Source organism: Fibrobacter intestinalis (genome assembly GCF_900167415.1).
In the GTDB taxonomy this organism is placed as follows: Bacteria; Fibrobacterota; Fibrobacteria; order Fibrobacterales; family Fibrobacteraceae; genus Hallerella; species Hallerella intestinalis.
On record NZ_FUWU01000021.1, the window covers coordinates 1 to 52,383 of the forward strand.

The 52,383-nt window shown below is 46.5% G+C and carries 47 protein-coding genes; 21 read left to right on the plus strand and 26 right to left on the minus strand.

The annotated features are described in order from the left end of the window. The first annotated feature begins 596 nt into the window (after positions 1-596). The 13 genes from B5D40_RS07160 (at position 597) to B5D40_RS07225 (ending at position 15,047) form a co-directional block, all read left to right on the plus strand. Positions 597-1,046, plus strand: a complete 450-nt coding sequence (locus tag B5D40_RS07160; RefSeq protein ID WP_073306130.1) for a hypothetical protein — start codon at positions 597-599, stop codon at positions 1,044-1,046. A 378-nt stretch (positions 1,047-1,424) separates the two neighbouring features. Then, positions 1,425-4,973, plus strand: coding sequence for a hypothetical protein (locus tag B5D40_RS07165; RefSeq protein ID WP_143394544.1), 3,549 nt, complete (start codon positions 1,425-1,427; stop codon positions 4,971-4,973). Between the two features lie 2 nt (positions 4,974-4,975). Continuing rightward, positions 4,976-5,728, plus strand: a complete 753-nt coding sequence (locus B5D40_RS07170; protein ID WP_078776366.1) for a hypothetical protein — start codon at positions 4,976-4,978, stop codon at positions 5,726-5,728. Further along, positions 5,718-6,323, plus strand: coding sequence for a hypothetical protein (locus B5D40_RS07175; RefSeq protein ID WP_078776367.1), 606 nt, complete (start codon positions 5,718-5,720; stop codon positions 6,321-6,323). The genes B5D40_RS07170 and B5D40_RS07175 overlap by 11 nt, the downstream gene beginning before the upstream one ends. Positions 6,324-6,769: 446 nt before the next feature. Continuing rightward, positions 6,770-9,373, plus strand: coding sequence for an N-6 DNA methylase (locus tag B5D40_RS07180; protein ID WP_078776368.1), 2,604 nt, complete (start codon positions 6,770-6,772; stop codon positions 9,371-9,373). 492 nt (positions 9,374-9,865) lie between these two features. After that, on the plus strand, positions 9,866-10,516 hold the full coding sequence (locus B5D40_RS07190; RefSeq protein ID WP_073306203.1) for an EndoU domain-containing protein: 651 nt from the start codon (positions 9,866-9,868) through the stop codon (positions 10,514-10,516). Beyond that, entirely contained in the window at positions 10,516-10,881 is a 366-nt protein-coding gene (locus B5D40_RS07195) for a hypothetical protein (RefSeq protein ID WP_073306202.1), read from the plus strand. Before B5D40_RS07190 ends, B5D40_RS07195 begins: the two co-directional genes overlap by 1 nt. 72 nt (positions 10,882-10,953) lie before the next feature. Continuing rightward, positions 10,954-11,298: an EndoU domain-containing protein gene (locus B5D40_RS07200; protein WP_078776370.1), complete on the plus strand. Its 345-nt coding sequence runs from the start codon at positions 10,954-10,956 to the stop codon at positions 11,296-11,298. Beyond that, the gene (locus B5D40_RS07205) at positions 11,298-11,663 is read left to right on the plus strand and encodes a hypothetical protein (protein WP_078776371.1); all 366 of its coding nucleotides are present in this window, start codon (positions 11,298-11,300) and stop codon (positions 11,661-11,663) included. Before B5D40_RS07200 ends, B5D40_RS07205 begins: the two co-directional genes overlap by 1 nt. 75 nt (positions 11,664-11,738) lie before the next feature. Beyond that, positions 11,739-12,359 carry a DUF4417 domain-containing protein gene (locus tag B5D40_RS07210; RefSeq protein ID WP_078776372.1) on the plus strand — a complete coding sequence of 207 codons (621 nt, stop codon included), beginning with the start codon at positions 11,739-11,741 and terminating at the stop codon, positions 12,357-12,359. A gap of 293 nt (positions 12,360-12,652) precedes the next feature. After that, on the plus strand, positions 12,653-13,648 hold the full coding sequence (locus tag B5D40_RS07215; protein WP_078776373.1) for a CdaR family protein: 996 nt from the start codon (positions 12,653-12,655) through the stop codon (positions 13,646-13,648). Beyond that, entirely contained in the window at positions 13,645-14,655 is a 1,011-nt protein-coding gene (gene tsaD / locus B5D40_RS07220; protein WP_078776374.1) for a tRNA (adenosine(37)-N6)-threonylcarbamoyltransferase complex transferase subunit TsaD, read from the plus strand. Before B5D40_RS07215 ends, tsaD begins: the two co-directional genes overlap by 4 nt. Then, on the plus strand, positions 14,652-15,047 hold the full coding sequence (locus B5D40_RS07225; RefSeq protein WP_073306196.1) for a hypothetical protein: 396 nt from the start codon (positions 14,652-14,654) through the stop codon (positions 15,045-15,047). The genes tsaD and B5D40_RS07225 overlap by 4 nt, the downstream gene beginning before the upstream one ends. Positions 15,048-15,260: 213 nt before the next feature. Here B5D40_RS07225 and B5D40_RS07230 read toward each other — a convergent pair whose 3' ends face one another. The 6 genes from B5D40_RS07230 to B5D40_RS07255 all read right to left on the minus strand — a co-directional run bounded on the left by B5D40_RS07230 (position 15,261) and on the right by B5D40_RS07255 (position 22,915). Continuing rightward, positions 15,261-15,950, minus strand: a complete 690-nt coding sequence (locus B5D40_RS07230) for a cell division ATP-binding protein FtsE (protein ID WP_073306195.1) — start codon at positions 15,948-15,950, stop codon at positions 15,261-15,263. Positions 15,951-15,956: 6 nt separating this feature from the next. After that, positions 15,957-17,234 (minus strand): peptidylprolyl isomerase, encoded by a 1,278-nt coding sequence (locus B5D40_RS07235; RefSeq protein ID WP_078776375.1) that lies wholly within the window; start codon positions 17,232-17,234, stop codon positions 15,957-15,959. Positions 17,235-17,241: 7 nt separating this feature from the next. Beyond that, positions 17,242-18,057: a hypothetical protein gene (locus B5D40_RS07240; RefSeq protein WP_073306193.1), complete on the minus strand. Its 816-nt coding sequence runs from the start codon at positions 18,055-18,057 to the stop codon at positions 17,242-17,244. A 26-nt stretch (positions 18,058-18,083) separates the two neighbouring features. Further along, positions 18,084-21,899, minus strand: a complete 3,816-nt coding sequence (hrpA, locus tag B5D40_RS07245; RefSeq protein ID WP_078776376.1) for an ATP-dependent RNA helicase HrpA — start codon at positions 21,897-21,899, stop codon at positions 18,084-18,086. Between the two features lie 45 nt (positions 21,900-21,944). After that, the gene (locus B5D40_RS07250) at positions 21,945-22,313 is read right to left on the minus strand and encodes a hypothetical protein (RefSeq protein ID WP_143394542.1); all 369 of its coding nucleotides are present in this window, start codon (positions 22,311-22,313) and stop codon (positions 21,945-21,947) included. 167 nt (positions 22,314-22,480) lie between these two features. Continuing rightward, positions 22,481-22,915, minus strand: coding sequence for a DUF3332 family protein (locus B5D40_RS07255; protein WP_078776378.1), 435 nt, complete (start codon positions 22,913-22,915; stop codon positions 22,481-22,483). Positions 22,916-23,182: 267 nt separating this feature from the next. On the opposite strand from B5D40_RS07255, the gene B5D40_RS07260 reads away from it, so the two are divergent. From B5D40_RS07260 to B5D40_RS07270, 3 genes are all read left to right on the plus strand, one after another. Further along, a complete protein-coding gene (locus B5D40_RS07260; protein ID WP_078776379.1) occupies positions 23,183-24,709 on the plus strand; it encodes an extracellular solute-binding protein in 1,527 nt (508 codons plus the stop codon). A gap of 22 nt (positions 24,710-24,731) precedes the next feature. Then, positions 24,732-26,516 (plus strand): sensor domain-containing diguanylate cyclase, encoded by a 1,785-nt coding sequence (locus tag B5D40_RS07265; protein ID WP_078776380.1) that lies wholly within the window; start codon positions 24,732-24,734, stop codon positions 26,514-26,516. Between the two features lie 128 nt (positions 26,517-26,644). Further along, positions 26,645-26,851 (plus strand): glycosyltransferase, encoded by a 207-nt coding sequence (locus B5D40_RS07270; protein WP_198951090.1) that lies wholly within the window; start codon positions 26,645-26,647, stop codon positions 26,849-26,851. Between the two features lie 377 nt (positions 26,852-27,228). Here B5D40_RS07270 and B5D40_RS07275 read toward each other — a convergent pair whose 3' ends face one another. Next, entirely contained in the window at positions 27,229-27,693 is a 465-nt protein-coding gene (locus tag B5D40_RS07275; protein ID WP_078776381.1) for a hypothetical protein, read from the minus strand. Positions 27,694-27,702: 9 nt separating this feature from the next. Beyond that, positions 27,703-28,170: a hypothetical protein gene (locus B5D40_RS07280; protein ID WP_078776382.1), complete on the minus strand. Its 468-nt coding sequence runs from the start codon at positions 28,168-28,170 to the stop codon at positions 27,703-27,705. Between the two features lie 67 nt (positions 28,171-28,237). Between B5D40_RS07280 and B5D40_RS07285 the strand changes: the two genes are divergently transcribed. From B5D40_RS07285 to B5D40_RS07295, 3 genes are read left to right on the plus strand one after another with little or no spacing between them, the layout of a single operon-like run. Next, the gene (locus tag B5D40_RS07285; RefSeq protein ID WP_143394541.1) at positions 28,238-28,726 is read left to right on the plus strand and encodes a hypothetical protein; all 489 of its coding nucleotides are present in this window, start codon (positions 28,238-28,240) and stop codon (positions 28,724-28,726) included. Beyond that, positions 28,713-29,672: a glycosyltransferase family 2 protein gene (locus tag B5D40_RS07290; RefSeq protein ID WP_158222209.1), complete on the plus strand. Its 960-nt coding sequence runs from the start codon at positions 28,713-28,715 to the stop codon at positions 29,670-29,672. Before B5D40_RS07285 ends, B5D40_RS07290 begins: the two co-directional genes overlap by 14 nt. Further along, on the plus strand, positions 29,669-30,439 hold the full coding sequence (locus B5D40_RS07295) for a glycosyltransferase family 32 protein (RefSeq protein ID WP_078776385.1): 771 nt from the start codon (positions 29,669-29,671) through the stop codon (positions 30,437-30,439). Before B5D40_RS07290 ends, B5D40_RS07295 begins: the two co-directional genes overlap by 4 nt. Here the strand turns inward: B5D40_RS07295 and B5D40_RS07300 are convergent. The 7 genes from B5D40_RS07300 to B5D40_RS07330 are packed head-to-tail and all read right to left on the minus strand — an operon-like array spanning position 30,411 to position 35,955. Further along, positions 30,411-31,283: a glycosyltransferase family 2 protein gene (locus B5D40_RS07300; protein ID WP_078776386.1), complete on the minus strand. Its 873-nt coding sequence runs from the start codon at positions 31,281-31,283 to the stop codon at positions 30,411-30,413. The genes B5D40_RS07295 and B5D40_RS07300 overlap by 29 nt on opposite strands. Then, positions 31,268-32,533 (minus strand): O-antigen translocase, encoded by a 1,266-nt coding sequence (locus B5D40_RS07305; protein WP_078776387.1) that lies wholly within the window; start codon positions 32,531-32,533, stop codon positions 31,268-31,270. Before B5D40_RS07305 ends, B5D40_RS07300 begins: the two co-directional genes overlap by 16 nt. Continuing rightward, the gene (locus B5D40_RS07310) at positions 32,530-33,468 is read right to left on the minus strand and encodes a GNAT family N-acetyltransferase (protein ID WP_073303001.1); all 939 of its coding nucleotides are present in this window, start codon (positions 33,466-33,468) and stop codon (positions 32,530-32,532) included. The genes B5D40_RS07305 and B5D40_RS07310 overlap by 4 nt, the downstream gene beginning before the upstream one ends. After that, complete coding sequence (locus tag B5D40_RS07315; RefSeq protein ID WP_078776388.1) at positions 33,461-34,036, minus strand: acyltransferase; 576 nt, start codon at positions 34,034-34,036, stop codon at positions 33,461-33,463. The genes B5D40_RS07310 and B5D40_RS07315 overlap by 8 nt, the downstream gene beginning before the upstream one ends. Continuing rightward, positions 34,020-35,129 (minus strand): DegT/DnrJ/EryC1/StrS family aminotransferase, encoded by a 1,110-nt coding sequence (locus B5D40_RS07320; protein WP_078776389.1) that lies wholly within the window; start codon positions 35,127-35,129, stop codon positions 34,020-34,022. Before B5D40_RS07320 ends, B5D40_RS07315 begins: the two co-directional genes overlap by 17 nt. Beyond that, positions 35,126-35,551 carry a sugar 3,4-ketoisomerase gene (locus tag B5D40_RS07325; RefSeq protein ID WP_073303007.1) on the minus strand — a complete coding sequence of 142 codons (426 nt, stop codon included), beginning with the start codon at positions 35,549-35,551 and terminating at the stop codon, positions 35,126-35,128. Before B5D40_RS07325 ends, B5D40_RS07320 begins: the two co-directional genes overlap by 4 nt. Next, a complete protein-coding gene (locus tag B5D40_RS07330; RefSeq protein ID WP_078776390.1) occupies positions 35,539-35,955 on the minus strand; it encodes a sugar 3,4-ketoisomerase in 417 nt (138 codons plus the stop codon). Before B5D40_RS07330 ends, B5D40_RS07325 begins: the two co-directional genes overlap by 13 nt. A 403-nt stretch (positions 35,956-36,358) precedes the next feature. On the opposite strand from B5D40_RS07330, the gene B5D40_RS16375 reads away from it, so the two are divergent. After that, positions 36,359-36,955, plus strand: coding sequence for a sugar O-acetyltransferase (locus tag B5D40_RS16375; protein WP_198951089.1), 597 nt, complete (start codon positions 36,359-36,361; stop codon positions 36,953-36,955). A gap of 372 nt (positions 36,956-37,327) precedes the next feature. On the opposite strand, the gene purL is transcribed toward B5D40_RS16375, so the two are convergent. Next, positions 37,328-41,191 (minus strand): phosphoribosylformylglycinamidine synthase, encoded by a 3,864-nt coding sequence (purL, locus tag B5D40_RS07345; protein WP_078776392.1) that lies wholly within the window; start codon positions 41,189-41,191, stop codon positions 37,328-37,330. 229 nt (positions 41,192-41,420) lie between these two features. Here purL and B5D40_RS07350 point away from each other — a divergent pair, with 229 nt between their 5' ends. Then, positions 41,421-41,834, plus strand: a complete 414-nt coding sequence (locus B5D40_RS07350) for an EamA family transporter (RefSeq protein WP_073303017.1) — start codon at positions 41,421-41,423, stop codon at positions 41,832-41,834. Positions 41,835-41,919: 85 nt separating this feature from the next. Here the strand turns inward: B5D40_RS07350 and B5D40_RS07355 are convergent, their stop codons facing one another. The 10 genes from B5D40_RS07355 to B5D40_RS16090 all read right to left on the minus strand — a co-directional run. Next, positions 41,920-42,780 (minus strand): DUF3078 domain-containing protein, encoded by an 861-nt coding sequence (locus tag B5D40_RS07355; protein WP_233134344.1) that lies wholly within the window; start codon positions 42,778-42,780, stop codon positions 41,920-41,922. Between the two features lie 71 nt (positions 42,781-42,851). After that, positions 42,852-44,213, minus strand: coding sequence for a signal recognition particle protein (gene ffh, locus B5D40_RS07360; protein WP_233134343.1), 1,362 nt, complete (start codon positions 44,211-44,213; stop codon positions 42,852-42,854). Positions 44,214-44,309: 96 nt separating this feature from the next. Continuing rightward, positions 44,310-45,167 carry a hypothetical protein gene (locus tag B5D40_RS07365; RefSeq protein ID WP_078776394.1) on the minus strand — a complete coding sequence of 286 codons (858 nt, stop codon included), beginning with the start codon at positions 45,165-45,167 and terminating at the stop codon, positions 44,310-44,312. 12 nt (positions 45,168-45,179) lie between these two features. Beyond that, positions 45,180-46,631: a hypothetical protein gene (locus B5D40_RS07370; RefSeq protein WP_078776395.1), complete on the minus strand. Its 1,452-nt coding sequence runs from the start codon at positions 46,629-46,631 to the stop codon at positions 45,180-45,182. 50 nt (positions 46,632-46,681) lie between these two features. Then, positions 46,682-47,182 carry a hypothetical protein gene (locus tag B5D40_RS07375; RefSeq protein WP_144319680.1) on the minus strand — a complete coding sequence of 167 codons (501 nt, stop codon included), beginning with the start codon at positions 47,180-47,182 and terminating at the stop codon, positions 46,682-46,684. Positions 47,183-47,217: 35 nt separating this feature from the next. Beyond that, a complete protein-coding gene (locus B5D40_RS07380) occupies positions 47,218-47,424 on the minus strand; it encodes a hypothetical protein (protein ID WP_143394539.1) in 207 nt (68 codons plus the stop codon). Positions 47,425-48,308: 884 nt separating this feature from the next. After that, a complete protein-coding gene (locus B5D40_RS07390) occupies positions 48,309-49,274 on the minus strand; it encodes a GDP-mannose 4,6-dehydratase (protein ID WP_073303028.1) in 966 nt (321 codons plus the stop codon). Continuing rightward, positions 49,271-50,902, minus strand: a complete 1,632-nt coding sequence (gene aroB, locus B5D40_RS07395) for a 3-dehydroquinate synthase (protein ID WP_233134342.1) — start codon at positions 50,900-50,902, stop codon at positions 49,271-49,273. The genes B5D40_RS07390 and aroB overlap by 4 nt, the downstream gene beginning before the upstream one ends. Beyond that, complete coding sequence (gene aroE / locus B5D40_RS07400) at positions 50,902-51,774, minus strand: shikimate dehydrogenase (RefSeq protein WP_078776399.1); 873 nt, start codon at positions 51,772-51,774, stop codon at positions 50,902-50,904. The genes aroB and aroE overlap by 1 nt, the downstream gene beginning before the upstream one ends. A gap of 373 nt (positions 51,775-52,147) precedes the next feature. After that, the coding region (locus B5D40_RS16090; protein ID WP_234978159.1) for a hypothetical protein at positions 52,148-52,383 on the minus strand (236 nt) is incomplete at its 5' end.

Here is a 52,383-nt window from a genome sequence, read left to right on the forward strand (position 1 = left end):
CCTTGCAATATTTTCACAGGGTAGAAATCAGTTTTTCCCAATAGTTATGCGGGCTGGGCGGGATTTTAAGGGAGGACTATATAATGTTTCATAAAAAACGGCAAAATGCCACGACTCCAATCCGGAGAAAGTCGGCAAAAGGCAAAATGCCGAGAGGCAGGTGCTGAGAGTTGGGAGTTGGAAGTGGGAAGTTGGGTGCGAAGTGAACGCCGTCATTGCCAGCCGCTTTGCGCTACTTTCCCGCGCAGGAATGGAGTTTTCCCTTTCCTTCGCAAGGAGGGACTGTCTCCTGACCGTCCGGCAAAAGTCGGCAAAAGGCAAAACGCCGAGAGGCAGGAGTTGGGAGTTGATTTTGGCGGCGGAAAATCTAAACTCTAAGTTCTCCCTACTAAGCTCTAATTTCTCCAAGGCGGCATTCGGCAAAATGCCACGGGCCGGAATCGGTTAAAGTCAACGAATGGTAAAATGCCACGAGCCGAATTTGGGAATTTTGTGGGAGATTTTTGATGAAATGCCATATTCTCCCCAAAATCCTGAAATGCTGTATATGATTTCCTTAAAAATATTATACCTTTCTTAAGAGAATAGGAGCTTTTATGGGAAAATTTCACGCCGTTTTAGCCATTTTGTTTTTGTCTGCGACACTTTCATACGCCGAGGGCGGCTGTTCGGGGAATGGGCAAATTTCGGGGATTCCCATTCAATCCTGCTACGAAAAACTTTCCTCGTTCTACATGGGAATCCAGGCCGACAACGGGATGTTTTTTATCGATCCGGGAAAGAGCGTCCAATATGGAGGCAAGACTTACTGGCTGCGTTTCTTTGTCACATCGGCGAGCAGGGTGTATAATCAAATACAGGCCCTGGCGCAAACGGGCTATGCCACCCGCAGCTCGGTTGAAATCATCTACCCCAATTACGCGACCACTACGGTCACCAATGCCAATGCCGGACTAAATGATGCCAACTGCAGCACGAATACGGACAATGCGGGCAATGCCGCCTATATGTATTGCCCTATTCAAGCACTCTCCATTCTTGAATAGATTATGGTCCGGTTGTTTTCGCTCCTGTTGTCCTTTTTCCTCTTTGCTCCGCCCATCTTTGCGGCGGTTCATGCCGTTCCCTACAATGTCCGGACGGTTCTCGATTTAAGCGACGGGGACACGCTTTCCCTGACGGGATTTCCGGTGGGGTGGGCGTATTCCCGCGTGGTCCTCGGCATCAACTCGACGCCATCCGTCCCGATGGCAGGGCATCTTGTCGTCAACAACTGCAAATACACTCTGGACTCCTATTACCGGGAAATTGCCTTTGCGACAGAGATTAAAATTACGTATTCGGGAAATCCGCAACAGAGGATGCCCATACAATGGTGGGTTGATGCACAGACGAACTTTTCCCCCTGCGTATCCGAGTCGGAAATGTCCAGAGAAGATTCGCTTCAAGTCGCCTTAAAGAATTTTTCCGATTCTATATATACCAACAAGATTAAAAATTATAGAAGTTTGGGTGAGTTGAATTCGGAAACCTTTTTTGAAGGTAGTTCGGGAAATTTTAAAATTGAAAAGCTCCCAAGTTGGTTCTACAATCGCATTTACGTACAAATAGAATCTGTTGATGGTCGTGAACTGAATGGTAGCTCTTATGCGGGTGGGAAACGCGCTAAAATATCGGGACAAACCGCCACTTTTGCCGTTGTTCAAAAGAATAGGTATGCTCCAACATTTGAACTTGCTTTTCCTGAATATCGAAGGGTCAAGTTGAAATGGTGGGTGGAAGTTGGCGCACCAAAAGAAAGCGTTGTTGCTGCAGTAGAAGATAAGCTGAGCGAGGACTCCGTTCATGTCCTCTATTCCTTTGGGGAAAGTCCGTACACGAATGGGAAAATTAGTTTGACATTCGATAGACGTAATTTTACGGATGGCAAGATTCCTGTTGTAAAAAAGCTTTCTTTTGATCCGCAAGGAATTAGCCAATTAGGTGCTCTTGGAATACGTGGAAACATTTATGACTTTGAGGCTAATATAAATATCGGCGATAGTGTAACACTCGCCATTCCCCTTGATTTTGATTACAATCCAGAAACGGATTCCATAACAATTGAGCATTTTATTGAAACTGAAAATCGTTGGATGGAAGAGCCTGTAGATAGTGTTGTTGGCAATGTTGCCTATTTTAAGGTTGGGCATTTTAGTTGGCTCCGTTCCTTTTGCCGAAAGGTGGCGAAAACTGCGGTTTCGGTAATGGTTCCGGCTTCAATCATATGTTCGCAGCTGTCAGAGACGTGTGCAAATGTTGTAGATGATATAGTCAATGGTGTTGCAGAAGTAGATGCGGATATTTTATCGATTCCAGGGAATTTGATTAGTGGTGCCGTTGAAGGTGTTGCTTGGATTTGGAACCTGCTGGAAAGTCTTTTGTGTTTGGATTTTAGCGAGTTGAAGAATATTTTTGGCTTGCCTAGAACACCTACTTGGGAGATTGAACAAGGGATTCTTCCTTTTGATGTTTTGCACGAACAAGGAACTATGCGCATAGATGATACAAGTCTTATTGGGGTATTGAAAGACTTACGAAAATCTAATTTCGTAAAGCTGGAAGACTCCAAAAATAGTGGTTGCTCTGATGATGATGAAATTTGCAAGTGGAAAACAACTCGAAATAATCTAGACATATTGTTGGCCGATGCCATTCTTGCGAAAATGGACCCTAAACTTGATACAGCAAATTATGGAAAGGCAACATATTCTTATTCAGGGGAGGATGCCGACAAAGTAATAGATTCTTCGGGTAAAGAGTTTCATTTTAAAGATTACTTTATGACAAATAGTGGCTTGATTGAAAATGCGGCTTGGTTTATTGAAGGTTTAAAATCCTGTTATGGGGTGCTTAATTATGCTAGCGGCATAGCTCAAAATTATATTAATTTATATAAATTCATCAAAAAAACTTCTTATACAGGTTCATGTCGTGCGGTTCTTGATTTGATGGTATCCGATAAAATAGACTTCGTTGATAATGGATTTAATTGTTCTGAATTTATTCCTCAAATAGTTTCAGACCATTCCATATTGAACAGCCATTCAGAAAAACTTATCAAAATCTCAGAAGCGATGGTTCGCGTATCGCTGCTCGCTTGGCTCAACAAAGATGATTTTCGAGATTTTTCTCTTCTCGCTTATAAATCTGTTTATGATGGGATTCGTTCTTGGTTGGAGCTTGCTGGGCCTTTCTTTGATTTCAACAATGTGGCCATCAAGGCTTATGGAAGTATTGCTTTATATGAATATATCCATTACGGCACAGACAACAACTTTGCCATGGTTAATGGCGCCTTGAAACATCATTATGGTAGCCATGGCGGCTATTCGGAAGGAACGGGATATTCCCAGTATATTTGGGATGATTTGACGTATGTTCTTGCTGCGATGAAGGTGGCTTATGCAAATAAAGGGGACACCCTTAAAATAGAGGAAAAGTTTCTAAAATCTCCGGACTATATGTTCGAATTTTCTCGACCTGTAGCGAATGTGGGCCTTGTTCCCATAGAAATCGACGATGGTGTAACTTACAATCCAGATTATCGGGTTTGGGCGAAAATAAAGAACGATGCGAAATACATTGCCATGAGCAACGCCTACCCCCTAAAATGCGTCGATGGCAAGATAAATAGTCTTCTTCCTTTTGGATTTCCCAGCAAAGATTTATATCTTTCTAACGGGAATACTTTACCCGTTCGGGGAAAAATCTGGAGTAATTTTCAGGACGGCATAGGATTGATTTCCGTTGAAAATGTAAGTGGCGATACAGTGACGCTTTCGATGATAGCCGAAAGCGGTAATTTGTGGACTCGCGGGCAGGCGCATGACCAACAGGATAATTTGTCCATAACCCTTGCCAGTTCACGGAACGGCTTCATCCTTCAAGATAGAGGATATACTGGTTTTGGCGACAGAGCTGAAGACGATGCGTTCCATCGCTATAACAGCCATAATGTTTTGACCTATAATAAGGGAAATGGACAAGAAGATAATCGGATCATTGGATTTTCTGAACTGTGGCCCAGGATTAATGACTTTACCGGATCCTTTCCAGGTGCTTTGATATCAACGATTCTTGCTGGTGTAGAAATCTATTGGAACATTTTCGGGATTGACCATGAATTTCGCGTCGAAGGCGGTAATGAGGCGTCCGTTTTGGGAGAAGTCAAGGATTTTGCGAATAAGGCTGTCGGTTATACCGCGGAAACTAAGATCGATAAACCTGCTGCCGCCACGTCAGTGCCGGAAATTTACAACAATCGGAGTATTTTGTATTTTGGTGGAAATTTCTGGGTAATCGACAGGCCTACTTCTACAGGGATGAAGTGGCTCGGGAACTCACCGGTAGCGGGGTGGGATGTTTTGAAGAGCTGCGGATTGAAAGTCTTTGGCTCGTCTCAAGCACCATTAGATGCGGATAGTTATTTGTATGCCCCTATAAAACAAAACGGAGCTAGAACCGATTTTCCGGGCGGCGAATTGTTAAACCATTCATTTTCCTTCTATGACAAGGATGCAGCAACCTATGTAATGACATACGCTGTCGATGATGAAAATTTTGAAAAGACACTTTTGAATTGCCCCAAAGATTATCAATGTTTTGAAAATGCCTCCGCCAATAAACGCCTGATCGTTCCTCCTCGGAATTCAAAATTCAGAATTTGCAAGGCACTGCCTGCAAATGAATGCAGTGGTGAGGTAAAGTCGTCCGGCATAACCATGATGATCAAGAAATCATCCCATTCATGGACTGCGGACTGGGTTCTTGACGGAAAATTGACGAAAAATGAAAATTCCGTGGAAACAGATATTGCTGGCGTAACGGTTTCACGAACAGGGTATGTAATCAGGAACCTGGATGGATCGACCCAAAACGGCAAATATGAAAGCCCCAATTTGCCGGCAATACCCCTTCTTCTCTTGAGGTAAGCATGGTTAAAATTTTACTGTTCATCTGCCTGCTGTTACTGAATAGTTGTTCTTGCATTTATGGAGGCGACGATCAGCCTCCTCCGGAACCCTTTCACTATTCAGGAAATATAGAAACTAGAACGCACAAGCCGTTGCTTTTTGAATTTGAATGGCAGGATGATTCTTTGGTAAAAGCTGGCGTTTTTGTAAAATACGTTGAAAGTGTGGAAAATTCTTCTAATTGCCCAAATTGTGAAGATTCTTTAGGTTGTAGTTGTTACGTAAAGGGTGCTCGCTATGCTTTGGAGTCCAAAGTGGTCGGCGAAGATTCTTTGTTTACTACCAGAGGATCCGAAATAGATTCTCTCGTGGTCAAGCTATTCCACTCTATCGATTCCACGCAGCATCTTAAATTCTCCTTGAAGGACTCGGCAAATGCTGTCAAATCTTACAATCTGGATTTGACCCCTTTGATTTCTTATGCCAATAGTCCAATGCATTATGAAATTCGTGGTGATTCCATCGACATATTCCTTCCCGAAGGGAATTTTTACGTTTTGTATATCGGATCTTGTTATAATGGCATTGATGATTTTGATGAGTTTAATGACATGTGCTGGGTATATAAAACTTCTAAAGATTCACAAACCATAACCTTGGAAGTAGCCGCTTTTACCCATTTGTTTTATGAGGTTCACTTTGATTTTGATGAAGAAAACAACACGGAAGGGGATTTCTTTACTTTTAAATGGAAATACTCCAATGTGTTTTAGAATTCTTTGTCTTTTCTGCCTGATATTTTTCGGTTGCTCCGATTTGCTGGAACTGCCTGATTCCCCTGATCCCAATGAGCAGGAACACCTTTTCGACGTGCGTCTTGCCGTTCATTGCGAACGGGATATGTCATGCCGCTCTAGCGTGTTCATTGGAAGAGGGCCTTTTCAAAATCGCTATTACGATCCATATTCGTACTTCATCGCTGGAAAAGACACCCTTCTTTATAGATCAGGTAAATTTATCGACGGTGCGGATACGTTGTCTTCTTGGAATCTCCCTGTGACGGATGGACATGTCTATTTTTCCTTTTTGTATAAAAGTAGGCGCAAGGATTACGACATCGATTTGGCACCTTGGCTGGGCGAAATTTCGTCATCGCAGGATTCGGTTACCCTTACCAATTTTGAAATAGGTTCTGAAGTTTGTTTTCTCAAAGTTCGTGGAGAATCTTACTGCCAAACCATTCAAGAAAGAACGGAAAAAATCACGATTCCCAATGACTCCTCTTTTTATTCGTTTTTCAAAGTGCAGCATAATTGTCCCTTTGACGGTACGACTTTAAATATTGCGCTTACGGCTTATTGGCGGTAAATGAGGCGCTATATGGGGAATTTCTGACGAAATGTCTTCAGGAGCCGGGGCCTGCCATTTTGAATCTGGCCGAGTGAAGAAGAAATCAAGAAAGGACATTCCAAGGAAAAACAGCCGCCTCCTTGAAATAATCTATATTTCATCCCGACATAGTTTGGGAATTTCCGCCCCCAGCGGGAATTTCTAAACGCCCGGAAAATTTCGAGATTCGTCTCTTATTCTTACGACTGAAACTACCACTTTCAACTTCTACAAGAGTAAGACGAACGCTCACGTCCCTATGGGGCGTGGGTCGTTTTGCTTATCGTAGAAAAGGGTGTGGTAGCCCGCAGTCGTGATAAGCGAGTGAAACGACTCCACGCCTTTTTTGTTGCCCCGACATTTTGGCTTGAGTCGCAATCGCTTGAATAAGGGTGATTCTCTATCCCCTTTAACGCGGAGCGCAAATGGCCAAAAGTATTGAAGAACAGGTAGAAGATTGGTGCAAAAACCAATTGGAAAAATACTTCACCAAAACAGAAAGCATCAACTTCGAAATTGACGAAGCTCTCAAGAAAGCCCCCAGCAAAAAAGGGGGATCCGGTCAAAATCTTCCCGACATCAAATGTTTTGTGTCCGTTGACTTTAGGAACATTCCCGTCATGGTGGAATGCAAGGGAACGAAAGGGGACTTTATAAAAACCGATGAAAACGGATTGGTTTCCAATACGAACAAAAAAGGGGAACCCGACTATGCCGCCATTGCCAAATACGCCGTCAATGGAGCAATCCACTATGCAAAATCCATTCTCAATTATACCGAAACCTATCAGGAAGCGATTGCCGTTGGGGTGAATGGTTATAAGCAGAATGATGATCTGAAAACTGAAATAGGCGTTTATTACCTATCGAAGGAAAACCTGGGCATACCCAAAGAAGTTGAAAAATTCACGGATTTGAGTTTTTTGAAAAAGAAAAATTGGAAGAATTTCTTCAAGATGATTGATGAAATCCAATTGACATCAGAAGAACTGGAAAACCGGAAACTCGCCTTGGAAGATGAAATCGAATCCAAACTGAAACGATTGAACCAAACCCTGCATGACGATTTGGGAATCGCTGTTAAATCCAGAGTGATGCTCATTGTCGGGTTGATTATGGCAGGACTCGGTGTAGAAGAAGTTTCCGACGGATTGAAAGTCGAGGAATTGAAAGGTGAAACAGGGAAAAAATCCAACGACGGACAAAAGATTGTAGATAAAATAGAAGACTTTTTACGAGAGAAAAAACTGCCCGAAGAAAAACGGGAAGTTATCATGAACGAAGTGTCAAACGTCTTCAAAAACCAAGACCTCTATACTCCCCAAAACGGAGAAAGCAAACTCCGAAAAGTTTACACCATCGTCCACAACGATATTCTGCCCTACCTCTCTTCCGAATTGCACAATATCGATTTTACAGGAAGACTTTTCAATGTCCTTAATGATTGGGTCGATGTCCCCGACGGTGCCGAAAACGATGTCGTTTTGACTCCAAGATACGTAACGGAAGTCATGGCGAGATTGGCATCCGTCAATAAGGACAGCTATGTTTGGGATTACGCAACGGGATCGGCGGGCTTTCTGATTTCGGCGATGCATTTGATGATTGCCGATGCAACGCGTAAAATCAAGAGTCCCGACGAACTGCGCTCTAAAATGGCAAAAATCAAGGCGGAACAGTTGCTCGGTATTGAAAAACTTCCCGAAATATACATTCTTGCCGTATTGAATATGATTTTGATGGGCGACGGCTCTTCGAATATTATTAATGGCAACTCTCTAACGCAATTCGATGGAAAATACCAGCAAGGGAAACTTCGCGACGAAAAATTCCCGGCCAATGTATTCTTGCTGAATCCTCCCTATTCGGCGCCCGGCAAGGGAATGATTTTTGTGGAGAAGGCGCTTTCTCAAATGAGCGGGGGCAAAGCCGCTGTACTGATTCAAGAAAACGCCGGAAGTTCGCAAGGCGAAGGATTCACCCGGCGAATTTTGGAGCGCAATACACTTGTGGCCTCCATACACATGAGCACGGATTTGTTCATCGGGAAATCGAGCGTCCAAACGGCCATCTATGTGTTCGATGTGGGCGTTCCCCACGATACCGAAAAACTCGTAAAGTTCATCGATTTTTCAAATGACGGATACGCTCGGCAAAATCGCAAAAAATCAAGCCAATGCGTCAATCTAAAAGATGTGGACAACGCCAAGGAACGCTACGACGAAATTGTAAACCTTGTGGTTCGCGGCAAAGGCAAAGACGAAAAGAATTTGAATTATTACAAGGACTGTTACATTGAAGATTACATTTCATTGGAAGGCAACGACTGGACCTATAGCCAGCACAAGAAAATCGATATAAAGCCAACCGAGGATGACTTCAAAAAAGTTGTCCAGGAATACATGGCTTGGCTAATCGGCGACTTGATTAAGAATGGAGACGACTGCCTGAGAGAAAATAGTATTGGGCTAGACGATTGCGAACTGACGAAGGAAGAAAAAGATTGCATAAATGGAAAAGACGTTGCTTTTGAAAAATTCACAATAGGCGATTTATTTGACATTCATCCGACAAAAGCATATAAAGCAACAAATAAAGATTTATTTCATGCTGAAGGAAAAATACCTGTTGTCGCCAATTCCTCTGTAGATAATGGAATTGGTGGATGGAGTCATCTCAAAGCCACAGAAACAGGAAATAAAATCGTATTTAGCGACACGACAACATCGGATTCCATTTTTTATCAACCAAAAGCTTTTGTTGGATATCCTCATGTTCAAGGTTTGTATCCCTATTCCAACAAATGGCGTGAAAATAGTTTGCTTTACTTTGTTTCGTGTTTTAGAAAATGTGCTTTTGGAAAGTTTAACTATGGACTCAAATTTACCAGAGTCATTGCAAAACAAATGAATGTGATTTTACCTGCTAAACCCAACGGAGAAATCGACTATGATTTTATGGAAAACTTCATTTCTGCCCAAAAGAAACTTGTTGCTCAAAAAGTCATTCGTTGGCTAAAACAGCAATAAAGCAACGAAGACATTCTTGAAATGGAAAACAACTCCCATCATCTGAAGGAATATAAAACCGTCAAGTAATCCGATTTTGACATAGACTGAAAAGATTCTTGTTTCCCTACCCTGAAACTACCACTTTCAAGGATTTTACACAAGAATCAAATGAATCTTCGCTCGCCATTTAGGGCGTGGGTCGTTTGTGCTTATTGTGTAAAAGGGTGTGGTAGCCCTCAGGATAGGTAAGCACATTCGACACCACGCCTTTTTTGTGTTTTCCCTACTTTAAAAATGGAAAGCGAAAACTTTTTCAGGAGATTTGCAAATAAGGCCGCTAAATAAGAATGGAACCTCAATCGGTCGCAGACCAAAGGAGTCCAGTATAAGACCATAGAGCGAATGACATCTAGTTCCAATCTGTTGTCGGGCGAACCGTCCGGCAGGTTAAGGATTGTTATCAAAAAATAATCCAAACATTTTTCAGCCGCGAGGCAAGGGAAAAATATTATGGGCCTAAAAGCCGCAACGCAACCAGGGGTTGCTTACAAACCGCCAGAACTTCCCAAGGAGCATCAACATTTGCTGCATGAACTCCCCCAGAAGTATATCCAAACAGAGCTTCTTCCCGAAGAAGGAAATGTTCCGCAGAAACGCCCGGAACTTTCCCGGACGGAGGAACCGAGCAATCCTCCCAAACGTTACCTCAAAGGCGATTTGGAAAGCCTAGAACAAACAGAACGCTTTGAAGCGAATCTGATAAAACATATATTTAATGGCGAAGTCAAGTCCGCTTCGGCGGGCAAAGGGAAAAGGCGGCTGGAAGCGACGGGTTACCACACCGAGGTAATCCAGAATGCCGAAGGCCAAATTATTCCAGGAACCAAGTCGGCTCCGGATGGCAAAGGAGTATATGAAGGAAAGGTTACCGTCAAGGGTGTTCGCAAACGTACCATGGGTGGAATGTCAACATTTTTCCCTGCGCACTGGTCGCCACAACATATCGTGAATGCGATAAACCAGGCGTATGAAAACAAGAGGGCTGTTGATCCTACAGGAAACATATTCGTAGGAAACTCCAGCGAAGGAGTGCAAATTAGAATGCGTATAAATCCGAATGGAAAAATGGCAAGTGTATACCCAGTTAAGGAGAAAATCTAATGAATTACAATTATGAACTTAAATGTATTGAATTGGAAAATAAAAGTAAATTTTATTACTTTGCCTTTGAGGAAAAAACAGGACTTCTCACGAATTTCTTTTCGGGCGAAGTCATCAATTTTTGTAGCACAATCAAGGACCAAATTGAACAAGTTCTTTCCAAAAAGAAAAAGCATGTCGAGTGTTCCGGCAACGAATGCTACTGGAACATCGGTCCCCAGGAAACCCTTATCGTCGATAATTTCGCCAATGAGGGCGACCCTTCGGAAATCACGGTTGACACGCAGGAGCTTCGCCGTTTGATTGACGAATGGATTGCCGCCCGCGACAAGTTCAAGGAACAGAAAGCCCGGGGCGAAATCTAGGCGGATTCTGCATCACATTGCAAATTGCGGCATCACATTCAGATTCCGCGGTTTATGTTTTTCTATTGAGGAATGATGAACGAAGAATATTCAAGTCCATTTGGAGTTTTGCACAAAGGCAAAGATTTTGACGAAAGAGAAATTCCTGCGCGGATTCAATCTTTTTCCTTGTCGTCAAAAGTTACTGTCAAGGGTGTTCGCAAACGTACCATGGGCGGAATGTCAACATTTTTCCCTGCGCACTGGTCGCCGCAACATATCGTGAATGCGATAAACCAGGCGTATGAGGGCAAAAGCGAGATAAACCCTTCTGGTAAAGTATTTTACGGATATTCTAAAGAAGGTGTGAAAATAAAAATGCGAATTAATTCAAACGGGAAAATTTCAAGTGCGTTTCCGATTATGGAGGAAAACTAATGAATTATAGTTACACAGTTAAGTACCTTGAATTTGAAGGGAAGAAAGATTTTCTGTATTTCTCGTTTGAAGAAGAAACGGGAATCCTTACGAACTTCTTTACTGGAGAAGTTGTCAATTTTTACAAAACAATCAAGGATCAAATCGAGCAAGTCCTTTCCAAGAAGAAAAGACATGTTGAATGTTCCGGTAACGAATGCTACTGGAACATCGGGTCCAAGGAAACCCTAATCGTCGACAACTTCGCGAACGAGGGCGAACCGTCGGAAATCACGGTCAATACGCAGGAGCTTCGCCGTTTGATTGACGAATGGATTGCCGCCCGCGACAAGTTCCGGGAACAGAAAGCCCGGGGCGAAATCTAGGATGTTTCCGAGTCACATTGCAAATTGCGGTTCTCATTCAAGTGCCGCAGCTTATGCGTTTCTCATTGAGGAAAGATGAACGAAAAATATTCAAGTCCATTTGAAATTCTGTACAGGGGCAAGGGTTTTAATGAAAGAGAAATTCCCAAGCGGGTACAATCTTTTTCCATGTCCTTGAATTATCCGAATTACGGTGCGTGGCTCCACTACTACGAAAAAGAGGAACTCAGCAAGGCTTATACGGAAGGACTCTCGCCTTACATCCATCACATCAAAAAGTTCTCGGGTTCCCTCACTCTCGACAGAAGCATCGGTTGGTGTGATCCGTTGGATGTTCAAAAAGATGCCGACAAGTTGAACAAACACAGCCGAGAAGTGTTTGCCGCAAACGGAATCCCATATATAATCAATGTGCGCTTCGGCGATGAAAAATCCTATCCGTTCTGTTTTCACGATATTCCCGAAAATTCAACGCTGTTTATCGGGAATCACGGGACGCAGCGCCATGCCGATTACAAAACAGTCCAATTCGCAGGAACGATGGAATTGATAAAAAGAAAAAGCCCGCATACCTTGCTTGTTTACGGAGCTGTGGATAAAAGAATCTGGAACGAATGTGAGAAGCGGGGCGTTTCCCTTGTCCGTTATCCCAGCCAATGCGAGCTGGCACATAAATCTCAACAGCGGGCATTATAAACCTAATGAGAACAGGCCTTTAGCCGCAAATCCAAATGGAAAAAATAAAATGTCGTTAAAACATTGCTACGGTGAAATTTTAGATGCAGAAAGTATCTTGAAACCAATCCCCAAAGATGTTAATTCTCTCTTCCGGTTGGTGGTGCAGCAGTTTTATCGTAATCGAAGAAAATGGTGAACAGCCTATTCCAAGCGATGAGTTCTTTCAATTCCAACTCCCGGGGGATTAGAATGCATCTCAATCAATGCATTCTTTTGGAAAACCCTGAAACGAATAACTATTTTTTTGAACGATGAAACACATCGGATTAAAAATTGTCGCCTGTATTTTTGGAATTGCCCTGTGGTTCTACGTGGTTTCCGCGCGAACGACGACCATCGACATACAGGTTCCCCTGATATTTTCCCGGCTTCCGGAAAATCTGGCGATTGCTTCTAGACCCGCCCAGCAAATCACCATTTCCGTGAGCGGAAAAACCATCGATTTAATCCGGTTGAAAAGCGCACACGAAAACGCCGCCCGTATCGTTGTCGATTTGCACGATGCGGAACTCGGGTTAGAACGCGTCATCCTTTCGGAAGACAATTTTTTTGCCCCGGATTTTCCGCATGTCAAATTCGAAACCGCAAACCAGATTGCCGCACTGGAACTAGAAATCGACACGCGCATATCCCGAACCATTCCGGTTCACCTCAAAGGCTCGTTCAGTCCCAAAGAAGGCTACACCATTATCGGAACGCCCACGCCAGAGCCCGACACCATCACCATCTCGGGAGCCCGCGAAGCTCTGACTCGACTTTTTGAAATCCAGACGGAAGAAATCATCCAGTCCAATCTGGATTCCAACGCCGAATTTTCCGTGCCCTTGGACTTTTCCAAATTTCCGCCTTACGTTCTCCCCAGCGACAGCATCGCCCGCATTCCGGTTTCCATTCAGCAACTGGACAGGAAGTCTTTTAATAACATTCCCGTCCGGCTTATCGGCCAATACGACCACTCGCTTTACGAACTCCAACCCGCCAACGCCACCGTGGAAGTTTCCGGAGGCGTCGGCATTCTTTCCCAAATGGAAAAAAAAGACATTCTGCTGCTTATCGAATTTAACCGGTTTGCCATCGAAGATACCGACAGCCTGACGCCGACCGTCCGAATCGACAAAGAAATCAAAAGTTTCCAGATGCATCCCGAAAAATTCTATCTCAAAAAGAAAAACGTTTCTGCGGCACCAATTGAAACAACTGCACTCGGCGATTCCTCTGCGCACAAAAATGGAGAAAACAGAAAATGATTTGGCTAGGCATCGAATCCAGCTGTGACGAAACAGCCTGTGCGATTTTGCGCGACGATCCGCTAGAAATCCTTTCCAACCCGCTTTACAGCCAGATTCAAGAACACGCCCTTTACGGAGGAGTCGTTCCTGAAGTCGCCGCCCGCGCCCATCTCGAAAAAATCACCGTCATTTGTCAAGAAGCCATTTCCCAAGCCAAAATTTCCCTTTCGGATATCGACGCCATCGCCTTTACACGCGGACCCGGACTGATGGGACCGCTTCTGGTCGGAGCGAGTTTTGCTCGGGGATTGTCTAGGGATTTGAAAATTCCCGCTTACGGAATCAACCATCTGGAAGGACATCTGTCTGCGGCATGGCTTACCGAACCGGATTTGAAACCGCCCTACCTGACTCTGACCGTTTCCGGCGGGCACACGGAATTGGTTTTGGAAGAACCCGGATTCCAATACACCCTGCTTGGAAGAACAAGGGATGACGCCGCAGGAGAAGCGTTTGATAAAAGCGGAATCCTCATCGGATTGCAATATCCAGCGGGAGCCGCCATCGGAAAACTGGCCGTGGGAAAAAATCGAAAGTTCCACATTTTCCCGCGCGCCTTGAAGAACGAAGACAATGGAGAGTTTTCGTTCAGCGGATTGAAAACCGCCGTTCGGCGTTATGTCGAATCTCACTCGCCCGAATTTATACAAAATAATCTGGGCGATATCGCCGCTTCCATAGAAGACGCCATTGTCGATATTCTCGTTTCCAAAACCATCTGGGCACTCAAAAAAACCGGAATGAAAACCCTGATTGTAGGCGGCGGAGTTTCTGCCAACGGCCTTTTACGAGAACGCTTGAAAAGATATTGCGAAAATCACCGCATCCGTTTAGCATTCCCCACACTGTACAACAGCACGGACAACGGAGCGATGATCGCCGCCGCCGCCATTCGCCGGGCCCGAGCCGGAATGCTTTCCGAAACCTCCACCGAAGTCAAACCTTGGCTTCCACTCGCCTTATGAAAAAAGCAGTCCTCCTTTTCGCCTTATTCCTGATTCTTTCTACGGCTTTTGCTGCGGAAAATCCTCTCGTTTTCAAACCGCAAAGAGCGGCACAAATTTCCAACATCGATTCCACAAACTCGCATTCCATCCAATTTGATGTCAGCATTTTTGGCGAAGGCGCCGTCGGCTCCATGTACATTCTTTGGGACGATATCGATCTTTCTGCCGAAGTCAAGGAATTGCTCACAAAGCATGAATTTCGGAACAACGAATATTATATGCAAAATATCGACCGCGAGCAATTTGAGCAAGAACGGATGCTGCAACTTTTTGAAGATAAAAAACGCGAATACTTCCGTATTTTCCCCAGCGAAATTCAAAAAGCCAAAGAAGACGAAGAGAACGAATAACCTAGCGGATTCTCTGAAAATGGCTTTGGTGAAGAAGTTGGGAGTTGGGGGTTTGAAGTAGGGAGTGAATAATATTTCGTTGCGAGGAAGGAACTGAATTCCGTTATTGCGAGGAGCGGTCGATCGCAATAACGCGAATGCGGACGTTCAGGGTGACAATGTAGAGCAATGCGTCGCCACCGATTTTTGAAAATGAATTTTTAGAAATCGCCGTTAAAGAATATCGCGATTTTGCAGAATCCCATGGCTCAATGTCAGTCTCCGGAACGGACTGTTCATATAAAAATCCGGATTGTGCGTAGCCATCAGAACCGTCGTTCCGCGAGCGTTGATTTCTTTAAAAATTTTAAAAACCTCGTTCGCATTTTCCGGATCCAGATTTCCCGTCGGTTCATCCGCCAAAATCAAATACGGATTGTGCACCATAGCTCGGGCAATGGCGACCCGCTGCTGTTCGCCACCGGACAACGTATAAGGCATCGCTAAACGCTTTTGACTAATTCCCACAAGAGCTAGCGCGTCAAAAACTTTAGCGTTCAAAAGTTTCGTCGGCGTTCCCGTAATGCGAAGCGCCAGCGCCACATTTTCAAAAACATTGCGATCCGGAAGCAGTTTAAAATCCTGAAAAATAATCCCCATGTGACGCCGCAATTCCTGAACCTGATTTTCCGAAGCCGTTTTGGAATCGAATACCAGCTCCTTTGTAAATTGCAGCATTACCTCGCCGCCGTGAAAATCATCGGGACGCTCGTCCATATAAATCAATTTCAATAAAGTCGATTTTCCCGCTCCGCTATGCCCCGTCAAAAAAACGAATTCACCCTGATGAATGCGAAACGTCACATCGGAAAGAGCTTTCCAATTGTCTTCATAGGTTTTGGTGACGTGCAAAAATCGAATCATCGAAAATCATTCCTTCATGCGGATTTCAATATGCACTTCCTCTCGCCATTTTTTAATCAGCTCTCGCAATTTCTGGTCTTCCATATAATTGATGGCGAAGGTTTCCACTTTCATAAAGTCATCTTCCAACGTATAATCGCGAACCTGTTTCATATCTTCCAAGCGAAGCAGATGATAACCGTCCCCTGCCAAAAAAGGTTCAGAGACTTCTCCGACAGACAATTCCGAAACAATCGGTTGGAAAGTCGAATCCACTTCTATTTTTTCCACCCAGCCCAGACTCCCGCCGTTAAAATTCGTCACCTTGTCCGAGCTGATTTTTTTTGCAGCTTCTTCAAAAAGCGAATCTGAAGAAAGCGCAGTCCGGAGCGAATCAGCAAGCTGCAAAACTCGAGCGGAATCCGCCGCCGTCGGAATCATCTGCAAAAGAATCATCGCCGTCCGAATACCGTCTTCCTTGCGCCCGATAACGCGGATGATATTCCAGCCCCGTTCCGTCAAAACCGGCTGAGGCGTGTAAGCTCCGTTATCCACCAATTTTACAGCACGCTCATAAGCCGGATCCAAAAGTCCCTTTTGAAAATACCCGATGTCGCCGCCCTTGTTCGCACTCGAATCCTGCGAATGCGCTTTGGCCAAAATTTCCCAGTTCATTCCATGATCCAGCGAATCGATTAGCAATTCCGCAAAACGACGAACAGAATCCACAACCGCCGAATCCGGGTGAATTTTCAAAGCGATATGCGCAAGTTTCATGCAGTTGTATTGGCGCGGGATGGAATCCTTATATTGCTCGTAAAAAGCGGCAACCTCTTTTCGGGTCGGCTTGATTCCACCGACGTAGCGCTGCCGAATGCGCCCGATGGTCATTTGTTCCCGAACTTGTTTCGCCAAATTTTCACGGTATTGAGCCATACTCATACCAAGCTGCGCACGGATCGCCCGCTCCAAAACAGCCATGCTGATATTTTGGCGAGCGGCCAGATTTTGCAAATGCTGCGTTACCCGCATTTCCACTTCGTCGTCGGAAATCTGGATGGAATCCCTGTCCACGCGAGAAAGCAAGACCTTGTCATCTATCAGCCTGTCTATCACAAAAGCGACCTGTTCTTTTTCAGAAAGCCCAGCCGCTTCAGCCGAATTCTGAAACTGGTACAAATTCCCCATGACTTCGGAACGCATAATCGGCTTTCCATCGACAATGGCCGCAATCGATTCGAAAAGTTCCGGCGCGGCAAATGCTGTCGCACACAAAAAGAAAGGTACAATCCACTTGAATTTCATAAAAGCCTCAATCCTCCGAAACGGTTTTGGCGATTTCTTCCGGATACACAAAAATAGCCTGCCGCTTTTTGATTTCATTTTTCAAAGAAGCAATGCTCTTTTTTCTTTTTTCATTGGCGGCAAGCGTCTGCGCCAGTTCCGCGACATCCGCAAACGGACGAACGCTTCCCGATGCGATTTTAGAAAGAACGATAACGCTCTTCAAATTTTTGCCGCAGGTCTTCGGCGGAGTAATTTTACCTACGGATAAAGTTTCCAAATCAACCCGCGGGCAATCCAATGGCAAAGTCTTGGTGGAATCAAAAATTTCCACATCCCGCAAAAGCCAATTTTTATGAGGAGCCTCTGCAATCGTCTTACGGGACGCGGGACCATAATACTGCCACGCGGTCTGTCCGCTCGCATAAGTGACCACTGCCAAATTGTAAATGCTGGAATCCAGCAGAAAATATTCCGGATTTTGCTCGTAAAAATCGATGGCCTCCGCTGTCGTCAGCGAAATCGTATCTACTGCCCTTGCAAAAAACGCATCCAAAACGATTTTCTTTTTCGCATCTTCTAGCAAATTCTGTACTTCGGGCAATTTATCGACGCCCTCGGCCAAAGCCTGTTCATAAATCGACGCCCGCGAAAGCCAGCTTTCTACCCGAAGAAATTTTTCATCCTGCGAAAGCGAATCCCAAGTTTCATCCTTCCGCATTTCGGACAATTTCAATTCTGAATTTTCTACGCGCGCAAGCGTCGGATCCGAAGCGTCATCCGAGACCTTACAGGCCGAAACGCTTAAAATCAAAGCCATCAAAATTAAAAAATAAAAACGCATTTGCCTTAAATTAGAAAATTTATCCTTCAGCGATTTTTAAAGCGTTCCCGAAGTTTCAAAAGATCGGACATTTCCACCTTTTCTTCTGGGGCTTGCGCCAGAATGGATCGTTTAAAACGCAGAAGTTCAAAATTTTCCAACAGAATTTGCAAAGCAAGCGCCGATTCAAAGCGTTCGCTTTCCGTTCGAGTTTTTTCTGCACAGGCAAACGCTTCCCGCGCTTTTTTTAGTTCGTGTTCTTTCAAAAAGCGCCCTGAAAAATACGGAGAGAAACTTTCACGAAAACTCTTTGCCGACGGCAAAGGCAAAGCCATTTCTTCCCCGCTATTTTCCCGGAAAATTTCCCCTTGCAAAAACGCCGCAATGCGTCGAATCCGAAAATAGAGAGAATCTTCAGCGGAGAGTACAGAAGCCAAGCGCAACAAAGAATCCGAAACTTTTGCGCCCTTGCGAAAGCCGGCAAAGGCTTCCCGAAAAACGTCCCAAGCCTTCACAAAAGCCGAAACGCCGAGATACGCCGAATCCGAAACAAAGCGAAGCAGCCCTTCTCGAGACGCATTTTCCTCATTTGTCCGATGCGAAGAAATATCCGAAAAGGACCGCACTTTATGCGACCGGGCGAATTCAATTCCCGAAAAACGGGGAAGCGACAATTCCAATCTTTCGATTCCAAATTTTTCCTTTTCCTCTTTTGTCATCGCCAAAAGGGAGCGCAACGCAAAAGTCGATTCTTCTCGCCGGTTCAAAAAAACAAATCGAGATTCAAACAAGGATTTCAAAGGCGAATCTTCCACTCCAACGCCAGAAATTCTCCGGTAGAATTTCTGCCAGAACTCCGCTTCAGAAAGCGACATCGCCCGAACACCTTCAGGGCACCAAGCATACGCCACTCCGAGTACCGATAGCGAAAGGGCGCAAGGAGAAACGAGCGCGCGCACCGCATCAAAAAAGGTGCAAACTCCCCATTCCGGTGAAAGTTCCAGCGAAAATTTTTCAGAATATGCCGACGAATAAATCGACAAATGCAGCCGCAAATGATGTTCGTTCTGCGGATTCAACACCGGCAAACTTCCCTCCGTTTCTCCCCAATTCCGATACGCTTCATAAAGGGAAATCAACGGGGATTTTTGCGGATTTCTTTCTAATGCATCCACAAAGCTATCGTCCAATTCCTCTTTTTTGGAGTCCAGCCTCTTACGTTCCGACTTGGGCAATTCACGCAAAAACGATTCCAATATCCAGAAACGCCATTTTAAAATTTCATGCGCTAAAATCGCCGGAGAAAGCTGCGGTAAAAAATCCGCGGGGATTTCCAAAGACAATCCGTCCCATGACTTGCTCGAATCAAAAACCAGCTCCGCACGAATCTGACGGTTGAGAATTTTTTCAAATTCCACGACTCCGCCCAATTTGGCATTTTTTTTGTCTTCTAAAATCTGGGTGATTTTTTTCCTATGTAGCGCGTCCATCACCGGATTATTGTGAAAAGCTTCAATATGCTCCACTCCCGCTTCTGAAGCGCTTATCCAATCCGCCTCGTTGTAACGTAAAGCCTTGTCCGAATTTTTTTCGATGAAATCCTTCAGCGTCTGCAACGAAAAAACGCCGGGAGCCCTATCCATCAAATAGTCCACCTGCAAATCTTCGGAAGGGCAAATTCCCCACCGCCGCTGCCTAGCTTCGGTCGCCCGAAGTGCCGAAAGTACGCGCTGATTATGCTCCATAAACGGAAACGGCGTCGGCATATCGCCTTCTACAACCGCTTCTAAAAAGAAAATTCGCGCGGCCTCTTTAGCATCCACTCGCCCATAATCCACGCGGCGAGAACGGGAAAGCACCATGCCCCGAAAAGAAACCTCCTCCAATGCTTCCACAAAACCGCGCACCGAATTCCACTTGGGATCAAACCAACGATACGAGCAAAAATCCTTGGCGACTTTGATAATCCATTCGGGTAAAATTTCCGCCGATTTATTCAAAAAGACGCGACTTGTTTCCCGAACTTCTGCAGACACCACAAACTCAGGAAACTTCCCGGCCAGATCGCTACCCGGAAAAAGATAAGCGTCTTTTCCACCCACCAGCCGATAGCATCCATTATCCCGATCGCGCTGCGCGACGCCGCCTAAAAACCCAGAAAGAAGCGTAATGTGCAAACTGTCCCGATGAAAAGAATTGAAAGGACAAACATAGGATTCAAAATGCGTTTTTAAAATTCGGGAAAACTGTTCGTATAAATCCATCCATTCCCGGCAACGCAAAAAATGCAGATAGTTCTTTTCGCAATACTTGCGCAGAGAATTCCAGCTGGTTCCATTCCACTCCCGGCAAAATGCGTTCCATTCCGCCAAGTAGCAAAGGAAATCGCTTTTGTGTCCGCCCAGGGATTTATGTTTCCGGCGAGCCTTTTCCCGGCCTTCGTCATCCGAAGGATACAGCCGCGGGTCCTGAATGGAAAGTGCCGAACAGACAATTATCGCCGGCTGTAAAACGCCCAAACGCCTCGCCCGAAGCAAAACCGCCGAAAGCGTCGCGTCCATGGGCAAGTGAGACATTTCGATTCCCAGCGGCGTCACGCGGGCATCCCGCTCCACTCCCGAAAGCGCCCCCAGTTCAAACAGGGTTTTGTACGCCCCTCGAAAAGCGGAGCGCGGCGGCGGCTGAATAAAAGGAAAATCCTCCACAGAAAGCCCCAAACTGCGCAGCTGCAAAACCACATTCGAAAGATTGGAACGCCGGATTTCCGGCTCCGTAAATTCTTCCCTGCTTTCAAAATCCTCTTGCGTGTAAAGGCGAACACAGATACCGGGCTTTACACGTCCCGCCCTTCCCGTTCTTTGACGAGCGCTCGCCTGTGATATTTTTTCGACAGGCAACCCCTGAATCCGATTTTGCGGGCTGTAACGAGAAACCCGCGCCATGCCTGAATCTACGACATAAGCAATGCCGGGAATCGTCAAAGATGTTTCGGCAATGTTTGTCGCTAGCACTATCCGGACCTTGCCCGAATTTTTGAAAACCCTTTTCTGTTCCTGCGGGCTCATCCGACCGAACAGAGGAAGAATCTCGAATTTAGATTCGTCCATTTTCGAGAGCAGTTCCGCTTGCAAATCCTGGATGTCCCTTTCCGTCGGCAAAAAGCAGAGCAGATTATCCTTGCCAACCGTCTCCTCCAAAGCGATTATTGCATCGCGAGCTTCTTCGACCAAACCGGAATCTCCACGGCTTTTGGAATCATTTTGCTGCGGATCCGCAAAAACAACTTGCACCGGGAACATTCGTCCTTCCGCTTCAAGAACGGCGGAATTTTCATAGAATTTTTCAAACAGTTTCGCATCCAAAGTGGCACTGGCAATCACCAAACGAAAATCGGGCCGATTCCGGAGGACATCCTTGAAAATGCCAAGCAGAATGTCGATATTCAGCGAACGCTCGTGCGCCTCATCGATTAAAATCGCCGAATACATTTGGAACAGCCTGTCCCGCCGAAACTCCTGCAACAGAATGCCATCCGTCATCACTTTAAGAGGCGCATCCTTCGGCCCCTCTTCCAAAAAACGGATTCGGGTCGAAACCAGCGATTCGTCCTTCAGCTCTTCCCGCAACCTGTCCGCAATGGACATCGCAGCCAGACGGCGAGGTTCCGTCACGCCGATTCTTCCCTTTTCCGCAAGTCCGCTTTCCAGCAGAAATTTAGGCACCTGCGTCGATTTGCCGGAACCGGTATCCGCCTTCACAATCACCACCTGGTGATTTTTCAGTAATTCCAAAAACTCTTCCCGCTTTTTAACAACGGGAAGATCGGGATATTCAATGGGAGCTTTCAAAAAATCCAACGCCATTTTAATAAACAAGGGCGCACAAGCACCCGACCAAAAAATTCCGGATTACATTCTATCGATAAATTCGGAAACATCCTTGCAGGTTTCCAAATCGATTTGCAGATTGTCCACATCTTCCTGCGTGATTTTATCGGAACGAAGCGCAACATCTTCGGACGCAGGCACCTCCCGATTTTCCGACGGGATTGAATTTTGCAATTCCCGCAAGTGCTCCGTCAGCGAGAGCGTTTCTCGACGCAATTCGACACTTTCCCGCAAGACGTCCACGACGCGGCTCAAACGTTTCCGCAAAGACTGAAACTCTTCTCGATCCAATTCAAAAACATCGCCGTCCATCATCATCAACGGAGCTTTGCAACGCCCGCAGACACAGAGCATCAGCGCGCTTTTCTTCCCGCAGACAGAAACTTCCATTTCGTTTCCACAACAAGGGCACTTGATATGCATTTCTTCCATATTTCCCTAATATACTTATTTCCAGCGCGGTAAGTGCCGCCTCTTCAAAACAATTCCACTCCCTTTAAAAACAAAAACCGCAAAGGGAAAATTCCTCTTTGCGGCCTGTTTCAAGTTCTTGTAAATTACTTGACTTCGTACTGGGCGACAACCTGACCGTTGGCATCGAGAGCGCGGATGACGTCGGCATCACGTTCGAGAGTGAGGTTCGCCTTGTTGCCCTGGACGTCGGTGATTTCCATGGAGAGGGAACCGTCGGCGTTCTTCACAGCGGCGACCTGGTTGCCCTGAGCGTCTTTTTCATAATAGGTATCGCCCTGAGCAATCGGATTCGAACCGGTCCAGAATTCCACGGTGTTGAGGACGAGACCATCAACCAGACCAATGCAAATCGGATAAACCGGAATCACCCACATCAAGAAGTGGACGCAGGAATTGAGCCACTTGTTGCCCAAAGTGCCGTTCCAGTCATAGATTTTTTTGGTGAGCCCATAGCTACCGTAGCAAGCAGTCAAAGAAAATGCAGCGGCAAGACCGAGAGCAATGAGACCTTTTTTCATTTCGAACTCCTTAGTTTAAGTGATAGTTTTGCTGTAAATTATAGAAAAAAATCAAAAATTCTTATCCTTCTCCATTTTTTTGTTTCGCTACGGCCCCTATTCTAGTGACACGAGTCACATTTTTTGATTTTTCCTTTTTTCCAACTCCAAAAGCCATAAAATCCGGCTATAAAAACAATTTTTGCGATAATCAAAGCCTCTTTCATATATTAAATTAAATACATCCTGCCGAGTTCCTCTTTAGGATGTTTTAGGAGTTTATCGGAAATGTTTTTAAAATTATTTGCGCATTCGTTCCTTTTTTTCACCCTGGCCTTCGGAACGCTTTTTGCGGCTCCTCTTGAAGTTTGGATTATGCCAAACGGAGCCAATCCACAAGGAATGCTGGAACAAAGACTTGCCCTTTTTGAAAAAGAAACCGGCTTGAAAACCAAGGTCGTCGTTTTGGACTGGGGCGAAGCGTGGAGCACCATCACCCACACCCTTGAAGGCAAAGCCGAAGCTCCCGCCGTTCTCCAACTTGGAACAACTTGGGTTTCCTACTTTGCATCCCGCGGGCAACTGGCGTCCCTCGATCCCATTTTGAATAAAATTCAACCGGAGCGTTTTGTCAAAGCCAGCTGGAATACAACAGGAACCGATGGAGATCCGTCCATCTATTCCGTCCCCTGGTTTATCGATGTCCGGGCGCTGCTCGCCAACAAAGCCATCTTAAAGCTAGCGGGCATTTCCGCAGAAGATGTCGCGACTTACGAAGGCTTTTGCAAATCCCTGAAAAAAATCAACGATGCCAAAATTCTACGCAAGGATGGATCCAAAGTCAAAGCTTACGCATTTCCGGGCAAAAGCGACTGGAACATTCCCCATAATTTCGCCCCCTGGATCTGGTCCGCCGGCGGAAGCTTCGTCCTCAAAGACGAAAAGGGCAAATGGCATTCCAACTTGATGGATCCGCAAACCATCACGGGAATCGCTTCCTATCTGAATTTTATTTTAGACTCTCTGGTCAATAAAACCAGCCTTCGCGACAATACCGCCCAAGTGGTTCAGCGTTTTAACAGCGGCGAAGTCGCCTTCATTCTGAACACCACCGAGTTGGTTGCGCAAACCCGTTACAAGGCAGCGGAAGGCGGTCTCGCCTCTTCGCAAATCAGCGCCGATGGAATCGAAATGATGCAGGTCCCCATGGGCAAGGCCGGCAGCATCTGCTTTATCGGGGGGAGCAATCTGGCGATTCCCCGTTCCAAGGCGAACGACCCTAACGCCGCCAAACTGCTTCGCTTCCTGCTACGCGACGACAATTTAGACGCCTATACCAAGCAAATCGGCTTTTTGCCTCCCGTCAAGGAAGTGCTTGAAGACTGGGCAAAAGATTCGGCATATCAAATCCTCATAAGCTTGCTGGACAACGGGAAAAATTACCCGAACATCCCGGAATGGACTTTAATCGAAGGCACTCTGGTCAATCTATTCAGCGACATCTGGAGTATGCTTGACATCGGCGGGCTCTATTCCGAAGAGGCCGTTTACAGTACTCTCCTTACCTACAATCAAAAAATCAACGATATTCTTCATGCTCCAACAGGAAGCAGCCCGCCCCTTCGCCTCGACGAATTTTTAAAAATTTGGAACGCCGCTACAGAGCTGCTTCCCACCCAAATCTCGTCCGGCGAAAATTCCAGCGCATCCCCGGCAGAAGATTCGGGGAACTTCCATAAAATCGGCATCTCGATTTTCGTATTCCTCTTGGCGGTATTCTCGAGCTTCATCTTCACTTATATGAGAAAACGCTAACCATTGTCCTCCGAAAAGTCCTATGGAAACCGCAAATACAAAGCCCAACGACAAAATCCAAAGCAACATTCCGTTTGTCCATACGATCGCTTTCCGCAGCATGATTGTCTTTGCGATGGTATTCTTTATCATCCTAGCAGGCGGCGGCATTTTTCTAGTCTATGCGCAAATGAATTCCTTTCAAAAAAACGCCAGCAAAGAAAAGCAACTGGCCACCAAACAAGCTTTGGAGCAAATTTCGACGCAATGCAATATTTTCATCGGAAGGCTTTCCCTGCTAGCCACTTCGCCTTATCTATCGAATCAGGATCCCATTGAATCCAGCAGTTTTCTCAAAGGCTACAATGTTTCCCCGCTTTTTATTCCCGGCGAGCACGTCGTTCTGCACAATTCCAATCACGAAAAGGTCAGCGACAATTCGATGGTCGGCATTTCCCAAATCAACGTTTCCTACCAGGAACTGAAAAATTTTCAAGCGGTCGAGCCGCAAAAGCCCTATATTTCCCCCTTGTTCTGGGAACAGCGCACCCCCAAAAAAATCATGGCGGTTCTTGTGGAAAACCGCGCCCGATCCGACGGCTATCTTTCGGCTTCATTCTCAATTCGACGTCTGTGGGAATTTTTTGAAAACTATTCCACCGGGAAAAAAGGTTTCTTCATTATCGTAGATGAGAGCGATGTCATTGTCTATCACCCCCAAATTCAAGAATGGGCAAACGGCGAAAAGAAAGTTCAAGATTTGGGATTGAAAGATTTTGACGCGAAGACCTTTAAAGCCTCTCAAGATTTTTACCGGCTGAACGACGGAAAAGATTACCTGATCAACTACGAATACGATCCCAAAACCAAATTTGGCGTTTTAGCGCTCCAGTCTAAAAGCGAAGTCATGGCTCCCGCTCAAGCGTATTTCCAAATTTTCATCTATATCGGCCTTGTGTTCCTTATCGCTACCCTGTGCATCACCCTTTGGCTATTCTTCAGCATAGAAAAGCCGCTGCAAAAACTGATCAAAAAAATGCTGATTATCGCCGACGGACATTATGAAGAATCCAGCGGCATTACGGGAGACAAGCAAAACGAAATCCATGTTCTGGCTCGCGTGTTCGACAAAATGCGTTTAACCATTCAAAAAGAAATCAACGCTCTCGCCGAGCATCAGGCGCACTTGGAACAAGAAGTTCTAAAGCGAACCGAAGAGCTGCACAAAATGAACCAGCAGCTCCAAATTATTTCCCGAATCGACGAATTGACAAAACTCCCCAACCGGCGAGACATCCGCGAAAAAATTCAAAACGAAATTTATCGCTATGAACGAACCAATCGCAACTTCTCCATTCTCTTTGTTGATATCGACAAGTTCAAGGATTTCAACGACAAGTTCGGGCATATTTGCGGCGATCTGGTTCTTAAAACCGTTGCCGAAACCCTACGCGACCAGTTGCGCAAACAGGATGTCGTTTCCCGATGGGGCGGAGAAGAATTTCTGGCCATGCTTCCAGAAACCCCGCTGCAAGGAGCCTCTCTCGTTGCAGAACGTCTGCGCCGCAGCATCGAAAATCGGAAAATTGAATTTGCTGGCCAGCAACAGCACGTCACCATCACTCTTGGCGTTGCCGAATACGACAAGCGCCTCGGTATGGATCACAGCATCAATCTGGCAGACCGAGCCCTTTACAACGGCAAGCAAACCGGACGCAATAAAGTCGTCGTCTTTGACCCCAAGGACATCACGGAAGACGACTTGAAAGCCGCCCAGGAAGAGCTTCAATTTGCCGCACAAAATCCCGACACCGAAGAAAAAACGTAGCGGAAATTCAACGCCAAATTTCAAGCGTTCAATTTTCCCATTTTTCATCCATAAGGGTACTCGATGATTTCCGTTTGCATGGCAACTTACAACGGCGCAAAATTTATTCGCGAACAATTGAAAGCATTTTGCTTCAGCTTTCTTTAGAAGACGAAGTTATCATTTCCGACGATTCTTCAACGGACAATACCATCGAAATCATCAAATCATTTCACGATCATCGAATTCAATTATTTGAAAAAAACACCATTCATTCTCCCATTTATAATCTGGAAAACGCCTTAAAACACGCCCGAGGCGAATACATTTTTCTTTCCGACCAAGACGACAGATGAAAAGAGAATAAAATCGCCGTCTGCATGGAATCGCTAAAAACAAACAATCTTGTTGTCCACAATGCCGAAATCATCAATGGAGAAGGGAATTTACTTTTTCCATCATTCTATATTCTCAACCACACACAAAAATAGAACTGCAAAATTTTTCTAACACTATGCATTTTGGAAAATGGACTCGCATTTATTTTCTATTCAAGTACCATTTTTTACGGAAGGGCTTTTTTAGAAAATGGAGGGAATTTTTAGATGCTTAAAATTTTCCTGGACCCTTTCGATTTTCGCAGATAAAGAATCTTTTGTAAACAATAAAGCTAAGCTAGAAAATAAAAAAAGACCTGCCTTGAAGACAGATCTTTTGCAAGAATTTATCCGCTCTATTCTTCGGTTGCTTCTTCGTCGGAGTCCGGCATTAAAGCCGCGGCATTTCCCAAAAGCGCATCCACATTCACGCCCAGGAACTTATTCGACTTGTCAAAACGAGCGACGATATAATAATCGCTGTTCCAGGAGAGAGTGCGGAGTTTGCCGTTTCCATCCGGAGTTCCCGAAACCTTGGCAGAGAAGAGTGTACTGGCAAGCCGTTTTTCAATTGTCGCAAAATCCTTGGACGTTTTAGCCTGTTGATTGGCAGTGCAGGCGATGTTCCAAAGAACCGCATTGTTTTCGATAACAGAATTCTGCCCGTCCACAATGTTCAGCGCTTGCTTGTAATACGCTTCCGTTTTTTTCTGATAGGCTTCTTCGGCTTGCGAAACGTATGCGCCTTTCTGCATAAAAAGAAGCGCGAAAATGGCGAGGTTTAACGCCAACGATGCAATCATAATGTATTTGAGTTTCATAGAGCCTCCTTACTTGGCTTGAAAATCGAACGGGGCGGGTTTAGAAACAGAGAACGTTGCAGACGGAGAAACTGAAGACAGAGCCTTGTAATCGACCCCGGCAAAATTTCCGCCTTTGAAAGTAAACTTGACAAGGCAATCGGTTCCACAAGAAAGCGCTGTTTCGTTTCCATTCGTCTGGGGATTCAGCACCTTCGCAGAGTCCAGTGCGGCGACCCGAGCGTCAAACGCCTCTTTAGAAAGATTTTGTGAAGTGGCTTCAAAAATCAGCTGCCACAGAAGATTGCCATTTTTGATAAACGCATTCTGCGCATTGACAACCTTGGAGACCTGATTCGTATAGGCAGTCGTTGCCGCTTTATAAGCCACTTGCGCCTGCTCCTTGTAGCCGTTTTTCAGCACAAGCATAATCACAATCAAGGCGATATTGACCACGATGGAAACAGCTAAAATAAGCTTCATCTTTTTGGGATCCATAATTTCTCCTACAGTTGAACGAGTTTTGTATAATGTATATTTTCTTGAAAAAAGAAAAGGTAAAAAAATGCAAAAAAGACTCTCGGACGCGGTTTTTGAAAATTTGAAAGAACTGATTAAGGCGAAAAATGCCGCCCACGAATCGATGTTCAAGTTCAGTTGGAAAAAACTTTGGCCATTTAGCCTTATCTGGCCTCAAGTGGACTATATCCGCATCCAGCGATTTATGGGAGAGGTCAAAGAAAAAGCGATTTTGCAAAAGCAATTCATCCAAGACAATCTGGGAAGTTCTTCCCCCGAAGAAAAGGAATTTTTAAACGCCATCCCCGCCTATGTAGATGCACTCGGCAATTCCTGCGATAAACTCGCCCGAGTCGCCGAATTTAAACAGAACATTCTCGAAAAAAAGCAAAAACGGGATCCCTTCGCCTTCAATCGGATTTTAAAAGATTATGAAGATGCACAAGCGACTCTTGTTCGCGCCGGAGCCTTCGTACAAGTCGCCTGGGGAAGCCTTGCCCCAAATCGCAGCAAATCCCAATATGCCGGAAATTAGCGTCATCATTCCCATTTTCAATACGGAAAAGTTTCTCGCTCTCTGTTTAGAAAGCGTTTCGGCACAGACTTTTAAAAATTTTGAAGCGATTCTTATTGACGACGGCAGTACGGATAAAAGCCAATGGATAGCCGAAGAATTTGTTCGCCGCGATTCCCGATTTCATCTTATCTCTCAAAAGAACTCAGGCCTTTCGGAAGCCCGCAATACGGGAATTTTAGCAGCAAGCGGAAACTGGATTACCTTTGTTGATAGTGACGACATCTTGAACGTCCATTTTTTACAAATGCTATATTCCGCAGCTATACAAAGACATTCTTTGGTCGCCGTCTGCGGGAAAAAAAATTTTAGGGAAATTCCCAACAAAGACATTTTTAATCAGATCACAGATAGCCCAGAAAAAATTTCCAGCGAAGAGGCTCTTATAAGAGCATTTTACCAGAACCGCATTCCCGACCATTCCGCATGGAACAAGCTTTTTCATAAAAGCCTTTGGCAGAACCGAAAATTTCCCAAAGGAATTTTCTTTGAAGATATGGCTGTAATTCCCGCAATTCTTTGGGAAGCGCAAACAATAGCCATCTGCAAAGCACCCCTTTATTTTTACAGAAAACACAAAGGAAGCATTTTATCGTCCGCTTACGATTTAAAAAAAGCGGAGCTACTTGCCATTGCTGAAAAGAATCTGAATTCTTTTCAGGACATTTCCATTCGGGTAAAAAAAGCCGCCGAAAGTCTTTTGTTGAGTGCCAGTTTCAGCATTTTGATGCGCACACCGGATTCCGCCGAATTTGCCAACGTCCGTTCCCGCGCTTTTGACTGGATTCGCCGTCTGCGAAAGCAATCCTTGTTAGACATCCACACTAGATGGCGGAATAAAGTCGCCGTCCTCTGTTCTTTTGGCGGTTTGCGTTTTTTGAATTTTATTTTGCAAAGGCTAAAATGATTCCGCATAAAATCCATTATTGCTGGTTTTCCAAAGAATCTTTTCCCGCATTGGTAAACACATGCATCCAAAGCTGGAAGCGCTTTATGCCGGAATACGAATTTATCCTTTGGGATTACGATAAAGCCCGCCAAATCCAAATGCCTTGGATAAACAAAGCTCTGGAAGAAAATCGCTGGGCTTTTGCTGCCGATGCCGTTCGTTTGTACGCCGTCTATTCCGAAGGAGGAATCTATTTGGATTCCGATGTAGAAGCCCTCCGTTCCTTTGATCCTTTGACGAATCAGCCTTATTTTTTTGGGTACGAGAATGGTTCGCACCGCATTGAAGCAGCGACGTTCGGCGCAGAAGCGCACTTTCCCGCTGTTGAAAAAGCATTGCAATTTTACCAGACGCATTTTTTTGAATACAAAGAAAGCGATGTGGATTTTTTAGTCATTCCAAACATTCTTGCTGAAACTTTTCAAAATATGCAACTTGAAATTTTTTCAGAAGATTATTTTTCTCCAAAAAATTTTACCAATGGGCAAATTTGCATTTCGCCAAACACTTTCAGCATCCACCACTTCTCAAGCAGCTGGCGTCCCTCTGTTTTGCAAAAAAGCATTCGCTGTCGCCAATGGATTTACAAGCATTTCCCTCAAAAAATCGCCAAGATTCTCCATGCGCCGCTTTCCATTCTAACCAATTTTTATAATTTGGGATGGCGTAAAACCCTGCAAAAAATCGTTCGCCGTTTTAATGTTTCAAAAGACAGCGCGGAATAAAAAGTTTCGGAAAGCGTTTTAAAAAAGGCAAAGAAAACGAAGCCAGTTCCGGCAACCGGCGAAACGCCTCTACTTTATTGTGATACGCCAAATTGGAAAAGCAGTGGGATTTCCAAATCCTAACGGCCTTTTTATACAAAGGAATATCTCGATAATCTTCAAGAACTTTTAAAAACGTCCCATACATCAGATGCCCATCCGAAGACATATTTTTCCCATGAATGCGATAATAAGTACAAATATGCGACAATACTGCCTGCGGGCCATTCGCCTTCAAAATTTTTAGCCACAACGGAAAATCTTCAAAGGGAAAACGCTCGTCATAGCCTCCCATTTTTTTTAACTCTTCCAATCGCAACATCTCCGTACAACCATTCAATTCCTTTTTTCCCAAAAAAAACTCTTCAAAAGAAACCTGCGGAACTGAACGAAGGTAACGGGAATCCGGATTCGGATTGATTTTTTCATCGGCATCCATCAACTGAATCAGACCGAAGCACGCTATTTTTTCCGGATGCGATTCCAAATAAGCGCTTTGAACGGCAAGACGCCCCAGAGCCATCCGATCGTCCGAAGAAAACGAACAAAAATATTTTCCATTCGCCAAAGAAAGCAATTCGTTCAGAGTGCGAACAAGGCCGCGATTTTCCCTGTGAATATAGCGAAATCCCAATTCCTTTTGCAAAGCTTCAAGAATCTGCGGAGAATCGTCCGTGCTGCCGTCATCGATGACTATCAATTCAAAAGAAACGCCCTGCTGTTCCATCACGGAGCGCACCGCGCTTTCCACAAAGCGGGCATGATTGTAGCTGGGCAGCAGAACAGAAACTAGAGGTTTTTCCATGAGAGACTCCGCGTCATGACAAGAAGCAACACAAAGCAAATCGCATTTTCAAGCGCATAAGCAAAAAACGGAGAACGATACCCGAACCAGGTCGTTCCTAAAACCGTGAATGCGACAAAAAGCAGATCCGAAACAATTTCCACCGTTAAAAAAGAAACCGTTTCTTTACGGGCGACAAGCGCAAGTCCCAAGCACCAGCAACCCGACTTGAAAAAATCGCCGACAATTTGCCACGGCAAGAGCGAAGAAAGCGGCAAGAAATGGTCGGAAAGCGCAAACAGAATGACATAATCCCGAAGAATAAAAAGAAGTCCGCACAAAGCCAAAGCAATAAGCATCACCCGGACAAGTAGCGAGAATAGCGTCTGACGAAATGCAATCTGTTCCTTTGCAGTCGATAAACGCGGCAGCAGAACGACCCCTAGGACCGATGAAAAACCGACGTTAAAAAAATCTGAAATACGGAGCGCGCCTTGCCAAAAGCCCGCCGCATCCCAACCAAAACGATTTCCCAAAAAAGAACGCATAAACATATACAAAGCCGGAGTTAAAATCATCGGGATCAGCCCCATTAACGCATAGCTGCGCCAAATGCCGTAATTCGCAGTAATTCCCGCGCGAAATCGTTTGTATGTAAATCCGCCACGGAGAGCAACGATCAAAGCGAATATGGCAGAGACAATCGACTGCGTCGCAACGGCGGAAAGAATGGAAAGAATTTGAAAGTGGATGAATAAAATCACCCAGAGAGCATTTAAAATAGCAGAACCCGCAATAATTATCGACCAACGCCGATAATCCGAAAAACCATTCATCACCGAAGAGCAAACCGAAACGAGAGTCAATGCAATCATGCCAGGAACAGCAAAGAGAATCGCCGCCTGCATATAGCGTTCAGGAACTCCTGGGAAAAACGCCGATAGCGGGGCTAAAAAAGCAAACAGCACAAAGAAAATCGCTGTAGCCATCGATGCGTAAACACAAATCCGAAATCCGCCTCGCCATATCGAATTTAAACGAGATTCATCGTCTCGGTGCCGAGCCGTTAAACTGACCCAGCCATTTTGCATTGCAAGCGAAGAAGTCCCTTGCCCGATGTTGATAAGATTCTGCAATTGTCCCACAATGGCAAAGCCCACAGGACCTGCAACTACCGCTAAAAATTTATTGACCGCAAATGCGCACGCCATCCGAATGAAAGTCGCCATTCCCGAACGGGCCGACTGTTTCCAAAAAATATCCATTTTCATAGTGCATACTCGTAAATGTCAAAAGCTACGCCACGCCCCGCATAAGTTTCCTTTTGATGGGAAAGCCCCGCATTCAAAACGCGTCCCTGTTCCTCGTTCGATGTTCCCCAATCAAAAAAGCGCTGCTCCGGAAAATAATTGATTTCATTCAACATCAAAAAATCCATCGCATGCAAAGAACGCCCCTTTGCAGAACTTGCCAGATATTGGGAATGCGCAACGCGGTTAGAAACGTAAACAACGCTCCCCGCAAGCAATTCGCCATCTTTTTTTACCACAAGCAACTTGATATTCTGGGGAAAGCGGGACGCAAGCATTTCCAATTCCGCTTTAGAATGAACGGGGTGTACTCCATGCCCCTGCTGCAAACAAGAATCGAGCAAGTCCCAGAAGGCAGAAAAATCCGAAGATTCCGAAAAAACCAGTCCCGATCGTTCACCTTTGCGCAAATAATATTTTTTCTTGGACGACGGCTGCATTTCCTTGGGTTCTAGCGCGCTCGAAATCAGCCTGGCTCGCAAAATGGCATTCTTGCGAAAGAGCCAATACAAATCTTCTTGCGAAGGCCGAGTCGCAAAAATCCAAGGAATCGGTTTGTACACGACCTTTACCGCATTCAATCGGCGCAACTCGGCATCCAAAAGGGAAAATAAAATTTCCACATCCGCAATCCCCATAGAATTATCCAAAATAAAACCGCCAAAAGTAAGACCGGCATGAGAACTGAATACGCCATCCGAAGAAAGCGTCCCCGGCAGAACTGCGCACCATTCTTCGCCTCGGCAAAAAACAAAGGAACAGTCCGGAAAACGATCGGCGTGATAATCCATATAACCGCGTTCAAATAGAAAATTTCCATTCCGCGATTCACGTATAAATCGATTCCAGCGTTCCGCATCGCTTGGCGCATAAAGGCGAATGGAAATTTCAGACATGGACTTCTCCAATTATTTTTGCAGGAACTCCGCCCAAAATCACATTCGCAGGAAATTTTCCAGAGACGACCGCACCGGCAGCAACAACGCTGTTTTCACCGATTTCCGTTCCCTTAAGAATAGTTGCGTTATTCCCTATCCAAACGCGATTGCCGATTTTCACGGCAGCCTTTTTGGGCTTTGAAACCAGCCGACTTTCCGTATGCACCGCATGAAAATCCGAGTCGTAAATTTCTACATGAGTGCCTATCAAAACATTCTTGCCAATGAAAATTCCCGGGCCTTCCGAAATGGCGACAAAATGATTTCCCACCCACGATTCTTCCCCGAAAGCGATTTTGGATTCCGATGTCCGGGGATTCAAAAAAATGTAAGAAGTCCAAAAATCCGTATCGTTAGCAAGGCCAATGTGAACATCCTTTTCAAAAATAACCGTTCCCAATCCTTGCGTCAAAAGAGGTGCCGCACAAATCGGCGAGCCTTTCACTTTGGCATCCGAAATGAAACGGTAAAAAGCCCGCCGGCAATATGCCCAAAATTTTTTGAAAACTCTACGCACCAAACGCATTGACGGCCTCAATAATTTGGGAAATTTCTTCGGAAGAAAGCTGCGGATAAAGCGGGATGCTGAGTTCCGTATTGGCAATACTTTCGGTTATAGGAAACGAAAGAGAATTCCATTCCGCATAGGCTTTTTGCTTGTGCGGCGGAACCGGGTAATGCACCAAAGTGTCAATTCCCCATTTTTTTAAATGCTCCTGAAGCGCATGGCGTTTTTCGGAACGCACCGCAAAAATATGCCAAACGTGCTCTCCTGCTGCACCCGGACTTGGAAGTTTCACCAGAGGATTCCGAATTTCCCGAAGATAGCGTTCCGCAATTTGCGAACGGATTAAATTGTCCGCATCCAGCCGTGTTAATTTGCATGAAAGAATCGCCGCCTGCATTTCATCAAGCCGGGAATTTAATCCCTTAACAGAATTAACATATTTTTTTTCGCTACCATAATTCGATAACACGCGAATCATCCGAGCGAGTTCTTCGTCGGAGGTGGTGACAGCACCGCCGTCCCCCAAGGCCCCCAGATTTTTCCCCGGATAAAAACTGAAAGCGGCGGCATCTCCGAACGCTCCTGCGCAAATTCCTTTTTGCCTTGCGCCGTGCCCCTGTGCAGCATCTTCCACCAAAAGCAAATGATGCGACTCTGCAAATTCCGCAAGTTCTTCGCCCGGAATCACTCGGCCATACAAATGCACCGCTAAAATTGCCTGGATGCGGGAATTTTGCGAATAGGCGCGTTCACAATTTTCTAAAGAAAGATTAAAAGTTTCTTCGTCTGGTTCGACAAGCACGGGATGCAATCCGTTTTCCGTGAGTGCCAGAATCGTTGCTATATAAGTGTTTGCAGGGACGATAACGGAATCACCCGCACGCAATTTTCCCAAAGCGATATACGCCCGAAAAATGAGAATCAGCGCTTCCAATCCATTTGCAACGCCAACACAAAACGCCGTTCCGCAAAACGCTTTAAAATTTTCTTCAAATTTTTCGCACTCTTTCCCGCGAATATACCACCCGCTTTCCGTCACCCGCCGAATCACCGAAGAAAGTTCCGGTTCAAAGGATTCCGTTACCCGTTTCAAATCCAGATAATCAATCATCCTCGCCTCCGCTCCGCCGCATATTTTGTAAACAGCGCATAATCGCGAATATAATCGGATTCTTCATAAGGATGCGATGCGAAAACAAGGCAAATCGACCCCGAAGAAAAATTCAATTCTTCGGCCCAAATGCCAGGCGGCACATAAATCCCGTAAAAGGGCCTATCCAAATGTACGATTTGCGAATGAACGCCATCATCTATTTTAGCATCAAAAGAACCGGAAGCCGCCACCAAAATCTGGTGGCAAAGTTTATGCGCATGACCGCCACGATTTTCTCCGCTAGGAATATCATAAAGGTAAAACACGCGCCGGATTTCAAACGGGATCCCTTTAAAATTTTCCAAAGGTGTCAAAGAGCCCGAACGTTCCACCGAACGAGGAAATTCCAGAAGACGACAACCTCCGATTAAATTTCGCATAAAGCCGCCTTTTTAAATTCTTCAAAATCCCAAATGTAATCCTTTGGGTCGTAGCATTCCGAACTCAAAACTAAAGCCACCGAATTGGTCGAAAAATTATCCAACGTGCGAAAATGCAAAGGCGGCACATACAAGCCAAAATACGAGCGTCGCAGAGAGTAACGGCTTTCTTTTTTTCCGTCGTGCAAAAGAACGTCAAAGCTGCCAGAAAGAGCGATAATCAATTCGTGCTGTTTTTGAAAAGCATGGCTTCCGCGGATTTGCCCGCCCGGAACATCGTAAATCCAATAGCAACGTTTCACCCGAAAGGGAATATGGCGTTCCGACTCGATAAAGCTCAAATTTCCACGGTCATCTAAAATCTTGGGAAGCGATAGCAGTTGGGAGCAGGAAGTCGAAAGCATACGAAGCTAAAATATAAAAAATCCCATTTGGCAAACCTATCAAAAAAAGGAATTATACGCAACACTCCACCCCAAAGATTTATCCGTAGAAATTTGAGCTATTTCGTATTTTGTAGAACGCAAGCGGTATGAAAAGAACTTGCCGTTTGATACAGGAGAAGCGGCGTTCCGCCGCTTTAAATCTGGCTGCGCAAGGAAGGACGGCCAGCCGGCAGTCAGGAAGGTCTCCCGACCGTCCGAGAATCTGGAGGTTTACGAAAGCATTTCTCGCCAGTTCCGAAACTTCAACCCCGCACGTCATAGAGAGAAGCGATCTTTGTTTGCGTCAAGATTGTTTCACCAAAGCCATTTCTGCTTGGCCCAATTTTATATTTTGGAGCAAACCCCTTTCCAAGGAAATCCGATGAACCCATCCGAAAAAATGCCAGAAGAAATTCTCCGCCGCATCTATGGCGTGCATTTTAGCTCCCAAAGCGAAGAAGCCCTTCAAAAAAGACTGCGCACCCAGCAACTTGTCCAGCAGTTGAACCTCTCCTTTCCGGAAGAATACGAAAAACGGGAAAAAATTTTTCAGAATTTGTTCGGGCACTTTGGAAAGGACGCCCACTTGGAACCGCCATTTCATTGCGATTGCGGGGAAAATATTTTTATCGGGGACAAAACTTTTCTCAATTTCAACGTGACCATCCTGGACAGCGCGGAAGTGCGAATCGGAAACAACTGCTGGATTGCTCCCAACGTCCAGATTTATGCGGCCACCCATCCTACCGACTATTTGGAACGGCGTAAAATCTGCCTGGCCAAGCCAATCACCATCGGAAACGACGTGTGGATTGGCGGAGGTTCCATTATTTTGCCCGGCGTCCAAATCGGAGATGGCGCTGTAATCGGGGCAGGAAGCGTGGTCACCCATGACATTCCGGCATTCTGCATCGCCTTCGGCAATCCCTGCAAAGTCCATCGGCATTTGGAAAACAAAGTGGACAAGGAAAATTCTTGAAAGGAATAAGCCGCCACCATCGGATAATTCAAAAAGTGGACCGCCCCATTTTTTAGCGGAAACTTTTCAGCGGAAACATTCTTTTTTTTGGGGAGGGGGCGTTTCCTGCCGTTGGCAGGCCGCGCCTTCGCGTTATCGGCGAGAAAAAGCAAAAATAAACGCCATCACCCGCCGTCCGTTCAGCCTTGCCTTCGGCCAGTCCGAACCCATCCGGGCTTCAGTCGCTAACGCAAAAAAGAAGGTCGCATTTTAGCGGGTGACTCAACGCAATTCTACTTCATTTGTACGAAAAAGACCGTTCCTTCCAAAATTTTGAATAGAAAGAGCGGCTGGATGCCGCTTCTCCTATCATTCGATTGAGGAAATCTTCAGCTATCCCACAAACTCGCGAGCATTGCGGAAGAGTTTCATCCAAGGACCGTCTTCGCCCCAATCCGCTGGATGCCAGCTGTATTGAACCGTGCGGAAAACGCGTTCCGGATGCGGCATCATAATCAGTGCGCGACCGTCCTTGCTCGTAAGCCCCGTAATCCCAAAAGGCGAACCATTCGGATTCAGCGGATAGCGTTCCGTGTAAGCGTGGTTGCCATCGACATAACGAAGACTGACAAGTCCCGAAGCAAGGCAGGCTTCCGCATCCTGGCGACAGGCAAATTCCGCCCGCCCTTCACCGTGGGCAACGGCAATCGGCAACACAGAGCCCACCATTCCCTTGAGCAATACAGATGGCGAATCTTCAACTTTTAGACTGACAAAGCGGGCTTCAAAACGCTCCGAAAGGTTCTGTACAAAACGCGGCCAATGTTCCGCGCCCGGGATCAGATCCTTCAAGTTCGAAACCATCTGGCAGCCGTTGCATACGCCCAGAGTAAACGTATTCTGGCGATGGAAGAAGTTTTCAAATTCCTTGCGGGCCTTTTCGTTAAAGAGAATGCTCTTTGCCCAGCCTTCGCCTGCACCGAGAACGTCGCCATAGCTAAATCCACCGCAAGCGACCAGCCCTTGGAAGTCCGCCAAAGAAACGCGTCCGGAAAGGATGTCCGTCATGTGAACGTCGATGGATTCAAATCCGGCACGATCAAACGCCGCCGCCATTTCCACTTCGCCATTCACCCCCTGTTCGCGGAGCACTGCCATTTTCGGGCGGCTGGCATAATCCTTTTTCATCTGCATATCGAAAGTGACTTTCGGCGTAATGCCCGGGTCGTCCTTTTCGAGCTTCAGCTGGTATTCGCTTTCGGCGCAAGCCGGATTATCGCGGAGAGCGGCAATGCGATGTGTCGTGTCGCTCCAAATAGCGCGAAGTTCCGAAATGCCGACCTTGTAATCGCCGACGATGAATTCGTAAGAATCGTTCAGCGTACCGATGTCCGAGACGCACTCGCCAAGTCCCGCAGCAGCAAACGCCGCCTTGACCTCTTCGACATTTTCTTCGGCAACTTGCAGAACCGCACCGAGTTCCTCGTTAAAAAGGATTTCCACAGCGTTGCCGCAAAGCGCCGAAATATCCAGAGTGACGCCGGTATGTCCCGCAAACGCCATTTCCAGAGCAGTCACGAAAAGTCCGCCATCGCTCTTATCGTGGTAAGCGAGAATCTTTCCGTTCTTATTCAAATTCTGGATGGTTTCAAAGAATGCGCGAAGTTCCTTGGCATTTTCCACATCGGGAGCGGCATTGCCCAATTCGCAGAAGACCTGCGCAGCAATGGACGCGCCCATACGATTTTTACCGCGAGCAAGATCCACCAACAGCAAGCGGGACGGACGTTTCAAAAGGACCGGCGTCAGCGTTATGCGGGCGTCAGCAACGGGAGCAAACGCACTGATGACCACCGAAATCGGAGCCGTCACGTTGTGCTTTCCACTTTCGTTTTCCCAAACCGTGCTCATGCTCATCGAATCCTTGCCGACGGGAATCGTAATGCCTAATTCCGGACAAAGTTCCATGCCAATCGCCTTGACCGCTTCGTAAAGATCCGCACCGTCGCCCTCGTAATTCGGGGAAGCCATCCAGTTTGCGGACAAATTGATGCGACCCATGTCGGCAATGCTTGCGGCAGCCATATTCGTTATCGCTTCCGCTACCGCCATCCGCGCGCTCGCTGCCGGAGAAATCAATGCCAGCGGGGCGCGTTCGCCAATGCTCATCGCTTCGCCTTCATAAGAATCCAGAGTCGCCGTCGTCACGGCCACATCGGCAACGGGAACCTGCCACGGGCCTACCATCTGATCCCGAGCAATCATGCCCGTAACGGAGCGGTCGCCAATCGTAATCAGGAATGTCTTGTCAGCAACGCTCGGATTCGCCAGCACCCGTTCGGCAATTTCTTTTACCGAACGATTCTTCAGCACCGGCTCCGACGAAAGCGGACGCTTGACCGAATGATTGTCGCGAATCATGCGCGGCGGCTTTCCAAGAAGCACGTTGAGCGGCATATCCACCGGCGTGTTTCCAAAATGCGAATCGGAAAGAGTCAAGTGGTTCTCTTCCACGGCAGTTCCCACCACGGAATATGGGCAGCGCTCGCGCTTGCAGATTTCGTCAAAAATCGGGAGCTTGTCCTGCGGAACGGCAATCACATAACGTTCCTGCGATTCGTTACTCCAAATTTCATACGGGCTCATGCCCGGCTCGTCATTGGGAACTTTGCGCAGTTCAAATTTGCCGCCCACATTGCCATCATGAACAAGCTCCGGGAAAGCGTTGGAAAGTCCACCCGCGCCCACATCGTGAATAAAGGCAATCGGATTTTCTTTTTCCAGTGCCCAGCAACGATCGATGACTTCCTGGCAACGCCGCTGCATTTCGGGGTTTCCGCGCTGCACGCTCGCAAAATCCAAATCCTCGTTGCCGCTCCCGCTCGTCACGGAACTCGCCGCACCGCCGCCAAGACCAATCAACATGGCAGGGCCGCCCAAAGCAATCAGAGCGTCGCCCGGCTGGATGCGTCCTTTCGCAATAAATTCCTGCTTGATATTCCCAAGCCCGCCAGCCAGCATAATCGGCTTGTGGTAGCCGCGCACCTCTTTGCCCTTTGCCGATGGCACTTCCTCTTCGAACGTGCGGAAGTAACCCAGAATATTCGGACGGCCAAATTCATTGTTGAACGCAGCACCACCCAGAGGCCCTTCAATCATAATGTCCAGCGGAGACGCTATGCGGGAAGGCTTTCCAAAATCCTTTTCCCACGGCTGCACATATCCCGGAATTTTCAAATTTGAAACGCTGTAGCCCGTAAGACCCGCCTTCGGCTTAGATCCGCGCCCTGTCGCGCCTTCGTCCCGAATTTCGCCGCCACTTCCCGTGGCCGCTCCCGGAAACGGAGAAATCGCCGTCGGGTGGTTATGCGTTTCCACTTTCATCAGCACGGGAATCGGTTCTTCGTGCCACTCGTACTTGTTCGTCTTGGGGTTCGCATAATAGCGGCCCGCTTTCGCGGCACCATCCATCACCGCCGCATTGTCCTTATAGGCCGAAAGGATATTCGTCGAATGCAGCTTGTAGGTATTCTGAATCATCTGGAAGAGCGAAAGATCCTTCTTTTCGCCATCAATCGTCCACTCCGCCCCGAAAACCTTGTGGCGGCAATGTTCGGAATTCATCTCGGCGAACATGTAAAGCTCCACATCCGTCGGATTGCGATGGAGAGCCTTGAAGCTGCTTATCAGATAATCCTTTTCCGGTTCCGAAAGGGCGAGCCCCATTTCCTTGTCCGCGCGAGCGAGAGCTTCCCTGCCTTCTGTAAGAATCGGAATTTCCACCAGCTTCTTGGGTTCCTCGTGCATAAAGAGGACTCCCAACTGGTCGAAGGAAGCGAACACTTTCTGCGTCATGCGGTCGTGAATCGCCGTTTTCACCTTTTGAGAAACTTCCGCCGTGACTCCGCCATTAAAATCGATGTAATAAGCGATCGCGCGTTCAATGCGCTTGACCTCCGCAAGGCCGCAAATGTGGGCGATATCCGTCGCCTTGGAACTCCACGGGCTAATCGTTCCTGGACGGGGAGCCACCACAAAAAGAGTGCCCTCCGGATTCCGGGCTTCCATCGACGGACCGTAAGTCAGGATTTTTTCAAGGGTTTCCTTTTTTTCGGCGGAAAGTTCCTTTTCCAAATCGACGACATGGATAAATTCCGCATAGATTCCCTTGACAGGAAGAGCGTCCTGCTGAAAATCGGAAAAAAGCTTTTGAATGCGGAAGGCCGAAAGGGCCGGAGAACCACGAAGAATCATCATAAAAATACCTTGCGCTAAAGGTGAATTCCGGAATCCAAAAATAGAAATTTTAGACAAGAGAGCTAGCGAGTACTCACAAAAAGCAAGGTCTCTCTAAAAATGGCTTAGGCAAATGCTTCGACAAACTCAGCAGCCACTTGTCGAACTAGTCGAAGGGCGGCAAAATGCAGCTTTTCCATTTTTATTATTTTTGTTCCCGTTATTTTTTATCCGTTTCGCAGAGATTTTTATGTGGCTACTCTATGCAATTCTTTCCGCTGTTTTTGCGGCTCTGACTTCCATCCTGGCAAAAATTGGCATTGAAAATGTCAATTCCCATTTGGCAACCGCCATCCGGACCACCATTGTGCTATTCCTTTCCTGGGGAATCGTCTTTTTGACACGCGCGCATTCCGGAATTTCCAGCATTTCCTACCGTAGTTTCCTTTTTCTCATCCTCTCGGGACTAGCTACAGGCGCATCCTGGTTATTCTTCTATAAAGCGCTCCAACTGGGAGAGGTTTCCAAAGTTGTTCCCATCGATAAAGCGAGCATCATCCTGTCCGTTTTGTTTGCTTTCTTTTTTCTGGGGGAACCGCTGAACGCCCGCGCCGTTTGTGGGCTCGTGCTACTTGGAGCCGGAACATTCCTGATGATTCTTTAACATTTTGCCTCCGCATTCACCTCAGGAAGTACAAAAAAAATGAAGGCGCAAAACCTTCATTTTTTGAATCCATCTATTCCGTTTCTTAGAACCAGCGCCATGTAATGCCAAGGGTCACCGCATCGCGATATTGCGTATCTTCATCAATGTCCTTGTCATAAGCCACATCCACGCCAACGCTCAAAACGATAAGCGGAGCAATCGTTACGTCCAAACGGTTTTCCCATTTGCCATCGATTTCATCAACACCCTTGAAATTCACGAAAGCCCACAGGCGAGTTTTGAAAGAAGCCAAAGAGGAAAGGGCGACTTTGTATTCCGTCACGCTTTCCAAACCCGGTTCGTCCTTGAAAGTTTCAATCTTTTTCGTATCGGCATCGTCGGCCCAGCCGTAACCGTCCGAAATGGTCATCCGATTCGCAAAGGCGATACTCTGTCTAAAGTTGTCATTCGGGGCAAACGAAACACCCAACATCTGCGTAAAGTAGCCCGGATCCATAAAGCAGGAAATTGGCGTTTTTGTCGAATCCGTATAGGTGTAGCTCTTGGCGAACTGGGATTCAAAACGAAGGCCCGCATAAGGTTCAAACGGTTTAAAATCGTTCTCAGCGACCGTCGTTTCAATAAAAATCTTGTCGTTGGACTTGCGGGTTCCCAAGCCTTTCATATAGGTCTGTCCCCATTCCAGTTTCACCACGGAACGCCAGTCGAAATGCGAAAAATGGCCGATTACGTCGGCATCGTATTTCAGGATCCAGACGTTCGTATTCACCCCGTCGGCCCCATTGTTCCAGTTGCTGTAATGTTGGCGCGTAAACTGTGCAGAAGCGAGCACATCTGCATTCCAGTTTTTAGGAAGCGCGCCAGAAAACATACCGTCTTCCGCAAAAGAAGATGCGGCAAAAAGAGTTGCGGCAAGTGCCAAAAATTTTGTCGTTTTCATCATATTTCCAAAATTAACTCCTATCCTGTTTTCCGTAAAGAGAAAAAAATTTCTGAATGTGACCTAGTTCAAATTCAACGCTTCTTTTTTTTCTTTTTCGGCGGGGTATAATTCGACCCGACCGGATTGCCGCCATTCTGCTTTTTGGCAAACGCTCCGATTTTTTTGAACATTTCCTTCATTTCTTCAAACTGGCGCAGCACCTGATTGACCCGGGCAGCTTCCGTTCCCGAGCCTTTGGCGATACGCGCTTTGCGGCTGCCATTGATAATATTCGGGTGTTTTCTTTCCTTTTCCGTCATCGAACTGAGAACCGCCTCGACATAGACCATTTCCTTTTCATTGATCTTGTCCAGCGGGAGCTTGTTCAATCCCGGAATCAGCCCCAGAATATCCTTGATGCGACCCAATTTTTTAATCGTGCGCAGCTGGCGCAAAAAATCGTCCAAGTCGAAAGTGTTGTTCAGGATCTTCTTTTTCAAATCCTTCGCGTCCCGTTCGTCAATCACCGACTGCGCTTTTTCCACTAGGGAAACGACGTCGCCCATGCCGAGAATCCGACTCGCCATGCGATCCGGATGGAACAGGTCTATTTCGTTCGGTTTTTCGCCCACACCGATAAAGCAAATCGGAACTCCCGTACTTCTTTTAATCGAAAGAGCCGCACCGCCCCGAGCATCGCCGTCCATCTTGGAAAGGCAGACCCCGGTAAAATTCAACCGGTCAAAGAATGTCTGTGCGACGTTCACCGCTTCCTGACCGATCATCGCATCGGCTACGAACAGGATTTCTTCCGGGTGCACCGCTTCACGCGCCTGTTCCAGCTCCTGCATCAACTTCTCGTCGATTTGCAAACGGCCCGCCGTATCGTAAATCACCACGTCAAAGCCGTTCTGTTCGGCGTATTCGTAACCGTGCTTGATAATTTCGACCGGATTGCCTTCGCCCTCGTCGTAAACGGGAATGCCAATGGATTTTCCGAGAACCTGCAACTGCTTGATGGCAGCCGGGCGGTAAACGTCGGCGGCGACCAGGAGCGGTTTCTTTTTGCGCTTGCTTCGCAAGTAGAGCGAAATTTTGGCGGCGAAGGTCGTCTTTCCCGAACCTTGCAGACCGACCATCATAATGCCCACGGGCGGTTTTCCCGAAAGCGCGAGTTCCCGCGTTTCGCCGCCCATCACCTGCACCAGCTCATCGTGGATGATTTTCACAATCTGCTGCCCCGGCGTCACCGAAGTCAGCACTTCCCTGCCCATCGCCTTTTCTTTGACCGCTTTTACAAAATCGCGGGTCACATTGAAGCTCACGTCCGCTTCCAAAAATGCCCGACGGACTTCCCGCAGCGAATCCGCCACGTTTTCTTCGGAAAGAGTGCCCTGCCCACGCAGGTTCTTAAGGGTCGATTCCAGAGATTCTGTCAATTGCGAAAACATCATAGTGGGCGAAAATATAGGAAATTTCGGCTCATTTTTAGAAATGAGAAGTCAGGAGTTGGAAGTTGAGAGTTGTAAATGGGAACTGCTTGCAGCCCGTCAATACAAATACCATTCCCATTTTACCGTGCAGTCGGAATTCTGGTAATCGCTCTGCTCTTGCTCGTCATAGTCTTTCAGATAGCCGATACTGAAAACGCTGTAACACTTTCTCGAACTGTAATTGTCGTCGCCGTCGGAAGACACGTCTTCATCTATGACTGTTGGACATACTTTTATCGTTTGGGTCAAAGCGGGGATTGTTTTTGTCGTACAAGAATTTCCGCTCCAAAATTTCGTATTATCTTTATCCAGCAACTTTCCCGTATAAATCGTCGTGGATTGCCCGGCAGAAGTTATGGCGTAAATGGTAAAGGAAATTTCCGGGTCGCCAACGCCCAAGCCATCCCAATTGTTTTCGGTTTCAAAATATGTCAGGCAGAACTTCATACTTTTTGACGATTCCAGATAACTTTTGCACTGATAGCCGTAAGTGGAGCAGCAATAGGAATCCGAATAAGCGGAAGTACCGAGTCTGCATTTTTCCGATTCGCTCTGGTAGCTGGAACTGGAAGAAGAATAGCCGTAATAGCTGGAACTCGACGAGGAATAGCACTTGATTCCGTAATAAGAGCAACATTCTTGTTCGGAATAATGCGGATACTCACTGTATGCGCAATCTTGCTCACAGAGCAAATTGTATTTAGAGCAACAGGATGAGTAGTCCAAATAGCCTTCGCTACACCGCATCCTTTCGTAAGCTTCTTCTTCCCGTTCGGCGGCATATCTATTGTCCCTGCTCTGCTCGCCAATTTTCTCATCGACATCCGCAATCGCATCCATTTCTTCTCCGCAACAAGCGAGCAGCAGGGCGACAAATAGTAAAAAACTCCACTTAAGCAAAGCTATTTTTTTCATAAACAAAGTCCTCTAGAAAATCAAATCCATCTTGATTCGCCAAGTGCCTATCGTTTCGGGAGATTCCGAAAAACTATGCCTCCTATAAGTTTCCTCGGAATAAAGCAGGCGTTGAAACGCTACAGAAAGACGATGGAAAAATTCCACGCCAACCCCCACAAATCCCAAAAATTCAAAGCTCCCCATTTCATACCCATATCCACTGGGCATCCAGTCGTCGTAAGAATCCGCATCAGCATAAGTACCGCTATAACCATCCATCGTCAAATGATACCAGACGCAAATCGGCTTGCGAATGTACATCGTATAACTCAAGAACGGACCGATTTTTCGAGGAATCCGGAGGCGAAACTCCAACGGCACTTCGGCAAGAATTTTATGATAGCGCAAAACGGGATCTGAATATGGATATGAATATGAATTTTCTTCCACATCGAGATGAGAAAATTGATAAACGGCGTTCAGCCCCAACAGAAAAGAACCGTATTTGAAAAAATCCCATCGCATCAAAAAGCCGCCTCCCGCAGAAAAGCCTTGATCACAATCCAGGTACAAGTCGCCATTGTGGTCCCCATAAGCTTCTGTGTCCTTGTCCACAAGCCGACCGGCAAAAAGAGACAGCCCCATATAAAAAATCCGCTTGTCTTTTTTAGGGGTTGAATCCATTTGAAGCGTATCCAAATCCGCAACGGCACTTTCCGTCAAAACCTGAAGGGACTTGGGCGCACTATCCTGAAGAGCGACAATCGCCCGACTCGTCACCGTATCTTGCGGCGGTTTCAGGGAGGAAATTTCGGTTTTACGAATGTCCAAAATTTGAAAATCCTTGGTCGCAAACGTTACCATAAAAAGAGAGTCGCCGCTTTCCTTTTGAAATTTCAGGACGGAATCCGCCGCAGCCCTCAAATTCTGTTTTCGCGCAATCCATTCTTCCATTTTCTGAAGGCTATCCGCTTTGACCTTTTGAGCAAGGCGTTCCGTTTGTTCAGCAAATGCCTGGCAACCGCAGATGTTTTCAATCTGGACGCAATTCGAATCATTCCGCTTTTCTTCCGGGCAAATAGCACAAAAGTTACGGCATTCCTCGGTCTGCGTCAAAAGCGGTTCCTCGATTTTTGTAGAGTCGTTGTGCGCCTTGGATTTTATGCGCAGCGGGGTCTGTGCTTTTTTCACTTCTGCAAGGGAGTCTCCATGAAATTTCAATTCCAAAGAACAGAATTTTCGGGGACAAAGAGATTCGATTTCTTTGGAAAGTGTCGCCACTGCGGATTCTTGCGCTTTGGCCTTTTGAATTTCCACTTGTTGAATGCTGTCGAGAACCTTGCTGCAATAGCACAAAGAATCTATTCCGCTGCATATCGAATCCGTCGGATTTGTAGTACAGGTCGTGCAAAGGGTGGCACACATTTCACCGGCAAGCAATGGTGCTGCAAAAAAAATTGGAATGCAAAATCGAAAATTCATAAATCTACTTCTAAAAAACTTTTAATACGAAAAATCAAATGAACCGCCCGCTAATTGTTCGCAAACAAAATAATGAAAACCGTCGCTGCGACCGAGGCAATTCCAGCCCATACATACGGCCAAATCGTAGCCTCCACTTTTTGCTCTTTTCCTGTACCCTTATCCTTCACAAACAAAGCAGAATCCCCGATATCATGCCATTTGGCAGCTTCTTCAACACTTAAGGTTTCATAGCTTACAGCAAGGCCGGAATATTTGCAACGTATCGATCGGGTTGTCGTATTTTTGCTCTCTTCCATCACAATATTAATAATATCGTCAATATCTGGATTTCTCGAAATGGCGAACGCCAAAAACGAAATTTTGGAACACTTCGCATTCTCTTCCCATAAAACGGGGCCAATGATTTCGGCGTGTTCCGCTCCGTAATTCACAATATTTGTTCGATTATGGTAGGTGATGTCACGCTCGCTGCTGTCCGTCCGGACTGTTGCACACGAGGCGAACATCAGCATTGCACAAAAGAAAACGAGTTGAAAAGCCTTGTTCATTTCCATCTCCCGACAATATTTTTAGTGCTAAAAAATCAATACCATCGAAAACCCTGACGCTTCATGCAATTGGAAACAAAGTCGCCGCGTTCTACGTGATCTTTGCCCGCTTCGTATTCGCACTGGGCAAGGGCGTTTTCGGTTTCATACTCGCTGACGCCCTGTTTATGCCAGCCGACGGCACAGCCCGAAAGCACAAGGCAAGCCACAATACAAAGGACGAGAAAGGAAAATTTTTTCATGAGAATCTCCTGCATTTTCGCTTTCTTCAATGTAAAAAAAAACATACATTGTCAAGTGTTTTTTGCCATATTGTGAACTTTGACCGGAAAATTTGGGCTTTATATATAAAATTCCACCTCGATTTGCTTGGTTGGTGTGCTTCGACAGGCTCAGCAACCGGTTGTTGAACCATGGTTAGCGACTAGTGAGCAGGAGGAGGTAGTTGGGAGTTGGGAGTTGGGAGTCGGAACTGATAACTGATAACCGAGTTTCCCCTCTCGCGACGTAACACATCTTATTCCACCCCACAAAACCAAAACTTCCCACCGCCAAGCGTGGCGGGGGATAGGGTGAAGGGAAAAGGGGCTGCCCACGAGTCTTAAGAGTTTTACTCTTTTAGACGAATTGTCCCTGGAAGGGTGCCTTCGCAAAAGCGTGCAAGGCGAATGTTGCGCCGCAAGCTTGCTTGCTGGCATTACTGAGCCGCAGCCGCGGACGCAACGCGTCAACTCTGAAGCCCCCTTATCCCTTCCGCCCGCTGCGCAAGCGAGCTCCTCGCAGTCTGCGAGAAGAAATTTTCCTTGTGAAAAAGAAATTCCTGTATTGAAAAAAAAGAGTTCCACTTTGCGAAAAAGATATTCACACTTTGAAAAAATTTTTAATTGAGAGTATTTGGTGGAAGATCGTATATAATTCCCGAAAATTTTCAAATCGATGCCTTTGCGAGTGGCAAAAAGTCAGTCGTCAGTGGTCAGTTTTCGCGCAAAAGACTTCTACATGACCGGACGAAATTTTCTTTTTGCGTTTCCATTTCGCCAAAAATTCCACCTTTTTCGATAAAGCAAATACACGCATTCACACACGAGCCGACTCCCCCGCGCATTTCCCCTCAATCCATTGCTTTTTACTTCATCGCCCTTTCCATTTTCAGGCGGACGACCATTTCATTGTACAAATCCTGCAGGCAGTCTTCAATCGTAATCATCGGTTTCCAGCCCAAATCCATAATTTTTTGGGGGTCGCCAATCAAAAGAGGAATATCCAAAGAGCGTTCCTTTGCCGGATCAAAACAAAAATCCACATCGACATCGGCAATTTCGAGCAACGTTTCTGTCAATTCCCGGAATGTGTAGGATTTTCCAGAACAGATATTGTAAATCTCCCCCGCCTTGCCCGCTTGCAGCACCTGAATCAAACCGCGAGCCACGTCCCGCACGTCCAAGACATCTCGGCTCACATCCAGACTGCCCGAATAAATAATCGGTTCGGCCCCATATTTTTTGATTTTCACCAACTGGCTCGCAATCGACGGAATCAAAAACCGACGGCTATGATGCGGTCCCGTAAAATAAAACGGGCGAATCATTACAATGTGCATTCCATAAGCATTGGCGAACTGATTCCCCAAAAGTTCCATGCAAGCCTTGGATGTCGCATAAGAAGTCAGCGGATTCGGGCGATCGGACTCCTTGTGCAAAGTCGTCAGAAGTGTTTCCGAAGAACGCCCATAAACTTCGCTGGAACTCAAAAGCAGTATTTTGGCTTCCGGCACAATCTGCCGTGCGGCTTCCAGCAAATTCTGCGTCCCCAGCAAATTCGTGCTGAGGGTTTCGTAAGGCTTCTTGTAAGAAAGCCCCACGCTGGACTGGCTCGCCAAATGGTAAATCGCCCGCGGATTCGCTTCTTTGATGACCGAAGCCAAATCCTTGTAATTCAGCAAATCTCCCGTCCGGTAATTCACATCGGAAACTTTTTGCCACGGCTGCGGCTGCTCGTCGCTAAAGCTGTAAAGTTTTTCGCCGTTTCTCGTGACCGACGTCAGAATGTGAAATCCCAAAGCGCCCGTTCCGCCCGTGACCAAAATACTCATCCGCTAACCTCCGGCAATACCGCTTTCCAAGCTTCTTTCACCAGCGATTCTTCGACATTGGCAACTTTTTTCACCTCGCCGATTTTCACCGGGAGAATATACACCCGATTGTTCTTTTCGACTTTCTTATCGATGGCCATCGCATTCCAGGCCGCATCCGCCTGAACGCCTTCCACCGTTTTGGGAAATCCAAAAGCATCCAAAAGAGCCGTCTGCCGATCCTCTTCCTCTTTGGAAATCATACGGCGCAAAACAGCGAGACGTGCCGCCACCCGCATACCCAAGCTCACGCCGATTCCATGCGAAAATTCATAGTGGTGCAAGTTTTCAATCGCGTGTCCAAAGGTGTGCCCGTAATTGAGAATCGCCCGAAGTCCTTGTTCCTTTTCGTCAATGCCGACGACTTCCGCCTTGATTTCGCAGCTGCGCCGCACAATATGCGTCAAGGCTTCGGAATCCCGCGCAAGAATTTTCTGCACATTTTCTTCGAGATAGGCGAAGAATTTCTCGTCGTAAATAACGCCGTATTTGAGTACTTCGGCAAGCCCCGCCAGATATTCCGAAGGCGGAAGGGTCTGGAGAACGTCCAGGTCGCACACGACCGCTTTGGGCTGGTAAAACGCGCCGATCATATTTTTGCCTTCGGGGTGGTTCACCGCCACCTTGCCGCCGACAGAGCTATCGACCATCGAGAGCAGCGTGGTCGGGATTTGCACAAAATCGATTCCGCGTTGATAAGTCGCCGCGGCAAAACCCGCCATATCGCCGACGACGCCGCCCGAGAACTGGAGCAAGCACGACTTGCGGCTATAACGGCGACGCAGCATAAACGTGTAGAGCTGATTCAGGCTGGATAAATTCTTGAAAATCTCGCCTGCCCGAAACTTGAACGCCGGGCAATCCCCCGCTTCGTGCTTCAGCATCCCCAAATTGCGGGACTGCGCCTTGGCAATCGTCGTATCCGTACAAACCAGAAAGGAATCCTTCGAAGACAAACGCAATCCGGAAAGGAGAGTCGAAAACTGCGAAATCAGCCGGTGGCCAATAAAAATCGGATAATGCGAACCGCCGGAAGGTTCTACATAAACGGCTCGCGTTCCCCAGAATTTCAGTCCGCGAAGAACGGCGGCAATCACCACTTCCTCGGAATCGTTCGTACTTTCCACGCTAAAATCGGCCAAGGCATAATGCGGTTCCCTTTCCGCAAGCATCTTCTTGATTTTTTCCAGGCGTTCTTCGGGAGAAAGCCCCGACATCAGCGGACGCGTGTCCTTGCGCCCAATCCGTTCCGAAAGGACTTCCGGCTTCGCCCACAGCCGCACAATCAGGCCTGTCTGACGAATCAGGGAAACAACGGATGGCTGCGTCAGCGTGCCGCCTCCCAACGCCACAACTTTCGGCGTCATATCTTCGGCGATTTCTCGAATGACCTGCAATTCCATTTTTCGGAAAGCCGCTTCGCCCTCTTCTTCAAAAATTTCTGAAATGCTTTTCCCTTGACGTTCAACAATCATCGCGTCCGTATCCACAAAAGTCGCATGCAAGCGTTCGGCAATGCTCCTGCCAATGCGGCTTTTTCCGCTCGCCATAAAACCGGTAAAATAAATCGTTTTCTTCAAAGCAAACATCACATTTCCTCCACAAAATCCACAGCCGCTTTCATCGTTTTTACGTCGGCCTTTTTCCCCGGAAACCAGAATTCGAAACTTTTCGCGCCCTGATACACCAGCATGGCACTGCCTCCGATTGTTTTGCAACCCGCCGCTTTCGCTTCCCGCAAAAGCCGAGTTTCTTTCGGATTATAAACGATGTCGCACACTGCGAAGCGGGGGGAAAGCATTTCTTTCGCCAGCGGAGAAAGCCCCTCGTTCGGAACCATGCCTACGCTCGTCGCGTTCAGCACCAAATCCACGTCTTCACGAATCTTTCCAAACTCGCCAAATAAAATATGCCCGACCGCTTTTTGCGGAAATGCGGAAGAAAGCGCATCGGCAAGTTCCGCACCACGTTCTTTGCTTCGGGCGACGATTGTCAAACCGGCAACGCCTTCCGAAAGCATGGCGAACGCAATCGCCCGAGCCGCACCGCCATTTCCAAGAATCGCCACACGCAGACCTTTCAAATGGATTCCGTGTTCTTCCAAATCGCAAAGCGCCCCGTAAGGATCCGTCGTCGTGCCCAAAAGCCTGCCGCCGACAATTCCATTTTCCCAATAAAGCGTGTTCACGCTCCCCGTAAACCGGGAAATTTCCGAAACGCCGTCCAAAAAAGTTCCGACCTTTTCTTTAAAGGGAATCGTTACGTTGGCGCCCAAAAACTTCATGGCGCGGAAACCTTGAATGGCCAATCCTAACTCGGAAGGCTCCGGAGAAAGCGGTACATACGCCGCATTGATGCCCAGCTTTTCAAAAACCGCATTATGCATACAAGGCGACTTGCTATGACCGACAGGGTTTCCGAAGATGGCGAGCAGTTGAGTACGTCCATCTATTTTTTTCACATTTTAAATATAATTGAAAAAATGTCCGATGAACACGAAAATAGGAATCGAAAATGGGGACGCTTCAAAATACGGCGCAATAATCCTAAATAATAATTTGTGGTCAAAGGTCAGCGGGGAGTTGAGAGTTGAAGTAGATATAAGGAAAGCGGATTCTAGCCGCTTTACATTAACACATAAAACCAAACGAAATAGGCGAAAAAGGTCTTGGAGAGAACAAAGAGGGACGGCGGTCTCCTGAGCCTCCGTGATTCGAGAAGTTAGCAAAGCAGCTGCTGCCCTTCGGCAAGCTCAGGGACCAGTTGTCAAAGCAAACCTGTTTTAGCACATTTTCATATAAAAATTGCCAGCCGCAGAAAGTTTTAGGGAGTTTTCACATGAAAATCGCAAAAAGTTTTTCGTTCTCATTGCAATAACCCAATGAAAATACTAAACGACAACCCACAACAACTAGCAACTCTCGTGCATCTGTCTTTTTGAAAAGGATTTTTAGAAGAACCCTGAACTTTGAGCCTACCTTAATTTTTCGCTTGGCAGTCTTCAGAGCCCGCCATCCGAAACTAGAGCGTTCTCTTGAGCGCTTCGATTTCCGCAAGGGATAGGCCGAAA

Excerpts from the sequence above, each read along its gene's own strand:
- B5D40_RS07160 (WP_073306130.1), top strand. The coding sequence starts at position 597 with ATGGGAAAATTTCACGCCGTTTTAGCCATTTTGTTTTTGTCTGCGACA.
- B5D40_RS07165 (WP_143394544.1), top strand. The coding sequence starts at position 1,425 with ATGTCCAGAGAAGATTCGCTTCAAGTCGCCTTAAAGAATTTTTCCGAT.
- B5D40_RS07170 (WP_078776366.1), top strand. The coding sequence starts at position 4,976 with ATGGTTAAAATTTTACTGTTCATCTGCCTGCTGTTACTGAATAGTTGT.
- B5D40_RS07175 (WP_078776367.1), top strand. The coding sequence starts at position 5,718 with ATGTGTTTTAGAATTCTTTGTCTTTTCTGCCTGATATTTTTCGGTTGC.
- B5D40_RS07180 (WP_078776368.1), top strand. The coding sequence starts at position 6,770 with ATGGCCAAAAGTATTGAAGAACAGGTAGAAGATTGGTGCAAAAACCAA.
- B5D40_RS07190 (WP_073306203.1), top strand. The coding sequence starts at position 9,866 with ATGGGCCTAAAAGCCGCAACGCAACCAGGGGTTGCTTACAAACCGCCA.
- B5D40_RS07195 (WP_073306202.1), top strand. The coding sequence starts at position 10,516 with ATGAATTACAATTATGAACTTAAATGTATTGAATTGGAAAATAAAAGT.
- B5D40_RS07200 (WP_078776370.1), top strand. The coding sequence starts at position 10,954 with ATGATGAACGAAGAATATTCAAGTCCATTTGGAGTTTTGCACAAAGGC.
- B5D40_RS07205 (WP_078776371.1), top strand. The coding sequence starts at position 11,298 with ATGAATTATAGTTACACAGTTAAGTACCTTGAATTTGAAGGGAAGAAA.
- B5D40_RS07210 (WP_078776372.1), top strand. The coding sequence starts at position 11,739 with ATGAACGAAAAATATTCAAGTCCATTTGAAATTCTGTACAGGGGCAAG.
- B5D40_RS07215 (WP_078776373.1), top strand. The coding sequence starts at position 12,653 with ATGAAACACATCGGATTAAAAATTGTCGCCTGTATTTTTGGAATTGCC.
- tsaD (WP_078776374.1), top strand. The coding sequence starts at position 13,645 with ATGATTTGGCTAGGCATCGAATCCAGCTGTGACGAAACAGCCTGTGCG.
- B5D40_RS07225 (WP_073306196.1), top strand. The coding sequence starts at position 14,652 with ATGAAAAAAGCAGTCCTCCTTTTCGCCTTATTCCTGATTCTTTCTACG.
- B5D40_RS07230 (WP_073306195.1), bottom strand. The coding sequence starts at position 15,950 with ATGATTCGATTTTTGCACGTCACCAAAACCTATGAAGACAATTGGAAA.
- B5D40_RS07235 (WP_078776375.1), bottom strand. The coding sequence starts at position 17,234 with ATGAAATTCAAGTGGATTGTACCTTTCTTTTTGTGTGCGACAGCATTT.
- B5D40_RS07240 (WP_073306193.1), bottom strand. The coding sequence starts at position 18,057 with ATGCGTTTTTATTTTTTAATTTTGATGGCTTTGATTTTAAGCGTTTCG.
- hrpA (WP_078776376.1), bottom strand. The coding sequence starts at position 21,899 with ATGGCGTTGGATTTTTTGAAAGCTCCCATTGAATATCCCGATCTTCCC.
- B5D40_RS07250 (WP_143394542.1), bottom strand. The coding sequence starts at position 22,313 with ATGGAAGTTTCTGTCTGCGGGAAGAAAAGCGCGCTGATGCTCTGTGTC.
- B5D40_RS07255 (WP_078776378.1), bottom strand. The coding sequence starts at position 22,915 with ATGAAAAAAGGTCTCATTGCTCTCGGTCTTGCCGCTGCATTTTCTTTG.
- B5D40_RS07260 (WP_078776379.1), top strand. The coding sequence starts at position 23,183 with ATGTTTTTAAAATTATTTGCGCATTCGTTCCTTTTTTTCACCCTGGCC.
- B5D40_RS07265 (WP_078776380.1), top strand. The coding sequence starts at position 24,732 with ATGGAAACCGCAAATACAAAGCCCAACGACAAAATCCAAAGCAACATT.
- B5D40_RS07275 (WP_078776381.1), bottom strand. The coding sequence starts at position 27,693 with ATGAAACTCAAATACATTATGATTGCATCGTTGGCGTTAAACCTCGCC.
- B5D40_RS07280 (WP_078776382.1), bottom strand. The coding sequence starts at position 28,170 with ATGGATCCCAAAAAGATGAAGCTTATTTTAGCTGTTTCCATCGTGGTC.
- B5D40_RS07285 (WP_143394541.1), top strand. The coding sequence starts at position 28,238 with ATGCAAAAAAGACTCTCGGACGCGGTTTTTGAAAATTTGAAAGAACTG.
- B5D40_RS07290 (WP_158222209.1), top strand. The coding sequence starts at position 28,713 with ATGCCGGAAATTAGCGTCATCATTCCCATTTTCAATACGGAAAAGTTT.
- B5D40_RS07295 (WP_078776385.1), top strand. The coding sequence starts at position 29,669 with ATGATTCCGCATAAAATCCATTATTGCTGGTTTTCCAAAGAATCTTTT.
- B5D40_RS07300 (WP_078776386.1), bottom strand. The coding sequence starts at position 31,283 with ATGGAAAAACCTCTAGTTTCTGTTCTGCTGCCCAGCTACAATCATGCC.
- B5D40_RS07305 (WP_078776387.1), bottom strand. The coding sequence starts at position 32,533 with ATGAAAATGGATATTTTTTGGAAACAGTCGGCCCGTTCGGGAATGGCG.
- B5D40_RS07310 (WP_073303001.1), bottom strand. The coding sequence starts at position 33,468 with ATGTCTGAAATTTCCATTCGCCTTTATGCGCCAAGCGATGCGGAACGC.
- B5D40_RS07315 (WP_078776388.1), bottom strand. The coding sequence starts at position 34,036 with ATGCGTTTGGTGCGTAGAGTTTTCAAAAAATTTTGGGCATATTGCCGG.
- B5D40_RS07320 (WP_078776389.1), bottom strand. The coding sequence starts at position 35,129 with ATGATTGATTATCTGGATTTGAAACGGGTAACGGAATCCTTTGAACCG.
- B5D40_RS07325 (WP_073303007.1), bottom strand. The coding sequence starts at position 35,551 with ATGCGAAATTTAATCGGAGGTTGTCGTCTTCTGGAATTTCCTCGTTCG.
- B5D40_RS07330 (WP_078776390.1), bottom strand. The coding sequence starts at position 35,955 with ATGCTTTCGACTTCCTGCTCCCAACTGCTATCGCTTCCCAAGATTTTA.
- B5D40_RS16375 (WP_198951089.1), top strand. The coding sequence starts at position 36,359 with ATGAACCCATCCGAAAAAATGCCAGAAGAAATTCTCCGCCGCATCTAT.
- purL (WP_078776392.1), bottom strand. The coding sequence starts at position 41,191 with ATGATGATTCTTCGTGGTTCTCCGGCCCTTTCGGCCTTCCGCATTCAA.
- B5D40_RS07350 (WP_073303017.1), top strand. The coding sequence starts at position 41,421 with ATGTGGCTACTCTATGCAATTCTTTCCGCTGTTTTTGCGGCTCTGACT.
- B5D40_RS07355 (WP_233134344.1), bottom strand. The coding sequence starts at position 42,780 with ATGATGAAAACGACAAAATTTTTGGCACTTGCCGCAACTCTTTTTGCC.
- ffh (WP_233134343.1), bottom strand. The coding sequence starts at position 44,213 with ATGATGTTTTCGCAATTGACAGAATCTCTGGAATCGACCCTTAAGAAC.
- B5D40_RS07365 (WP_078776394.1), bottom strand. The coding sequence starts at position 45,167 with ATGAAAAAAATAGCTTTGCTTAAGTGGAGTTTTTTACTATTTGTCGCC.
- B5D40_RS07370 (WP_078776395.1), bottom strand. The coding sequence starts at position 46,631 with ATGAATTTTCGATTTTGCATTCCAATTTTTTTTGCAGCACCATTGCTT.
- B5D40_RS07375 (WP_144319680.1), bottom strand. The coding sequence starts at position 47,182 with ATGAACAAGGCTTTTCAACTCGTTTTCTTTTGTGCAATGCTGATGTTC.
- B5D40_RS07380 (WP_143394539.1), bottom strand. The coding sequence starts at position 47,424 with ATGAAAAAATTTTCCTTTCTCGTCCTTTGTATTGTGGCTTGCCTTGTG.
- B5D40_RS07390 (WP_073303028.1), bottom strand. The coding sequence starts at position 49,274 with ATGAGTATTTTGGTCACGGGCGGAACGGGCGCTTTGGGATTTCACATT.
- aroB (WP_233134342.1), bottom strand. The coding sequence starts at position 50,902 with ATGTTTGCTTTGAAGAAAACGATTTATTTTACCGGTTTTATGGCGAGC.